Here is a 57671-nt window from a genome sequence, read left to right as displayed (position 1 = left end):
CACACGTCCATCTAAATGTCGCGAGTAATTTTCAATCCCTGAACAAAATCCAACTTCCATCATCATCTCAAGATCATAATTGGTTCGTTGTTCTAAGCGTTGTGCTTCAAGTAGCTTTCCAGCATGACGCAATTCTTCTAGACGTTCTACGGCTTCCGCGCGAATGCTTGTAACCGCCCTCTCAATAGTCTCTTTTGATGAGACAAAGTGAGAAGCAGGAAAAATGGCAATATGATCTCGACGTCCGATCAACTCACCTGTAAGTACGTCAATTTCAGTAATTCGATCAATATCATCCCCAAAAAACTCGACTCGTAAGGCATGATCTCCCTGCGAAGCCGGAACAATCTCTACCACATCGCCTCGTACGCGAAATGTTCCACGAGTAAAGTTCATATCGTTTCGTTCATATTGCATATCAACCAATCTATGCAAGATTTCATTGCGCGGTCGTTGCATGCCTACACGTAAAGACAATACGTTTTCCCGATAACGAAATGGACTCCCTAAACCAAAAATACTCGACACACTAGCTACGACAAGCACGTCATTTCGCTCAAAAAGTGAACTAGTCGCAGAGTGTCGCAGTTTGTCGATCTCATCGTTAATTTTTGCATCTTTTTCAATGAATGTATCCGATTGTGGAATGTAAGCTTCTGGTTGATAATAATCATAATAACTAACAAAGTACTCCACCGCGTTTTGCGGAAAAAATTCTTTAAACTCAGCTGTGAGCTGTGCGGCTAATGTTTTATTGTGTGCGATAACTAGTGTTGGTCGATTTATCTTTTCAACAACATTGGCAATGGTAAACGTCTTTCCGGATCCAGTCACACCAAGTAGCGTTTGAAAAGCATGATCTTCATTCAAGCCCGTGACCAATTCATCAATCGCAGTCGGTTGATCACCAGTCGGCGTATAGTCTGACACCAAGTGAAACGACCCAGGTAACGCATCGGCCATCATGTCAACCCTCCTTCTGCACTCCTTTCTCTATTATATACGATCATACGTTCGATATAAACTCCACATATAACGATAGCTTTTTATGCATCAAGAGCTCCGACCTTACCATCCGCCCCACTAGTCTGTACAGACCGCTCACGTGCCGATGGCGGTAAGAATACCTGCAATTTTTGACGCAATGTATTGGGGTTTTCGCCCGCTTGAATAGACAAAATGCCTTCTACAATTAACTCTCTACCAGTCACTTCTAACTTTGATCTCATTTTAAGTTTGCTGGCAATAGGAAGCCAAAGTAAGTTAGCCGTACCCACACCGTACAGCGTCGCAATAAAAGCTGTAGCAATTAGCGGACCAAGACGAGAGACATCCGATAAATCACTTAACACATGAATAAGACCCATAACGGTTCCGAGTATTCCCATGGTTGGTGAAAACCCGCCTGCTGACTCAAAGATGCCTGCACCTATCTCATGCCGACCCTCCATGGCTGTTAACTCTGTTTCGAGTATGGTTCGCACCAATTCAGGATCTACACCATCAACAACCAACTGTATACCGCTGCGGAGAAATTCATCCGACAACCCCGTCAACTTATCTTCTAAGGATAAAATTCCTTCACGACGAGCAGTCGTCGCAAGTTCCACCAAGCGATCAATCGTATCAAGTGGATCCGTCGATCGATTCGTAAAGGCAATTTTAAATAATTTAGGTATTGATTTTAATTGCGCTCCAGGATACGACACAATAAGAGCGCCAATCGTACCACCAAACACGATCAATCCAGCCGACAAGCCAAATAGTGCGAGCGGAGATCCACCCTCCATAACAAACGCCACAAGAAGAGAGATCAAACTCAACAGCAACCCAACTAATGTTGTAATATCCACTTTCCCATAACCCCTTATCTACGACACCTATCGTTTTGATTCCTATATTTTATCTATGAATCGATCACAGTTGATTTTTTGTCGACCACATGTTGTTGACTTTGCCGACTCTGCCGTTTGCGCCGCCTTTGTCCGTGCGTTCCACCTATCGTTTTTCTGCGCCGCCACCACTCAAACAGCCAGCGTGCAGCGGAAAACGGATAAATCTCTGCATACTCACGCGCATGCTCATCAGGCACCATAATCACGCCGAGTTGATGTGGATCATCTTCAAAAATTGGCGTTCCCAAAAACCTTGTTTCACCGCGCAGATCCACTGCCTCGATTTTTGCATAAGCAGGATTTTGATCGATAGCAAAGTGAATATCATACGCACTATTGACATTCATCGAACCTACTTTCACCATCGTATCTCCAGGTTGAAGGCCCACCGCACGAGCTGGACTGCGCAAAATCGTGGCCAGTACGCGTACACCACGAGCTGGCCTTACAAACAAGGGCGCCGCGTTCATCTCTTTGTGTTGCACCCATTTATACAATAATTCATGTAATACTAACGTAAAAACGGCAACGAGAATCGTCCATACCATATGGCCTCTGGCCAACAAACCAGCAACCGTCACAAGTACTCCATACAAAACAAGCGGACTAGCGGCCAATCGCGCCGCATGCTTTGGAATAAATCCAACAGTTAGCGTACTAAACCCAATCACTACAGGAAAAGGAACCACACCGACAGCCGTACCTAATACCATGGGCATCGCCCAGAACTTTTGCAGTGAAAAGGCCCCAATCACTTGACCGCGTCGACTCTCTACAAACAATGGAGATGCGCCGCGCCATCCTCCCATAAAAATGAGAATTCCCTCCATGACATGTAAAACGCCAACCATCATGATCAGCGAAGCAAAGTGTGTAGGCGCATCAGCTACTTTGCGCAACCACAGAACTTGTAGAACACCAGAGGTAGAAGCAAGCCATTGTAAAATGACTGCAGCTACAATGAATAAGGGTCCAGCGTAAGCAATACAAGTCAGTCGTACGTCGATCAACATCAAAACGACGATGATCATCCATATCGACACAATCTCAACAAGACCTACTTGTACATGCAATAACCAAAAGACGATACTTGCAAGAATCCCACCGACCACTCCATACAAAACAGAAATCATCCACTCTAAGTCCGCAAAGTTGACCTTTACTCCAAAAGATGTCCGTTCCATAATCTCTCCACGACGATACTGCACCCACACAAAACCAACCATCAACAAATAAATCCACGGTTCTATCAATAGTCGCATATAGCCATCACTCAGTTGCTGCCACATCGCCACGACCATCGTCCCTTTCCTCATCAACAAAAACAAAGATAACCCATGGATATCCACAGGTTATCTATTCGACACATATTGCACAGCTTCCTGCTATTACTTCATGAGTTTCTGCTCTAAATATCCAATCGCTGCAGTCAGTTGGGGGTCGTCCCGCTGTTTTAACCTGAGTATCGCGACATTTACTGCATACGCTGTAGCATCGTTCAATTCCCCATTTACTGGGAGTTTTTGTTGGCGTTGAAAAACAGCTACAGCATTTTTGGTTTCCTGACTATAATACCCATCGGTTCGTCCCGGATTAAAGCCCAGTGCAAGCAACATCCGCTGTAACACTGCCACTTCAACGTTGTTCGCATTGAGTGTATAGGGTGTAGCCATCGTCATAGCAAGCGGCGGCAACCGAAAATACGATGGTGTAGGTACAGCTACAGTCGGCGCAATACCGTGTTTATGAATCCATTGCCCATCTGGAGTTAACCACTTGGCTACTGTTAGCTTTATACTTGAACCATCTTTAAATTCTCGCGTTTCTTGCACAGTTCCTTTACCGTATGTACGCTCTCCAATCAAGGGGACATTGCCCGATTCTTCTAATGCCGCAGCCAAAATCTCGGCCGCACTGGCGCTATCCCCGTTGATGAGACATACCATTGGCACATGCACGCTGCCACCTGTCGATCTGATCACTTCACGTTTCCCAGCCCGATCTTGAAGTTGAACAATGACCTTCGACTTTGGAAGCAGGTCGTCAGAAATCTGTGCCACACTTTGCAATAGTCCACCCGGATCATCGCGCACATCGATGATCAGTGCACGAGCTCCACTTTTCGTAAGAATGTCTAAATCTCGCGCAAATGCTGATGCTGTATCTTCACTAAATTGGGTAATGCGTAGATAGCCAATCTGATCAGGCAGCATCCGCGCATAAACAGTCGCTTGATCTAGTCGCGCACGCATGACCTTCATCGTTAGCTCCTGATCGCCACGTCTAATCTCTAAAGTGACATACGTTCCGCGCTGTCCGCGAATCTTCTCAACAGCTTGTTCCAGTGATAGTCCTGTAGTTGACGTACCACCAATCTTCAAAAGCATGTCTCCAGGCGCCAACCCAGCCTTTTGCGCTGGGGAACCAGGCATCACAGTCGAGATGACCATATTGCCAGATTGCAAGGACAATACAGCACCAATGCCTTGAAAGTGCGACGTCACTAACTCACGAAAACGCGCTGTCATCCCTGGATTCATATAGACAGAAAAAGGATCTCCTACCGACTGAACCATCCCGCCTATCGCGCCCTCTAAAAGCTGTGGCGTGGACACCTTTTGAACATAACTTTGAGAGAGTAATTCATAGGCTGACACAAACTTTTGGTACGATGCATCCCCTGATAATGGAGAGAAATCTGCACCAACCCACTTTAAACCAATGACTGTAACCGCAGCCGTCAAAGCCACAGTTCCAATCAGCCTACTCCACTTACCTACTCGCTTGCTAACCATATGTACCACCTGACTTTCGCCCGCAAATCGCATTGCTTGTACTTTCGTACAATCTCCTATACTCTATGCGGACGAGTCTGTCAGTAACACACCTGATTACACGCGCAAAAATTTGCGCATCGAAACAAGCGAACCCCATACCCCTATAAAGAGTCCACAACCAAGAAGTACAAGTACCACCCGATCCATCACATAGGGCGTTGGGAGTAGCGTAAAGGGAGGAAAAAGCTCGATGGCGTGGCGAATCCAACGATATCCTTCATACAATAAAACACTAGGAATAAGCGCTCCAAAGATCCCCATGAGTGTTCCCTCAACAAAAAATGGCCCGCGGATAAATCCATCTGTCGCACCGACAAGTTTCATAATTTCAATCTCGCGTTTCCTCGTAAAGATCGTAATCTTAACTGTATTAGAGATCAAAAACATACCCATAATGATCAATCCAACGATAAAAATAACTGCAGTATCGCGTACGATCGTCATAATGGAAAGGAGTTTTGGAACGACACTCGCACCATACTGGACCTTTTCAATCCCCTTGATATGGTCTACTTGGTTTGCTATTTCTGCAATTTGATGTGGGTTATTGACTTGAAGAACAAACTCGTTTGGCAATGGATTGCCAAGACCATTAATTAAGTCCGCATTTGACTGCAAAATTTGTTTCATTCTTTTTAACGCAGCTTCTTTAGATACGAATGTAACCGATCGCACACCTGCAATCGCGTGCAACTTGTGGTCAAGCACCGGCAGTTCCTTAACGCTAACACTATCTGAAACATACGCATTAAATTGTAACTGATTTTCGATATTGAGAGACATCGCTTGGATATTTACACTAAGGACAAGAGACGCCCCTAAAATAAGCAAGGTGACTGCCACAGCACTCACTGCTGCAAACGTCATCCATCCATTGCGAAATAAATTTTTGAAACCTTCTCTGCCATGTCGCCCAATTGTTCTAATCTTCATATCCATAATCCCCGCGCTCTTCGTCTCGATTGATGCGTCCATCCTCTATAGCGATCACTCGTTTTTTACTCGCATTCACCAATTCTCGGTTGTGCGTAGCCATGACAATCGTGGTACCACGATCATTGACACGTTCCAGTAACTTTAAAATAGCCCAGGAGTTTTCTGGATCCAGATTCCCTGTGGGTTCATCTGCAACGACAACCTTTGGTTTATTGACAAGCGCCCGCGCAATCGCCACCCGTTGTTGTTCTCCACCAGATAACTCAAGCGGAAGCATGTTCCTTTTATCTTCTAGACCTACGAGTTCTAATACCTCATTGACACGCTTATAGATCATCTTGCGTGAGACTTCAATGACTTCTAATGCAAAAGCGACGTTCTCAGCTACCGTTAATTGTTGCAGTAGCTTGTAATCTTGGAACACGACCCCGACATGTCTTCGCATCATAGGAATTTGCCGTTCACGTAGCCGTTCAATGTTAAAACCACCAACAAAAATATGTCCCTTAGTAGGCCGTTCCTGTCGGTACATCAACTTAATAAACGTAGATTTGCCTGCGCCACTTGGCCCTACGACATAGACAAACGTCCCTTGCGGAATACGCACAGAAACACCCGATAAAGCTGTAACACCATTACCATATTCCTTCCAAACATCTTGCATCTCAATCATACCGATCCCCCATGCGGAGTTGACCTCGTAATCACAACTTATAACCATGATTCATGGCTATGTGTCATTCTTCGACACTATATTCGACAACCAAATCGAAACTCCTGCATGTGGATGTAATTTCCATGCACACTAGCCACTTTGAGAACTGACGCCAATCTTCGTGATGCATCGTAGAAAACACACGTAGTGGCATCAACAGGAGCATATATCACAAAGGACCCATCAAAAGAGCAAGCTCTGTTGATGGGTCCTGATTCGTTGATTGACATATCCATGTGTTCGAGCCTTTACTCACGCGAAAGATAGTGTTCACGAAACAGCCGTAGCTGTTCACGCACAGCTGCGGGCGCCGTGCCACCTCGCACATGACGTGCAGCCACAAGTGCAGCTGGCGTAAGTGAAGCAATCGTTTGAACATCTAACAACTCAGTAAACTGCTTTAACTCAGATGCGCTTATCTCTGTGAGAGGTTTTTTGTGTTCAATACAATAGCGCACCATGCTCCCAACAACCTCATGCGCTTCGCGAAATGGCATACCAGCTCGCACTAAAGCATCTGCCACATCAGTCGCTGCGCTATAATCTTCACGTAAAGCAAGTGAGACAGCCTCTTCGCGTACAGTGAGAGTTGCAATCATGCCTGTAAAAATGCGCACCGCATTTTTCACAGTATCGATCGCATCAAATAATCCTTCTTTATCTTCTTGCATATCTTTATTGTACGTCAGTGGCAGACCCTTGCATGTCGTAAGAAGTCCTAGCAAATGACCGTACACACGCCCTGTTTTTCCTCGCACTAACTCAGCCATATCAGGATTTTTCTTTTGTGGCATCATCGACGAGCCCGTCGTATACGCGTCGTCCAATTCAATAAAGCCAAATTCTGTACTACTCCACAAAATCAGTTCTTCTGCCAATCGCGAAAGATGCATCATCAGAAGCGATAGGGCGGACAACGCCTCAATCACATAGTCTCGATCACTCACAGCATCCATGCTATTTTCATATAGTGCAGTAAACCCTAGTTCCTTTGCTACCCATTCGCGATCTAACGGAAATGATGTCCCAGCAAGCGCCCCTGCGCCAAGTGGCATCAGGTCAGCACGTTGATGCACTCCATCTAACCGCTCGCGATCCCGCGCAAACATCCATGCATACGCAAGGAGATGATGAGCAAATAAGACCGGTTGCGCTCGTTGCATATGCGTATAACCCGGAATCAGCACTTCAAAGTAGTGCTCTGCGCAGTCGCATAGCGCCGTTTGCAACTCCATCACAAGCGTGTCTACGGTCGCTACTTCATCGAGAGTAAACAGATGCAAGTCAAGTGCCACTTGATCATTGCGACTCCTCCCCGTATGAAGTTTGCCTCCTACAGGTCCAATACGTTCAATCAGCTTTTGTTCGATATTCATGTGCACATCTTCTAGCGCTTGCTCCCACACAAAGTCGCCCGCTTCGATTTCACTGCGAATCGCTTCTAGACCCTCAACGATCGTGGCTGACTCTTGCAAAGTGACGACCCCTTGCTTCGCAAGCATGGTGATATGCGCGATACTTCCTGCAATATCATACGGTGCAAGCCGCTGATCAAATGCGACAGAAGCTCCAAACGCCTCCACAAGCTCATCTGGTTGCTTAGTGAATCGTCCACCCCACATGGCATTAGACTGTTTTTTCATTGACTAACTACCCCTTTACTTATCCGTATCCGTTTGTACGGTTGCCTGTAATCGCGTAGGTAGTCCCCACAGTGAAATAAATCCAATCGCCGCCTTATGATCGAACGTATCGCCACCCGCGTAAGTCGCTAATTCTTTGTTATAGAGTGAATAGGGCGAACTAGAAGCAGCAGCATAAGTGTTTCCCTTAAATAACTTCATCCGCACTGTGCCAGTCACATGAGCTTGCGTTTGAATAATAAATGCATCAAGTGCTGACTTTAATGGTGAAAACCATAATCCATTATATACAAGTTCCGCATACTTTTGTTCAATCTGTGGTTTAAATTGTGCAACCTCACGGGTCAACGTCAAATATTCTAAAGCCTGGTGTGCCTTAATCAGCGTAATGGCAGCTGGTGCCTCGTACACTTCACGCGATTTAATCCCAACTAATCGATTCTCCACATGATCAATACGACCTACTCCATGCGCCCCTGCTATCTGATTGAGTCGCTCAATCAACGTCACAAGCGGCATGGACTCTCCATCTAACTTGACGGGTCGCCCGGCAACAAATTCGATCTCAACATACTCCGGCTGATTGGGTGCATCCAGTGGATTAACTGTCCAGTCAAACGCTTCTTCAGGCGCTTCTGCAAAAGGATCTTCCAACACGCCTGCCTCGCAACTTCTACCCCATAAGTTAGCATCAATACTAAACGGGCTATCGAGAGTGATTGGGATCGGAATCCCGTGTTCTTTTGCATAAGCGATCTCTTCATCGCGCGACCATGCCCACTCGCGCACAGGTGCCTCAACCGTAAGCATTGGATCGAGTGCCGCTACAGACACGTCAAAGCGCACCTGATCGTTACCTTTGCCCGTACAACCATGTGCAACAGCCCCTGCTCCTACCTTGGTTGCCACCTCTGTGAGTAACTTAGAAATCAGCGGTCGTGAAAGCGCCGCCGACAACGGATATACTCCTTCATACAAGGCATTCGCATATAAACTTGGCAAAATAAATTCTTCCGCAAATTGCTCCCGTGCATCTATCATATAAGACTCGACCGCACCAATGGAGAGTGCCTTATCTTTGACAAAAGCCAGATCTTTTCCTTCACCCACATCAGCCGATAACGCAATCACGTCATATCCTGATTTTTCACTCAACCATTTAATCGCGACTGACGTATCGAGTCCACCTGAATAAGCTAATACTAATTTTTGTTTCCCCATGTTCTCCACCCCTTATTGATGATCACCCATCAGCGCTACAAGCAACGCTTTTTGTGCATGCAACCGATTTTCCGCTTGGTCAAATACCACGGACTGCGCACCTTCTAATACTTCTTCCGAAACCTCTTCACCGCGATGTGCAGGTAAACAGTGCATAAAGATAGCATCAGACTGTGCGCGTTTGAGCATTTTTGCATTGACCTCAAACCCTTTAAAATCAACGATCCGTTTATCCGACTCTTCTTCTTGCCCCATACTCGCCCAGACATCTGTATATACAATATCAGCACCTTCAACAGCTGTACTAGGATCTTCTGTCAAGATGACTTGTGAATGTAAAGCCATCGCTCTGCGCCGCGCTTGATCTACAATATCTACCCGTGGCTCATACCCTTTAGGAACTGCAATACGAATATCCATACCTACGATCGAAGCTGCCTGCAACAGTGAGTGAGCCATATTGTTGCCATCCCCAACATAACCCAATGTCAGTCCGCGCAATCGCCCTTTATGCTCAAGAATCGTCATAAAGTCTGCCAATACTTGCACAGGATGATGATCATCTGTCAGTCCATTGATCACAGGCACCGTGGCATAACGCGCCAATTGCTCCACGCGTGCGTGCGCATGTGTACGCACCATAAGCCCATGCACATAGCGCGACAATACACGAGCTGTATCAGCAAGTGACTCGCCACGGCCTACTTGTGTTGCTTGATCAGAGAGAAAGAGCGCATGACCACCTAATTCGTACATTCCTACTTCAAACGACACACGCGTGCGCGTTGACGCCTTATCAAATAACATGCCAAGCGTCTTCCCCTGCAAATAGGGAGTCGCCTCATGTCTCGCACGTTGTTGCTTCAGCTCATTGGCAAGCGCCAGCACTGTGTGCATTTCATGTGCAGTCCACCCACCAAAATCAAGAAAATGAGTGCCCTTCAAACCACTTTCACGAGCAGCTACCATCCCCATGTTCAAGTCCCCCTTATCCTAATGCTTTGTTGACTATCGCAACCGCACTCTCTATTTCTTTCCCAGTTACAATCAGGGGTGGCAACAACCGCACGGTATCGGCACCAGCTGTCAACAACAGCAAGCCAAGATCCCGCGCACGATCCACCACTTCACTTGCTCGCGCCGTTTTTAATTGGATGCCCCACATCAGTCCAAGCCCGCGTACATCGACGATATCACTGCGCAGAGCAGCTAATTTCACAAGTTCACCGTATAACTGTTGCTCTCGACGGCGCACTTGATCAAAAAAACCTGGTGCCGTCACGATGTCAATGAGAGCAAGCGCAGCTCGTGCAGCTACAGGATTGCCACCAAATGTAGAGCCATGAGTGCCTGGCGTAAACGCCTTTGCAACATCCTCCGTGGCAAGCGTCGCCCCCATCGGCAAGCCACCTGCAAGCGACTTTGCCATAGTCACAATATCCGGTTTCACAGACATCCGCTGCCATGCAAGCCACGCACCTGTACGCCCGGCACCCGTTTGCACTTCATCAAAGATCAGCAAAAATCCCATCTCTGTGCAATACTCTCGTAACTCGTGTAAAAACTCGCTGGAAAACGGTCGAACGCCGCCTTCTCCTTGAATGGGTTCGATCATGATTGCCGCTGTTTTCTCTGTCACTGCAGCCTTTACTGACTTCATCGTCGCTTCTTCTATATAGCGAAACCCACCAGGTAGTGGTCCAATTCCCTCTTGATATTTTGGTTGTGCAGTCGCAGTGACCGTTGCGATCGTGCGCCCGTGAAATGAATGTGCAAACGTTAAAATATCACCTTTATGCGCTCCAAACTTATGTTTCGCATAACGTCTGGCAAGTTTAATCGCGGCCTCATTGGCCTCAGCACCAGAATTCGAAAAAAACACCCGATCCATACCGCTGATACTCGTCAACCGCTCCGCCAATTCCGCCTGTGGAGCAGTTAAATAGATATTGGAGATGTGCCACAATTGGTTCAATTGGTCAGTTGCGGCTGCAACGAGTGCTGGATGACAATGTCCAAGTCCACACACAGCAATCCCACTTGTAAAATCCAGATATGCTCGCTCTTCTCCGTCAAAAACATAGACCCCTTCACCGCGCACAATTTCAAGCGGCTGTCGAGCATACGTGCTCATCACATGCTCACGATCCATCTCTCGTATCTGTGTATAATTGGATGGTGGCGTATAAGAAGCCATCTTTTGTAATTCAGGCATGATCCGTTCCTCCTCTCACCATTTCACTTGGCATAATGCGCGTGCCAACAGCACGATCTTCTAAAACACGTTGTAGCGTGTCAGCTTTTTGACCATCTAACACGTACGCCGCCTTTGCACCTTGCGCAATCGCACCGACTGCTGCTTGCAACTTCGGAATCATACCGCCTACTGCACGCCCATCATGCACCATAGCGAGTGCTTCATCCGCCGTAAGGCGATCCAGCGTATGCGCAGATTGTGCGTGTTCGCGCACACCGGATACATCTGTGGCTAATATAAAAGCATTTGCACGCAGCGCCCCTGCAAGACTTGCCGCCACAAAATCAGCGTTAATGTTATACAACTGACCTGCCGCATCTAGCCCAAGTGGAGCGAGAACTGGAACAATCTTTGCAGCGAGTAGCACTTCTAATAGCGATGTGTTCACCGTTTCTACTTGCCCAACATACCCAAGCAATCCCTCTTCATACAACGTAGCTGCGATGATTGGCCCGTCTTCTCCGCTTATGCTAATAGCCTCTATGCCAAACTGTTGTAGTTGTCTCACTATGCGTTTGCCTACACGACCTGCGAGCACCATCTCTACTACTTGAAGTGAAAATTCATCAGTCACGCGCTGTCCTTGCACAAATTCCGTTTCGTGACCCAGACGTGCTAACCAGTGTGTCACTTCGGGGCCGCCACCATGAACGATCACAAAGCGCACACCACGCTGTGCGTAATACGCTACTTCTTCTAAAAGCAACGTCGAATCTTCCTTCATGCTACCCCCATACTTCAACACAATGGTTTGCACAAGTTCACCCCTCAACACCATGCAGTCTGCTCTAGGCCAGTCGTTTCTTTAATGCCAAGCATCAGATTCGCATTTTGTAACGCCTGACCTGCAGCGCCTTTCACGAGATTATCAATTGTAGCTACAATCATGACGGTTTGTGTTCGATCATCTACATGAATGCCAATGTGACATTCATTCGTGCCTACTACATGCCTGATCTCTGGCATGTAGCCAGGTTGCAAAACCTTTATAAAAGGTTCCGTTTCATATCTCTTTTTGTACATATGCGTTACTTCTTCTGTTGTCATCGTGCCTGTCAATTGTGCGTATGCCGTCAGGTATATTCCTCGTTTAATGGGCAACAACTGCGTCGTGAGTAGCACTCTCACAGAACTGTGATCATGTGTTGCCAAGGCGTTTTCTAGATTAGTCGAGCCCCGCACCATCGCATCTTGTAAAATTCGTTCAATCTCAGGCGTATGTTGATGTTGCCCTACTTTATAAGCACGAAAACTACCATCAACTTCCACGAAATGAGAATCGAGCTTGGGGCTTCTTCCTGCTCCAGATACTCCTGACTTCGCATCGATGATCATTCGCGAAGGATCGATCACTTGCTGCTCCATAAGCGGAATGCATGCGAGCTCAGCTGCAGTTGCATAGCACCCGGGGTTTGCGATCAATTCGGCGTTACGGATGTGATCGCGATACAATTCAGGTAATCCGTATACTCCAGGTACATAGTGTGCTCTTTCAGGTGCTTGATACCACAACTCATAAGTGTCATAAGGAAGTCTATAATCGCCGCTAAAATCAATTACGCGAATCCCACGATCGAGCAATCGATCTACATATTTTGGAGCTTCACCATGCGGCATGGCTAACAAGGCCACATCCACCATAGGAAAGTCATCAAGTGTTGCCATCTTCGTAAACTGTACTTGGCCAATCGAAGATCCCCTAAATTGCGGTAAAACCTGCTCGATCGCTTGTGCTGCGTATCGATCCGACCCAACAATTAGTTGTTCTACGTCAGTACGGCCTTGTAAAATTCGCAACGTTTCAATGCCCCCGTAACCGGTAGCGCCCAGTAGCGCCATTCGCATACTGTCACCCCTCTCCTGAATCATTATACATCTATGTGCATAAAGTTTCAATAAAACTTATAAAAATAAACCGGAAGAAATTCCTCCAGTTTAATTCCAACTGTCCTATCATGTTTGTGGATATCTACCTCATAGCCAATGTATCGACTACTCGTTGATCAACCAAACTTAATCGCAAAATATACGCCTACCATGAGCAACACAGTAGTCAATAAATATCCAATCAACTGCGTCTGTGGTTTGCGTTTCTCCGATACAAGCACATGGGCGAGCCCTACCACAATAATCATCATGATGGGATGTAACAAAAACCACCCCCAAATGGGATGTTCGATAAACACGATTAACCCAATGACTATCTGTAGATCAAGCAATCCAATTAAAATGCGTCCAAAACCGGGACGTTTCCATCCATTGCCAAACCGAAGAGCATTCCACAGTAACAAAAGTGCAGAAATAATAATAATCGCTAATCCCAATATCACATGTATGCTAAACAAAAAGCTAACACCTTCCTATCCTTTACATATATCTTTACAATACATATCAGCTTGTCTTTAGTCAACTCGTTACAGAATGTAGCTAGTATCCATTAGACAACAAAGGACCGTATCTACCTGATGACATCAGAGCTAGATACGGTCCTTTGTAAGAATTTCCTACTGTCCAGATCGACTTTGCATCGTCTCTTCCTCTTGCATTTCTTTTATACTTTCTCCGCGCGACTGACTCTTTGAAGCTAAGGGCGAAAGTCGCGTTGCACTTTTTTCATCTGCTTTGGAACTCGTTTTATTGTCCACGCCACATCCTCCTCGCGTCATTGCTTTCGATCAGCTACGATCGCGAATAGTATGCTCTTTCTAGCATTCCGTTAACCTGGTATGTGACGTTCTACTCAGACCATTTCATCCCATATCTCTGTTGCCGTTGTCCCACAACAATACCAATAATAATCAGTAAGACACCTAACCATGCGATCACATCGACCTGTTCATGTAAGATCAGCGCAGAGAGTATGACCGCTACAGGCAACTCTGAACTAGATAAGATCGCTGCAGCAGATCCTCCCACGCGTGGTATACCAATCGCAAATAGCGAGGTCGGAATCGCCTGACTCAGTAAACCGATGAGCATTCCATAGACCCACATCCCCTGCCGTGCAGCTACAAACACCTCTACACTTGGCACATAGATACATGAAACGGCAATGGAAGATACTGTCGTAATCATTGCAGCACGCAAAAATGGCGATATTTGCGCCTTCAAGCTCCCATTAATATATAAAAACAGCGCATACGAAACGCCTGACAATACACCCTCGACCATGCCTACTATGGAGAGATGCTGTGTAGCCTGCGTATGAATATTGGCAAGCACAGTCCCTAAAACAATAAGCACGATTCCATACCACTGCCAATGTGTTGGGATTTTACGACGCACGAGATAATCAATCACAAAGGTGATCCAAGAGAATTGAAATAATAGAATGATAGCGAGCCAAGCAGGCAAAACGGTCAGTGCACGGTAATAAAAGATTGCAGTTCCAGTTCCAAGTAACCCAAGTGCAATCATGCGCCATATGTCCATGGGAGAAATCCCGCGAAAACTCAGCTTACCTTTAGCAGCAATTAAACTGATCACCCACAAAATAATCATCGCATAATAAAATTGTCCTGCAGTCACGTCACTAGCAGAAAAACCATGATGATACGCGATCTTCACAACAGGTGAAACGCATCCATAGCTAGCGCCACCTATCAACACAGCCAAAGCAAACAGACGGTTAGAAGTATGTCCTTGGTTCATCATCCACAAAAACTCCACATATCATGTCAGGCCTTGATGCACTCACTACTCTCGCAACCCTATATCATCGCGATAATGTTTGCCCATAAAAGAGATAGTTGCAATACGTTCATAAGCGCGATGACGCGCCAACGCAAGCGATTCTCCTCTTGCAACAACGCATAGTACGCGACCACCATGCGTGACAAGATCTGAAGAACGCTCACTGAAACGAGTGCCTGCGTGTAAAGTATACACAAATTCACTATCTTGGCTAGCGTCAATTCCTGTAATAACATCCCCTTTGCGTGGCGATTCCGGATAACCAGCAGACGTTAATACTACACAAATCGCAGAATCTGCAGCAAAATGGATAGGTGTTTGATTCATTCGATCATCACTAACTGCCTCAAAAATAGAAAGTAACTCCGTCTCTAACAACTCTAATGCGACTTGCGTCTCTGGATCGCCAAAGCGCACATTAAATTCAATGAGATTCGGTTCTCCGTCAACCATCATCAGTCCTGCGAACAGCACTCCACGAAATATGATGCCTTCTTTGCGGCACTGCATCAATACGCGATCAAATACCTGTGCACGAATTTTCTGTAGGGCATCTTCCCCCACAAAGTCGACAGGACCATACGTTCCCATACCACCCGTATTTGGACCCCTATCTTCCGCATACAGTTGTTTATGATCTTCAATCAACGGCATCAAAGCATATCCAGAATCATCGACAAATGCCATCACAGATACCTCGCGTCCCACGAGAAATTGCTCAATAACCACAGTATCTCCCGCACCTTCAAACGCGTGTTCTTCCATCAGCGTCAAAATGACCTTCTGTGCCTCGTCGCTTGTGTTTGCAATAACAACACCTTTTCCTGCTGCAAGTCCATCCGCTTTTACAACAATCGGACCAGTAAGGCTCTCCACATAGTTGCACGCTGCGCCTGGATCAGAAAAAGTCTTAAAATGAGGAGAAGGTATACCTGCCCGCTCTGCGAGTTCACGCGCAAACGCTTTGCTTGATTCTAACTTAGCCGCTTCTTTCGTTGGGCCAAATACGCGCAGACCAGCCGCCAAAAATCGATCCACGATCCCGAGCGCAAGTGGTGCCTCGGGTCCCACAACCGTTAAGTCGATCTTCTGTTCGATAGCAAATGCAAGTAAACGTTCGATATCTGTCACTTCAATTTGCACACACGTAGCATACATCCCTATCCCTGGATTCCCTGGTGCCGCATACACAAACACCTCGCGCGCACTCGAATCTTTTCTTGCATCTAAGACAAGTTTGCGAACGATCGCATGCTCGCGTGCACCACTGCCAATCACGAGAACCTTCACATGCTCACTCCTCTTGACTTGCGCCTTTCTAATGACGAAAATGCCGTACCCCGGTGAATACCATCGCAATTCCGTATTCATTAGCCACATCGATAGACAACTGATCTTTGATTGAACCGCCAGGTTGAATCACAGCGCGAATGCCTGCCTTTGCTGCCGCTTCAAGCGTATCTGGCATCGGGAAAAACGCATCGGAAGCAAGTGCACAACCTGCGGCTTGATCCCCCGCCTGTGCGATCGCAATGTTCGCTGCACCCACGCGATTCATCTGCCCTGCTCCGACTCCAACCGTTTGGTGATCTTTCGTGAGAACAATGGCATTACTCTTGACGTGTTTTACAATTTTCCAAGCAAATAACAACTCGCTTAGCTCTTCTTCTGTCGGCGCACGATGTGTGACCACCGTTATATCTGCAGGTGTTAATGCACGTACATCAGACTCCTGAACTAGTAATCCGCCACGCACATCGCGCAACGTATGTTCAGCAGAAGATGTCCGATCTTCCACAAACTCACCAAGCTCAAGTACTCGGACATTTTTCTTTTTAGCGAGAATCGCAAGAGCATCTTCAGTAAAACCAGGTGCCATAACAATCTCTAAAAAGAGTTCCGTCAGTGGCTTAGCCACATCTGCATCGATGATGCGATTACAAGCTACAATGCCACCAAAAATAGAAATAGGGTCTGCTTCATACGCACGTACAAATGCTTCATGTGCATCGCGACCTGTCCCCACGCCACATGGATTCATATGTTTCACTGCAACCACTGTTGGTTCATTAAATTCAAGCAATAGCGATAGCGCAGCATTAGCATCTTGAATATTGTTATACGATAATTCCTTACCTTGCTTTTGCACAGCCGTTTGTAGCGAAGGATATACCTTTTGCGTCGAAGTATAAAACGCCGCTTGCTGGTGTGGATTCTCACCGTACCGGAGAGTCTGTGCCTTTGTATACGTCAGTGAGATGGATTCTGGAAACACCTCTCCTGCTTGTCTCGTCAGGTACTCTGCAATCAGTGCATCATAAGCTGCCGTGTGGCGAAATACCTTTGCGGCAAGCGCAAAGTGTTCATCTTGCGTAAAACCTTCCCCCGCGGCCAGGCGCTCTCCAACCCACCCGTAATCACTTGGATCGACCAAGACGATGACATATGCGTGATTTTTCGCAGCAGCACGTAACATGCTGGGTCCACCAATATCAATATTTTCAATAGCTTCTTCTAGCGTTGCATCTGCTCTTGCAATCGTTGCTGAAAACGGATATAAATTGACAATCACGTAATCAATCATCTCAATATGATGTTCTTTCGCAGCTTGCATATGCTCTTCATTGTCGCGCAATGCAAGTAGCCCTCCGTGAATAAGTGGATGTAGCGTCTTGACGCGTCCATCCATCATTTCAGGAAAGCCAGTGATTTGAGAAACTTCTTGTACAGCAATACCTGCTTGCGATAGTGTTCGAAAGGTACCGCCTGTCGATACGATCTCCACACCTGCCGCCTCTAAAGTTTGCGCTAATTGTACAATGCCCGTTTTATCTGAGACGCTAATTAATGCTCTTGCCATCATCTAGTCTCCTTTTCACACCACTGTTTGACCACCCGCGGTAGTAACTCATGCTCGACACGTTGAATACGTCTAGCTACTTGTTCATACGTATCAGATGGTTCCAATGGAACTCTCTGCTGTGCAATGATAGGACCTGCATCAAGGTCTGCATCTACATAATGAATGGTTACACCTGTTTCTTTGACTTGCGCCGCAAGTGCCTGCCCAATAGCATCCAGTCCCTTAAATGCAGGCAATAGAGACGGGTGTAGATTGATCATGCGCTTTGTGTACGCTTCAATAACCTTTGTCCCAATGATACGCATATAGCCAGCTAACACGATGAGATCAATGGTGCGTTTTTGCATTTCCTCCAATATAGCCAGTTCCCACTGTTCTTTTCCAAGAAGTTCCTTGTGCGTATGTGCAAACGTGGCAATCCCCATCTCTCTTGCATAGGAAACGGCACCTGAATGCGGCTTATCACTCACCAAAAGTGCGATATGCCCACAGCCAAGCTCATCTGCACGCTCACTCTCCACTAGACGCCGAAAGTTTGTCCCCTCGCCAGAAGCGAAAACGGCAATTTGGACTGTCTTCATCGCAAATTCTTGTCTGACGTTAGGATGACACCAGATACTCCAGACTCAATCTGCCCAATGATGAACGCTGCTTCTCCAAGGTGTGAAAGTGCCTCCACAACCCGCACTGCATCTGTGCGCGAAACGACTAATACAAACCCTATGCCCATATTCCATGTGCGAAAAAGCGTTTGTTCATCCATCTCCTGCAAACTTTGTAGCCATTGAAAGATCGGCGGCACAGGCCATGCAGACTGATCGAGAACACAGCCAAGTCCTTCGGGTAGCACGCGAGGAATATTTTCTAACAACCCACCACCCGTAATATGGGCCATGGCATGTATGGATACAGTGGACAATAAGGATAAGATTGACTTTACATATATTTTTGTTGGAGTGAGTAACTCCTGACCAAGGGTTTTTGTGCCATCGCCAAAAGGTTCATCATAGAAATGACCATGATCCTCAACTAATTTACGAATAAGAGAATATCCGTTGGAGTGTGGTCCTGATGAAGCCAAGCCGATCACTTGATCACCTGCTTGAACGAGATGTCCATCGATCATCATCTCGCGTTCCACGACACCTACAGCAAACCCAGCAATATCGTACTCGCCCGCTCCATACATTCCAGGCATTTCGGCAGTCTCACCACCAATGAGTGCGGCACCTGATGCCACGCAACCATCAGCGATCCCTTTTACGACTTGCTCTGCAACTTCTGGATGTAACTTGCCCGTTGCAAAGTAATCAAGAAAAAAGAGTGGTTCCGCTCCAGAAGTTAAGATATCATTGACGCACATCGCAACGGCATCTATGCCTATTGTATCGTGCTGATGTAGCGCAAAAGCGAGTTTCAACTTTGTCCCTACGCCATCTGTTCCAGACACAAGTACAGGTTCCTGATAGCGATCACTTGGAAACAAGAACCCACCACCAAACGAACCGATGCCCCCAAGCACTTCTTTGCGTAACGTGCGCAACACATGTGGCTTAATGCGCTCTACCGTCTCATTGCCAGCGTCAATATCGACACCGGCCGCTCGATACATATCTGCCATATGCTCCTACCTTTCTACTGGTTGTTTTCCACGCTCTTCTAGCATCGTTTTAGAACTCGGGTATATTTCTGTAGGATACATGCCCGTAAAACAAGCATTACAGAAACCGTGTTTCTCATTTGCCTTCACACCAAATGCCGAGAGCATCGTCGCTTCCTCCATATAGGCCAAACTATCTGCTCCAATAAACGCTTGAATTTCTGCTATCGTCTGTTTAGAAGCGATCAACTCTTCGCGCGCTGATGTGTCGATTCCATAAAAGCAAGAGTGTCGCACAGGTGGTGAAGAGATCCGAACATGCACTTCTGTTGCCCCTGCTTCACGCAAGAGACTGACAAGACGCGCACTTGTGGTACCGCGAACTAACGAATCGTCAACCATGACCACACGCTTACCTGCAACGATTTTTTTCACGGCACTTAGCTTTAAACGAACACCTAAACTCCGCAATTCCTGAGATGGCTGAATAAAAGTTCGCCCACTGTATTTATTTTTAATCAAGCCAATTTCATAGGGCAAATGTGCTTCTTCTGCATAGCCTATGGCCGCAGAAATGCTAGAATCAGGAACGCCAATAACTACATCAGCCTCTACTGGCGACTCATGTGCGAGAAGTTTACCGAGTTGTTTGCGCACCATATGCACATTGAACCCGTCGATGTCGCTATCAGGTCGAGCAAAATAAATGTATTCAAATGTACATAACGCCTTTCGCGATGATTCAGAAAAACGTTGCTCATGCAAGCCTTGATCATCGATAATCAGCATTTCACCTGGCTCAATGTCCCGAATAAACGTCGCGCCAATGGTATCAAATGCACAGGTTTCGGAAGCTACTACGTAAGCTCCATCCAATTGGCCAAGTGCCATAGGCCGCAATCCTTGTGGATCGCGCATAGCGATGAGCTCATGATCGGTTAGAATGACGAATGCATATGCACCCTTTAACATTGACATGCTCTCGCGAACATTCTCTGAAATCGTCTTATACATTCCTCGCGCGATCAAGTGCGCTACAACTTCTGTATCACTTGTCGATTGAAAGATACTTCCCTGATGTTCTAAAATATCGCGAATTTGCCGTGCGTTGACGAGATTGCCATTGTGTGCAAGCGCGATATTGCCTTGCCGAAAATCAAAGACAAGCGGCTGCGCATTGCGAATCGAACTCTCACCAGTAGTCGAGTACCGCACATGTCCCACTGCAGCATATCCAGGCAATGTTTGTAAGCGATCACCAGAAAATACTTCTGTCACTAACCCCATTCCACGATGACTGTGCATCGTGTGTCCATCAATCACAGCAATTCCTGCGCTCTCTTGACCCCTGTGTTGCAAAGCATATAGCCCATAATAAGAAAGCTGTGCGGCCTGCTCGTGACCGAAAATCCCAAAAACGCCACATTCCTCATGCATTTTGTCAAACATGTCTAACGCTTCATCCATGATGTAATCGCTCCTCGCCATGCTGCTTGAAGTCGCTCTATTGGTGCTTGCATGTAGACTTTATCGCCAATGGATACATGAATATGTGAAGAATCCTCTATACTGCCCACATGCAACAGTGGTACACTATGTGTTGCAGCAATACGCGCGATCAACTCTTTGCTTCCTGCTTTTGCTGTTAGCACGATCAGACTCGCGCCCTCTCCAAAGAAAAGCGACAATACTTCTTCATTTGACAGAACATGGTCAGCATTCGTACGGCTTACATTCAGTTGGATCTTTGCTCCAAGATTTCCTGCCATCGCAGACTCAGCGATGGCCACTAGAAGACCACCATCTGACACATCGTGTGCCGATTGGACGAGATTCTCTTTTGCCAATGCAAGCATGCATTTTTGTAGAGCCAGCTCTGCTTCTAAATGAATTTCTGGCAATCGATACTGTAACGCTTGATCAACGCCTTCTAGAAAAAGGTATTCAGATCCACCCAGTCCGGCTGTTTGCATCCGTTCTAAATCACCTAGAACAAAGATCTCATCCCCTGCTGTGCGAAATGCACTTGTGATGAGTTGTGATCTGTCCTCTAACAATCCCACCATACCAATGACCGGAGTCGGGTAAATATCTACGCCATGTGATTCGTTATAGAGCGATACATTGCCGCTAATGACAGGCGTCCCAAATGCCTCACAAGCTTTAGATAAACCATCTGCAGAACGCTCGAGTTGATAGAAAATCTCCGGCTTTTCTGGATTCCCATAATTCAAGCAATCCGTTACAGCTAATGGTTGTGCCCCAGTGCATACGATATTACGCGCTGCCTCAGCAACTGCCCTAAGCCCACCTGTATAGGGATCAAGATATACGTGTCGGCCATTGCCATCTGTCACAAGTGCAATCGCCTTTTGCGTACCTGGAATCCCCACCACAGCGGCATCGGACCCCGGCCGAACAAACGTTTCTGTGCGCACCATCGAATCGTACTGATCATACACCCACTCTTTACTTGCAATCGTAGGTCGCGCTAACAGTGCACACAACTTCTCCACTACATCCCCTAACTCAGTGATCTGTGGCGCGCCTTGTAGTGCATCTAGATAATCAGGGCGCAGTGCAGGTCGATCTAATACAGGAGCTTCATCTACCAGTGCAAAAACAGGAATCTCTGCCGCCACGTCCCCATGCTCCAATACGCGCAACATCTGGTCATCAGTTACTTGGCCAATCACCGTCGCGTGTAAATTCCATTTTTCAAAAATGGTTGTAGCCACTTCTTCTTGTCCTTGCTGCATGACCACAAGCATGCGCTCTTGCGACTCCGATAGCATAATCTCATAGGGGTTCATGCCACTTTCGCGACAAGGTACTTGCGCTACATCGATAGTCAATCCACTACCTGCACGGCTCGCCATCTCTGCTGCAGAAGACGTGAGACCTGCCGCCCCCATATCTTGAATCCCAACCACCTTACCTGTAGCAATGAGTTCCAAACACGCCTCAAGTAGCAATTTTCCCATAAATGGATCGCCCACTTGCACAGCTGACCGCTCTTTTGCATGCGGATCAATAGCGGATGCAAAGGTTGCCCCGTGAATGCCATCGCGCCCTGTGCGCGCACCTACGATCAATACCGGATTGCCAACCCCACTAGCGCTCCCTCTAGCGATCTGCTCATGCGTCATCAACCCCACGCACATTGCATTCACCAATGGATTATGCTGATAGCGATTGTCAAATACCACTTCTCCGCCCACCGTTGGGATACCGATACAATTGCCGTATCCCCCGATACCTGCTACAGACTCTGCAAATAAGTACCTCGTATGCGCATCATCTAATTCGCCAAATCGCAGACTATTTAACAAAGCGATCGGCCTTGCTCCCATCGTAAATACATCGCGTATAATCCCGCCAACACCCGTTGCGGCACCTTGATACGGTTCAATCGCTGTAGGGTGATTGTGACTCTCGATTTTAAAGGCAACTGCAAGACCATCGCCGATATCGACAATCCCTGCATTTTCACCAGGTCCTTGCAAGACAGACGGACCATCGGTAGGAAAGCGACGCAGCACTTTTTTGGAACTCTTATAACTACAATGTTCAGACCACATCACGCTAAAAATGCCTGTTTCCACATAATTAGGCTCACGCACTAACAACTCTACGATGTGTTCATATTCTGCATCTGTTAGACCAAATGTACGGTAAATCTTCTGTTCTTTCACTTCAAGTGCCGTAGGGAGGCCTGTCCCCTCTACCTGTGACTCACTAGGACCGGATGGACGCATGTGTTTCCCCCCAAACGTGTAATATCGAAGAAAATAATCGAACGCCATCTTCACTGCCAAGTAAAGAGTGAACAGCTCGCTCTGGATGTGGCATCATACCAAGCACATTGCCGCGTTCATTGACGATCCCTGCAATGTCGTCCACAGAACCATTGGGATTATGCTCTTTTGCATAACGAAACACGATTTGGCCATTCTCCTGTAATTGGTGTAGAGTGCGCTCATCTGCGTAATAATTGCCTTCACCATGTGCAATCGGGATCGCAATCTGTTCACCAACAGCATAGTGATCAGTAAACGCTGTGCGGTTATTTTCCACTACCAATTGGGCCATTTCACAGCGAAATTGCAACGATTCATTTCGTCGCAATGCACCTGGCAACAATTTTGCTTCCGTTAAAATTTGAAATCCATTGCAAATTCCAAGAACATATCTTCCTTCTTGTGCAGCCTTCTCGACCTCTCTCATCACAGGTGCAAACCTTGCAATCGCACCTGCTCGCAGATAATCCCCGTATGAAAAGCCACCCGGTACAACAATCAAATCATAGGCAGCAAGATTGGTTGCCGTATGCCAGATAAGCTCGACTGGTTGCGATACCGTTTGCGAAATTGCCTTCACCGCATCAAGATCACAATTACTCCCTGGAAATTGAATCACTGCGCACTTCATGATTGCGCCTCTGTCAATTCAAACGTATAGGTCTCTATAACAGGATTCGTAAGAAGTTGATCGCACATGTCGCGCACAAGCGTAGCTGCTTCCTCTTTAGACTGTGCAGACAATGTGACCTCCATATACTTCCCAACGCGAACATCACTCACGGATAGGAAATTCTGCGCATGTAATGCATGTGTAACTGTCGTTCCTTGTGGATCTAGCACACTTGCTTTAAGCGTTACATAAATTTTGGCCAAGAAGTTCACTGCTTCTCCTCCTCAAAAGTAATAAGTATCCACCATACTCTTGTGCGTAGCTATTTGTTTTGGATTCGATGTAATATCTCCTGATAGGCTTCTTCTACGCGACCCAAATCTCTTCGAAAGCGGTCCTTGTCCAATTTCTCATTCGTTTGCTCATCCCAAAAGCGGCAAGTATCAGGAGAGATCTCATCTGCAAGAACAATCTCACCTTCTGCTGTTACACCAAATTCCAATTTAAAGTCGACTAAAAGCACTCCTTTTGTATGAAGCCGTTCATACAAAATGTCATTAATCATCAGTGCTGTCCGTTCTAAGTGGTCAAGTTCCTCGCGAGTAGCCAATTCGAGCGCCACTGCATGTGAATGATTGATCAGCGGATCTCCGAGTTCATCATTTTTTAAATAAAATTCTACTACCGTCTGCTTCAGTTTTTCGCCCTCAATTAACCCAAGGCGCGAAGCAAGGGTACCTGCTGCAACATTGCGCGTAACGACTTCAACGGGAATAATGCGTACCCGCTTCACCAGCATCTCGCGTTCTGAGAGCGTGTCGATATAATGTGTGACAATCCCTTCTTGCTTCAACCAATCAAAAAAAACAGTGCTAATTGCGTTATTATAAACACCTTTTTTTGTGATCGAGCCTTTCTTTTGTCCGTTAAAGGCTGTAGCATCGTCTTTGAATTCCACAATGTACGCGTCATCCCGTTCACATTCATATACGCGTTTTGCTTTCCCTTCGTATACCATTTGACCCTTTTGCATGACAATCCCCTCCATGACATCATCCTGGAACTATGCTTCAATCCCTAATCGTTTAAAAATCATCTCAACATGTTGTAAATGAAAGGCGTAATCAAAACAGCCATCTAGATCGTTATTGGTTAGATGCTGCTGCACAAGTGGAGATTCCTCAATTAGCTCGCGAAATGGACGTTGTTCTTCCCACGCTTGCATCGCCTTAGCTTGCACCGCGTCATACGCTTCTTCCCGTGCCACCCCATGTTCTACAAGTGCAAGCAATACACGTTGAGAATAAATCAAGCCAAAGGTGCGATTCATATTGCGTTTCATGTTTTCAGGGAATACAGTCAAATTGGCGACGATATTCGTCATTTTATGCAAGAGATAGTGCAACAAAATGGTGCTATCAGGTAAAATAACTCGTTCTACTGATGAATGTGAGATATCCCTTTCATGCCATAACACTACATCTTCATATGCAGCAACCATATTGCCACGCAGAACTCGAGATAATCCTGAGATCTGTTCACATGTCACAGGGTTGCGCTTATGTGGCATAGCTGAAGAACCTTTTTGTCCAGCATAGAAAGGTTCTTCTACTTCACGAATTTCTGTTTTTTGTAGCGCGCGGATCTCTGTGGCAATCTTATCGAGTGAGGTGCCAATCAGTGCCAGTGTCGCCATGTACTCCGCATGTCGATCACGCTGCAGTGTTTGGGTGGAAATAGGTGCTGCCTTCAATCCTAAACGGTCACAAACCATCTCTTCTACTCGTGGATCAATGTTGGCATACGTTCCTACTGCGCCAGAAAGCTTTCCATACTGTACGTTGTCACTAGCATGGGCAAAGCGATCTAGATTGCGCACCATCTCCGCATAATACAACGCCAATTTCAAACCAAAAGTTGTGGGTTCTGCGTGAACGCCATGTGTTCGTCCCATCATCACTGTATCGCGATAGCGCAGTGCTTGCGAACGCAACGTATTCGTAAACTCTTTAAGTTTTTGTACAATCAATGCGTTGGCCTGTTTCAATTGCACACCTAGCGCGGTATCAACGACATCTGTGCTAGTGAGTCCGAAGTGCACCCATTTGCGCTCTGCTCCAAGTGTCTCTGATACAGCACGTGTAAATGCAACGACATCATGACGTGTTTCTTTTTCAATCTCTAATGCACGCTCTACATCTACCTTAGCGTGAGCGCGGATTTTTGCTGCATCTTCAACTGGAATGACGCCCAGTTCTGCCCACGCCTCACATGCGGCAATTTCAACTTCAAGCCATGCCTGATAACGATTCTCCAAAGTCCAAATCGCAGCCATTTCAGGCAGCGAATAACGTTCTATCATGTGTAAATCCCTCGTTCCTGCCCACAGACGAGCGGGCTAAGTTCGTGTTATGCTTTAGATCAAGTGGTTGCACCCTCAGTCTACCAACTTCGTCGACGAGGGTCAATGAAAATACGAACGTTACACATAAAATCTATTTTATTGTTCGCATTTTAAGGTTGTTTTGACCAGTCACAGGCAATTTCCAAACCAATATAGGAGGAATTGAACGTGTACGATCGCTCCCCATCATCTAAGGACCTAGACGAATTGGGTCGTGATATTCACTTTTGCGCGACATGTCAACATATCCAACCAGTTAAAACGCATACAGGCGTTCAATTCATATGCTCACGACTCGGCTATGAAACGCACCCCAATTGGAAATTTAACTGCTGGACACCGCGCTCAACTTATGTAATTACAAAGACCATCAATTCATCGTCAACCAATAGCACACACAAATCACAGAAAGATTGACAGTACTCATTTTTATATGCTTTACTTAAAAAATGGGCATTTCTATAGCACAAAGTGGAAGGGGTTCTCAATACTCTTGGAACCATGGATTATTTGCATCGGATCTACTGACTGGCAAGGCATTAATCATCGTCCACACCATATGCTGCGCGGACTAGCACAACTCGGATGGAATATTTTATATGTCAATGCGCCGATCACTTGGCTTTCTCCGCTTAAAGATAAGACATTGCTACATAAATGGAAGACACAGTGGCAGAGCCATACTGTAGAGCCACATATTCATGTGTTAGAGCCACCCATTATTGCACCTTTTGGCTCAATGACCCCACTTTCAAATATTTGGAATCAACATAGAATTGCGCGTGCAATCAATGCTGAGTTATTACGTTTACACATTGATACCTATATACTTTATTCATTATTACCAACTGCCACCGATCTCCTCCCATTGTTAACTGGGAAAAAGCGGGTACTCTATGATTGTGTCGACGATCATGCCTCGTTTACAGGCTTAATCTCTAAGTCTTACGTACGAAACATGGAACAAAGACTTGTACAACAATCAGATGTAGTTTTTGCAACATCACATAAATTAGCAGAACAACTAGAGCGCTTTGGTGCGACACCTATCCTTGTGCCAAACGGCGTACACATCGATCACTTTGCTAAAACAAAGGATAGCATCGAAAAAGCATCCAAATGGAAGCAATCCATTGGCGCCCAAGTGATTATCGGGTTTGTAGGTGGTATTGCTGATTGGATTGACATCCAGTTACTCACAGAGCTTGCTTCCCTTCGAAAAAACTATACACTTGTCTTAATCGGTCCTGTGTTAACTGATATCAGTGCACTTTCTCGCCTCCCAAACGTCAAAGTCCTAGGGCCAAAACCGTATGTGGAGTTACCTCAATATGTCCAAGCATTTGACGTAGGACTTGCACCTTTTAAACTCAATGACTTAACTGAGAGTGTTAATCCAGTGAAAGTATATGAATATTTAGCTGCTGGAATTGAAGTCATCGCCACTCCAATGCGAGAATTACTTGGGATGCAAGAAGCAGTTCACATTGGTAAAAATGCAGAGGAATTTGCACAACATATCGATAACATTGTAGCTGGTTCGGGGCGCATTGATCATACGATCCGGGAAAAGTTTGCCAAAGACAATGCTTGGTCTCATCGTATTGCAAAAACCAATGATTTATTGAAGGAGATCACGAAATGACAACCCATGCAACAGCCATCATTCTTGCAGCTGGTCTTTCTAGTCGCTTGCGCCCACTAACAGATGAGACACCTAAATGTCTACTTCCCATGGGTGACCGCACCATTTTAGATTGGCAGCTCTATGCACTTACTTCTATTGGAATTGAAGACATTGTTATTGTCGTAGGCTATAAACAAGAACTCGTGCGGGCACAATTGCAAGAAAAGTGGCCACAACTGCGTGTGACCTATGTGGTCAATGAAGATTATGCGACAACTAACACGCTCTTTTCCTTAGCGATGGCATTTGCACAAGTTCCTGAGCGTGACTTCTACTATTTAAATGCAGACGTTGTTTTCCATAAAGAGATCGTCACACGCTTAGATCCATATGAAAATGGCGCTTTCCTTGCCATTGATTGCAAACAATGCCGCGAAGAAGAAGTGAAAGTTCGAGTATCACAAAACAGCATTATCGAGATTGGCAAAGAGATGGATCCGAACATTTGCTTAGGTGAATTTATCGGTGTGGCGAAATTCTCTGGATCATTTGTTCATTCCTTCCGAGAGACGGTCGCTCGTTTGGCCATCCCAGGTAATGAACGCAAGTTTTTCGAATATGCACTAGACGAACTGACGCGCACAGATACCTTAACTCCCGTTGACATCACAGGTATTCCCTGTGTGGAAGTCGATTTTAAAGAAGACTATGATTACGCAGTATCCTATGTGATTAAGCATTTCGGCGAATAGAAGGAGTTACGATTCATGTCTGATTTTAAAGCCATAAATGCCTGTGCTAAACGACCAGCTGATATATGGACCAACTACTTTTATTATTTTTTTTCACTGCGTTTTGTATATATGATAAGAAAGACACCTATTACACCCAACCAAGTCACTTTGGCATCTTTTTTTCTGTTATTATTTTCAGCTTGGCTATTTAGTTTGGGAACGCGTGAGATGATTCTTCTTGGTGTTCTCGTTCACCAAATATCCTTCATCTTCGATTGTGCAGATGGCCAATTGGCACGCTTTAAACAGCAATTTTCTTCTTACGGCGCATGGCTTGATCAAACAGCAGATCGTATCAAGGAATATGTTCTTGCTTTATCTCTCGCCTATGGCTATGCTCGCTTTCACACAGGTACCTCTGTGTGGGAATATGCGTTAGCTGAGTTATTTGTGTTATTTATGCTTGAATATTATGACCAACAACGAGGAAAAATTGGTGACATGAAGGCCAACAACAACGTAGTGGCGCAATCACAAGATCGTCCTGTCACAACCGCTACACAAGGCCGTACGTATCAGTCTTTACGCACGTTTCGTTCATATATTCCATTTCGTGGATTTACTATTGGCGAACAATACTTTTTAACTGGACTATTACTTGTTCTCACAAATGAAAAAACAACGCTTATAGTTGTTACTTACGTGGCTTTGGTCATGATCATTTATCGACCCATTGCCACTATTGCTAAACAGCGATTAGAAAGTTAGGGGATGTACGATGGATAAACGAGGCGTTGTGCGCAACCTCCGCGCGATCTCCACTCTTTATTCACTGATGCGCGATGGGGAAGAACAAGTAGCGCATTATCGATCTGCCGCAGATGCGATTCGCAAGTTACCAACACATACAAAGCTCGACATAGAACAATTGCGCACGCAGTTTTCTTTTTCAGAATCTGTGCTTACAAGTATACACTTATTGCTTACACAAGGCCGCAAAGCAACTATGACTGCACTACCTATTTCTGTGCCATGGTCATTACTCGAACTGATGGAGCTTCCTGGATTTACCCCCAAATTAACCGGTAGACTCTATCGGATTTTGGGCATCCGTTCGCTAGAAGAGCTTGAAAAGGCATTGACTAAGGGCAGTCTCGCTTTTGCTCATGTTCTACCCGATACGCAGTTGCCTCATCTCCAACAGGCTATTGAAAAGCTGAGATTACGTAAGTCTGCTCTATCTCTGCCAGTGAGTCTAAGAATTGCACAGCGTAGTATCGATCAGATCATCAAATCCATCCCACAGCTTTCAAAGATAGAATTGACAGGATCCGTACGACGCATGTGCCCTATCTCTACAAAAGTCGAACTATTGGCTAGCTTTGATGGAAGCTCTTCGATCATCGTCCAATTGAGTCAACTTGGATATGCTCCCGCACACAAGTCAACCAACAAGAATGAATGGCCAGACTTTCCCATGATACAAATGACACTAGAAAAAATGGTCGAATTTGATGATCATGAGGTTCCCATCATTCTTTATCTTGTCACTCCACAAACGTTTGCTCTAGCATGGACCCTCACTACAGGAGATAAAGCACATGCACAACGACTGAACAAACAAGCAAAAGATCGATCGCTTTCGCCTATTGCATATACATCGATCCAGACGGAAGAAGAAGTCTACCGAACATTACAACATCCTTATCTCCTGCCAGAACTTCGAGAAGAAGGATGTCTAGATGCGGTATTCGCTGAACTCGTGCAAGCAGAGCAAATTAAAGCTGACCTGCATATGCATTCCACATACAGTGATGGCGCAGATACTATGGAAGCAATGATAGAGCGTTGTATTGAAAAAGGATATATCTGTATGGCGATTACTGACCACTCCCAATCTTTAGATATCGCACACGGACTCTCTATCGATCGACTCATGCGCCAACAAGAAGAAATTTATGCACTGCGCGAGAAATATCCTACTATTACAATTTTTCACGGCACAGAAGTAGACATACTAGCAGACGCAACACTTGACTTCCCAGATGTCATTCTTGAACAACTAGATTTTGTTGTCGCATCCATTCACACTGCGATGACTCAATCCAAAGCGGAGCTTACTGCACGTCTACTTTACGCGATTGAGTCCCCACACGTCGATGTCATCGCACACCCAACTGGACGCATGATCGGCTTACGTGACAGCTATACCATTGACTTTGATCGCGTATTTAGTGCGGCAGAACACAGTCATATAGCACTTGAATTAAACTGTAATCCTAGTCGTCTGGATCTAGACCCACAGTGGCTACGTGTAGCCATGAGCAGCCACTGCACATTTGCAATCGATAGCGACGCTCATAGTGTACATGATTTAGAGCGACTAACCATTTATGGTGCTACTATGGGACGAAAAGGCTTACTTACCCCAGATCGTATTATCAATACTTTTAATGTCAGTCAACTTTCGCAGTGGCTAGGAACAGGAAGATAGTATTCGTCCTTGCAAGACATGTCTTTAGACAAACTGCGATGCGATCAACTCGATGTTTGGTAGAGTGGTGGTTCAATCCATAGTGGATCCGCTACTTTACCACTGACATTTGTATTGCGAATCATCGCAATCTCATCACATACAGGGAACTTTTTGCAATTAATGCAGTCCTTCCAGATCTTTTGATGCAAACTACTCTTCTCAACTACAGTAAATCCACAGCGTGCAAAAAATATTTCTTGATACGTCAGAGATAGTACCCGCGGAATTTGCAAAGCCTGCGCTTTAGCAAACAAGGCATCCACAAGAAGCCGTCCATACCCTCTTCCTTGTGCACTCTCTGCAATAGCAAGGGATCGAATTTCTGCAAGATCGTCCCCCAATATATGAAGAGCACCTACACCTACTACAACCCCATCCTCTTCGATCACATAAAAGGATAAGATATTTTCGCAAATCGATTGCCGTGAACGCACCAACAACAATCCCTGTTGTGCATAGTCACGCAGCAATGTAGTGATATCATCCACATCGAGAATAGTCGCCTTCCGAATCATCATTCGCACAATCCTTTCTTTATATAAGATGCATCAAGTCGTATACTCACTATTGATCTGCACATAGTCATGAGTTAAATCACATGTAAAATAGGTTCCCGCACAATCCCCGACCCCAAGGTTTATAGCAACCATAATCTCCGCTTGACTCATTACTTCCTTCGCGATTTGTTCATCCACAGGTGTACATGCTCCATCAGCAAATACCATGTGTTCACTGATTTTTACCTGTAACTGTTCGATATCCATGTGTGCACCTGCACGACCAATCGCTGAAATGATGCGTCCAGGATTGAAATCCTCTCCGTAAAAAGCAGTTTTTACGAGTGTCGAAGTGGAAACCGCATGTGCAATTCGCTCTACATCGTCATCAGATGCTCCACCAGTTACTGCTATCTCAATAAATTTGGTTGCCCCTTCACCATCCTTCACGATCATTTTCGCTAAGTCTTGACATACATTGGTAAGCTCTTCTATAAATACCTCATACTCGGGTGATTCCTCTGTCAGCACATCCTCATCATGTCCCGTAGCAAGCAAGATGACACTATCATTTGGACTCGTATCCCCGTCCACCGAAATGGCATTAAAACTCGTTTTGGCTGCTTGATGTAACGCCTTTTGCAAAGCGACAGGGTGGATCGAAACATTGGTGATGATTACCGATAACATCGTAGCAAGACGGGGATGAATCATCCCTGCACCCTTGGCTACACCCCCAATGACAAAAGAACCTTTAGCAGTCTGCATAGTATGCACACTAGTTTTTGGGAAAGTATCTGTTGTCATCATCGCAGTAGCAGCTTCCATACCTGCTACACGCGAACTCCCTGCACTTTGAATAAGAGCAGAAAGACGTGGAGTGAGACGTTCTGCATGTAAAGGCACGCCTATGACTCCTGTGTGTAATACAATAACCTCATCTGCCTGACATCCAATTTCTTTGGCCACACCTGCTGCCAATAATTCCGTATCAGCTCGCCCCGCAAGACCAGTACCTGCATTGGCGTTACCACTTGTAACCAATACTGCTCGCACTCTTTTTCCACCGTGTAACCGCATCAGTGAACTCTCTACACAAGCACTTCGAAATTGATTCGTCGTAAAAACCCCAGCAAAGACTGCTTCATGATCACAAATAAACAAAGCTGCGTCCGGTCGCTCATCGCGTTTAATTCCAATCCATCCACTCGCACAAGATACTCCGGGTACATCTGTTATACTGATCGAAGACGATGCATCCACCTGATCAGCCTCCTTCATCCATCACTTATAATCTAATTACTATACATGTCTATTAATAATTATGCAATATGATTTTGTCGATCTGCAATTTTTATGTGAACAGACTATAATACAGATAGGCTGACAACTGCTTGTTCAGAATGCTGAGAGGAGACACGTATGAATCGGAGATATCACATTATCGCAGGAGTTTTTCTCGCCATCATCCTCATTGGAGGTCCACAAATTATACAATGGCATGAAGAACATACAAACCCACCATTCCAAAATCTTCTTACTTCAGAGCTCACAACACCTCTATCCACGTATAACCCACAAACCATTGCAGATCCTACAGTATTTACTCACCTCACTGTCTACACAGCTTCAGGAAAGCCCGTAGTACTAAATGCATCCCATACTCCCCTGTTATTTGAGGCCTATTGGTGTCCACACTGTCAGCGCACGCTTGTGTTGCTCAATGCTAATAAGTCGCATCTACGTCATTTCCCAATCATGATCAGCACAGGCTTTGCACCAAATACCTCTTTGCAAACTGCTAAGCACTTCACAGCAGAAGAAGAGTCCGCATTTTCACTGCATGGCATCACTGTATATTATCTACTTGCGCATTGGCGTCCGCTGATCAAAGAGTTTCCTATGTTGATCTTCCCGTCAAAATCAGGAAAAATAGACCAGCTTATGGGCGAGCATACCTTTCCCATATGGAAAAAAGCTCTTGACAACCACGGTGCATAAGTAACTATGCCTACTCGCATAGCTTATACACCATAACCATCAAGAGCTACCTCTTAGTACCTTAGCTCAAATGTCCTCCTAGTTACTCCCACTCAATGGTAGCTGGAGGCTTCGATGTCACGTCGTAAACAACGCGATTGACACCTGCTACCTCGTTGCATATGCGATTGGACATCACCGATAGAATATCATAAGGTATATGTGCAAATTCTGCCGTCATACCATCGCGCGATGTCACCGCGCGAATCGCAACTGTCGCAAAGTACGTTCGCTCATCCCCCATAACCCCTACACTATGCGTGTCAGTAAGTACCGCGAAATACTGCCAAATTTCCTTATCAAGTCCGTTCTTAAGCACTTCTTCACGCACAATAGCGTCTGCTTTTTGTAGAATAGCTACGCGCTCAGGCGTTACTTCGCCCATCACACGAATGGCGAGTCCAGGTCCTGGAAACGGCTGTCTCCATACAAACGCATGTGGTAATCCTAATTCTTCACCAAGTGCTCTCGCTTCATCTTTAAACAATGAACGCAGGGGTTCAATTAATTCAAACCGCATATCTTTAGGTAGACCACCGACATTATGATGAGATTTGATCGTTGCGGCTGTCTTTGTCCCACTTTCAATAATATCTGTATACAGTGTGCCTTGACCTAAAAACTCGTAATCACCTAACTCTTTTGCCATTTCATCAAATACTTTTACAAATTCACTGCCTATTCGCTTACGTTTTATTTCTGGATCTACTACATCGCGCAGCAGTGCAAAGAACCGATCACTCTTGTCTAATTTTCGTATATCCATGTGAAAAACGCCATCAAACATCTCCATGACCTGTTCGCCCTCACCCAACCGCAGTAGCCCATGGTCTACAAATACACAAGTGAGGCGATCTCCGATTGCACGATGAATAAGAGCCGCAGTAACCGATGAATCGACTCCGCCAGAAAGAGCCATTAGAACGCGTTTATCTCCAACTTTAGCGCGGATTTCTTCAACTGCGCGGTCGACATACGAGTCCATACTCCAATCTGCCTTACATCCACATATCGTATATAAAAAATTGCGTAACATATCATTCCCATGCTCTGTATGTTGAACTTCTGGATGAAATTGCACACCATATAACTTTCGTTCTGGTGAACTCATTGCAGCGACAGGTGCACTCGCTGTCACCGCATCAATTTGAAAATGTAGCGGAACGGCTGTTACGATATCGCTGTGACTCATCCACACGTTTTGATGCGCTGGCGTGTTTTCAAACAACGCTGTCTGAACTTGTGTCTCGATCGTTGCTTTCCCGTACTCGCGCGCATGTGCACGATCGACATGGGCATGAAAGTCACGCGCCATCAGTTGCATCCCATAACAAATGCCAAGAATTGGAATACCCAGCTCATAGATATTCGGATCGACCATAGGAGCCCCTTCATCATATACACTGCGCGGGCCACCTGAAAATACAATGCCAACTACGTTCATCTCACGCAATTGTTCTGCTTTCGTGTCGTGTGGCAAAAGTTCCGAATATACATGTAAATCGCGAATTCTACGTGCAATTAATTGATTATATTGCCCACCAAAATCAAGGACAACTACTCTCTCTATGTGCTCATTCACAATCGTTGCAACTCCTTTTTCACCTATGTTCTCGTTTAATCGTGATGTTCTTTCCCATAACAGATTCTCTCATATTGTTGTACGATCTGCATCCAATAGGTCACATGGTCACTATCGACATGTTCTCTCACATACTCGCGAAGCGTTTGGGAACACGGTCGTGGACCATACGTCTGATACAGCGTGGCAAATAGATCTGCACAAGAATCTTGACCTATGCGCTCTTGCATAGACACAACACGCTTTTTATAAAGTTTCCCACCTATTTTACGCACAAATAAAAAGAGGATCAGTCCGAATACTACAGTACTCCCTACCACTAAGACAAGCGTCAATCGCCACTGACTAGCAGTAAATCCATAAAAGATGTGCTGTGTTACTACCCGTTCCCCATCAGGCGATGCTAATCTACCTGTTACATCCTGCGTGTCTACGCTTTTAGTGAGCGCAATCTGATTGACGGGGAGTGAAGTAGGTGGCGTTGCATCAAAGGATACAAAACCATAGCCTGCAAACCAAATCTGAGTCCATGCATGTGCATCTGTACCGCGCAACACATATTCATGAAGACCATGATCACTTTTTGTCGATGGCACTTCCACAAAACCAACTGCATAACGAGCAGGTATACCAATAGAACGCGCAAGAATCGTTAATGCACTAGCAAACTGGTCACAATATCCGCGATGCGTCTCAAATAAAAACTGATCGACAAAATCCTGTCCAGGTTTTGTTTCTGGTATATGTTGCGTTGCATAATGTTCATGCGTGCGTAGGTATTGAATAATAGCCATCACTTTTTGATAGGTTCCATGCACCCCTTGCGTGAGATACTGTGCTAGCAGTATATCCCGATTGGGTAACCCCAGGGGTAATTGAAGATCATCCGGAAGGGCATAGGCTAGATTCCCATCATGCACATTTTTAAGCAACTGAATGTTGGGTGTAGGGACGTCAGATGTCACAGTGTAGGTGGTTCCAGGTCCTATGTCTCCTAATGAGAAGGCATCACCCGATGGAAGATAGTGATACTCAAATCCATTAGTAGAAGATGTAATGGTTGCGATCTGATACGCTCCAAATACCATTGAATAATGTCCAGCAACAACTTCTACTGTCTGCCTTAAGCGATGTGTAGTCATCCCTCCCATAAAAGCAGGAGAGGAACTGAGCTTTGTTGTATACACTTGTCCATATTGATAAGCTATTTCACTTGATGCAGGGTTTGTCCAGCCATCTCCATTGAATTGATTGAACACTTCCCCAAGATAATAGGAAGGTTCATGGGCAAATACGCGCAATACTATGTGATGCGTACCTGTAAATGGACCTCCCAGATGGGTCACACGGAGACCATCCGTTGGTAATACGTTCTGTTCATGTGTACTCTTTTGCTCTTGATCCAGCCAATTGTTTGGAACTACCGTTGTCATTATCGGCGGTATCAATAATCCAGTTAAAGTAAATAAAGTCATAATGATTGTTAAGCGAATCATATGTGTCAATACTGGAGTTGCATACAGCATTCTAGAAGATAAGCGTTGTACTTGCTCGTGAGCCATAGCTAGCATGACAAAACTCAGTACAATCATGAGAATAACATAAGAAGTCGCTGGCCCGCTCCTAACTGAATCGATAAAAAGAAGTCCGCTTTCTACTACGAGTGAATATCCCCATAACCAGATCGGGCGCCATAAGCACTCTTCCAGGAGTTTTGTACTAAATGAAATAAATCCTAGCACTGCGACACTACGCGCACATGATCTCACAACATGTACCATGCCGCTGTGGTGGTTATCTCTCACAAAAAACAAAATAGTATTTGCTATGCTTTGAGTGGGTGTTAAACCAATAACAGGCATCAACAAAACCAATATGAAAAAAATAAACCAGTACACCCAACGCACCTTTGGAAAAACCAATAAAAAAAGGAGATAAGCTCCTGCCCACAACATGTACCCATGAAACTGCCCCAGTGGAGATAATAATAACAGCATAACAATAAAGCCCCACAAGGCTAGTCTAGCAGACACATTCACTCCGTTGTTTGAGGCACCACGCACTGCTCCACCTCCACACCCATTACAAACACTCACGAATAAAATCATCGTGTGAATGAATGATAGCAACATGAACTTCTCGTGCCCTAAAAGTAGCAATCGTTTCTAAGTCCAGCTCCGACAACTGATACTCTTGTGAACATACATAAAAAATAATAACAGACCTTGGCCGTATCATGCGCTTACTTTGCACATGATGGAAAAGAATCTGTAGTGAAGTCGTCACGACGACAAGAATAATACCCTCCAGATGACAAAATAGATCAAAATCATACTGTACACTACCATCACTAGGAACAGCCCTCGCCAGTTCTTTCAGTAAGGGTGCGATGGCACGAATATTATTCCCTGTTACAATGACATCAGTCGATTGTGAGGCGTCATAATAATCAATTGTAACGTGACTCTGTAATGCATATTGTGCAACGGAAGCTACCACTGACAATGACAACTCAAATAACGGTGCAAATGAATCATCACCAGGCGTTTCACGCAAAGTGGGAGTATGCAATAAAATGGCCATCGCCTTTTCGGCTGTGCGTTCTACTTCCAGTACGCGTAGCTCATCTGTACGTGCAGAAGATACCCAGTGGATCTGCGACAAGCGATCACCCGGACGATAAAGCCTCGTCCCACTACCGTTCTCTAGCGATAGTGCTGTGTACCATGCATGTTCATGAATACACTGCACTATATCATCCAACATCCGCCATCTCGCTATGCGCATAACGCGTGGATAAACGAGCACTTGTGTTTCACAAGGAATATCTACCTTTCTTTGTATCAAACCAAATAGATCTCGACCACTGACCATTATTTTTGAGAAATCATACACTCCGCGTACTAACTGATGTACATCATATTGAACTCGATACACATGTTGAGATGTATCTATCACTACTTTGTCACAATCCAAAAATATAGGAAGATCATCTTCTATATGGATAAGTGCAAGTTGCATACGTGATCTTTTTCGTGCACTGGCCTCAACTGACACGCGTACACTAGCCCCAGCTTGAACAACCGTCTCAGTTACGACGCGAAGTCCTTGCCAAGCTTGATCAAATGATATCCATACAGCTGTTTCATAAGCGATAAAGCCAACATACACACCAAATAACATCCACAGTGCTTCATCGCGGCGGATCACTGCCAATATGAAAAGAGCACCAAGAACAAGATACAACAGCAACAACATGAACCGCTCTCGCATAACTATCCTCACACCGCTGGGACGGGGACTACAGTCTCCGAAGCAATTTGCAAAATGACTGACTGTGCATCTCGACCCTCCATCAGTGCTTTGGAGTGCAATAAAATCCGATGGCTAAAAACAGGCACTACCAATCGCTTAATATCATCAGGAATAACAAACGCTCTCCCTTCCATCCATGCTAGTGCTCGTGCTGCTTTTATCATAGCCACACCACCGCGGGGAGAAACACCAAGCAAAAGGGCAGGATGGGTACGCGTCGATTGCAATAGATTCACAAGATATCCGTATATATGCTCACTGACTATGATCTTTTCTACTTCTTTCTGCCAACTGATCACTTCATTAGAACTGACGACGGGTTGCAGTATATCTACCCCTGTTCCATCAATACCTCGCATGAGGACCGCTCGTTCCTCACTTGCATCAGGGTATCCCAATGATAGTTTCATCAAAAATCGATCTAACTGAGATTCAGGGAGTGAATACGTTCCAATGTACTCCATCGGATTTTGTGTCGCCAACACAAAAAATGGCGTCGGTAATTGATGTGTTACTCCGTCACAAGATACCGTTCTCTCTTCAAGTGCCTCAAGTAATGCAGACTGTGTTCGTGGCGACGTTCGATTAATCTCATCTGCTAACACAATTTGTGCAAAGATAGGTCCTGGTCGAAACTCAAATTGCTCCCTCTCTCTGTTATAGATATCTGTCCCAGTCACATCAGCAGGTAATAGATCTGGAGTAAATGATATGCGCTTATAATCACAACCCAGACTTCTCGCTAACGCCCGCACGAGCAGAGTCTTCCCGACCCCAGGAACATCTTCCAATAAAACGTGACCTTTAGAAATGAGCGCTACTAGACACAACCAAATTACCTCATCTTTACCGACCAAAACGGTATTCACATTGTCGAGGACTCGCTGAATACTTACCAATGGATCGCATACTCCATTCTCTCCATGTTGCAAAGTGCGACACCTCCCATACAGTTGTGCTCTCCCAATCTTTACATGTGCCATAAAAAAACGCAATGCCACAAAAGTAAAGTGACATTACGTATCAAGACTAGTACAACGTTTCCATATGACGAGGTTACAGCGAGTTACTAGCCATGTTTACTACTCTTCTTGTCATCAAATAATACACAATCGATGCAACCAAAAATCCAACATAAAAACTCAATTCTGCCCCACCCATAGCTTTTGAAATAGCACCTTCATAAAATGGACCATCCATAAAAGGCAATGAGCATACGATTCCTATAAGGAAACTTAAAATTCCTGGCCAAAATACACGGGTAGTTGCTCGGATATCTTTTGAAGCGATGCGATCTCTTCGCAAAATAAAGAAATCCGTAATGAGAATACCTACCCAAGGTGTCATCCAGTAACCTAACATCAGCAGAAAGTTCTCATAGTTTTGTTCAAAGTGTCCGGAACCGAGTAAACTAAGTATAAGTCCGATTAAACTTGCACCAATAGCAAGAACGACACGCGGTAAACGAATGCCAAGTGCACCTGCTGACAAAGCATTCGAGTATAAATTGAGCGCGTCTGCTGCAGTTCCACCAAGCACCACAGCAATAACAGCAATGGCACCAAACCCTCCTGTTACCGAGTGCAGTGCAGCAATCGGATCACTTGCTCCTGCCCCTGCAAGTACAGCGACAAGTGCTCCAACAAGCTCTAGCCACGCTGATGCAATAAAGGATCCTAAAAAAACGTGTAACATGATCTTCTTACGATCGGTTGTGACCGGTAAGTAACGGCTATAATCAGATGCGTAAGGTCCCCAACTACCAACATATGAGAATGCAGCAGCAACCATAATGGCAAAGAGCGGCCATAAGCCTTGTGTTGTCGGATGATAGGCTAGTAACTTCCCAGTTTGCGTAGCTGCGATGATGGTGACCACTGCAAATAAGATCGCAAGCAACACAGACATGACACGTTCATACGCATGAATTAAGTTATGCCCATATACAGCAAGTAACCCCTGGATGACGACTAAGATCAGTGCACCTTGCCAAAATAAAAGACCTGGAAACAACACGCGAAGACCAAATGTCCCAAGAATATTATTGACCGCAAACCAGCCTATGGTACTCACGTAATTTAATAATGCAGGTAATAAACCTCCAATTTTTCCAAAAGAATATCGTCCAATGATCAATTGTGGCACCCCATACGTCGGGCCCATCGCAGAACATGCACCAACAAGCAAACTGCCAGCTACGTTGCCAAGAAGGATCGACACAATAATCCATGGCCACGGCAAGCCAAGACTTACAGGCAAAAATCCGAGTGCAAAATCTGCAATCGTTAAATTACTACCAAGCCAAAGTGTAAACTGACTTCGAACTGTACCATGTCGTTCCTCTTGACCGACACTTTCAATCCCATACGGTTCGACCTGAAACGTGCGATTCCCGTATCGCGCTTTGTTTCGATGATCCATGGAAACCGCCATGTCATATCCCCCACATCATACTCAATTCTCACAAACAATCTACGAATATACTCTTGTATATACATTAAGGATGAAAAAAAAGCAAGCTGCCTCCAACTGGCTACAGCTCTTTTACTTTTACCTCACGATCACTCATGGCCAACTCTGGCTTACCACGTGAACGTTGATTCGCTATAAATGCGCCAATAAGTATCACTGCGCCACCAATCATCTCCGATGTACTGAGACGCTCTTGCAATAACGTAACACCTAAAATCACAGTCCATATAGGGAGTAAATTCATAAATGGTGCAGATCGACTTGCTCCAACTACATGTACCCCTGAAGTCCAGACAAAATACGCCAAGACAGATGCCGCAGTACTTACATATAAAAGTGAAATCCACGCCACTACTGACATGTGAACCGTGTGCGGCGAATACGATAATGCACCTGCAATGGCACTTGGGATCGCCCCATAGATGGCTGCGCCTGCTGTCATAGTTAATGGATCGATTTGATGACTTAACTTTTTACCGATTACTGTATAAAGGCCCCACGCAACTGCTGCAATCATAAGTTCAAGATCACCTAGTGATAAGGTAAATGTGGAGCCATTGCCTGCCCCGAATAAAATAACGACACCTACAACTGATAAGATAATACCAAGCCAAGCAATCAATGGCGGTCGCTCACGTAACATCAGCACACTCAAGAGTAAAATTACTACCGGAATCATGCCAGAGATCATGCCCGCTTGAGCAGCAGGTATTGATTTTAAACCTAAGTACGTAAGCGTAGAAAAAATAAACATACCTACAATCCCAAGACTAAGAAGTCCCTTCCATTGCTGTTTAAGCGGAATCGTTTTCCCCTTGGCTCGTAAAATCGCCCACAAAATTATGGCTGAAATGACCCACCGTACTCCATTGAGAAAAAAAGCAGGCATAGCTGGAGCTAAGACACGCCCTGCTATATAATTGCCACTCCACAATAATGTGGCGAGAATTAATAAAAAAATACCTCGCTTCACAAGATCGTTCCCCCTATCATGCTCTATTTATGCTGCAAGAAGAAACACAAACAACAATAACTCAAGGCACTGTTGCATCCTGCGCGCAACAATGCCTACTGTATATTTCATCATTCTATCATGGTGCGTTTACTCTGGTCTACAATGACTGTGTTCAACTCTGTATATCATAATCGAAATCCACCGTTTGAAACCCTTTCCTTCCCCAGCATAGCAGGACATCTATATTTATAGTAAAGTAGTGTTATCATGGCATCGTTTAGGGAGGTATATGTTGATGGACTTTGACCAATTGTATGATCGACGCCACACAGCTTCACTAAAGTGGGATGCTCTTTTGCAACTTTATGGGGCTGAAGATTTATTGCCTCTTTGGGTCGCAGACATGGACTTTCGCGTTCCAAATGAAGTGCTGTCAGCTTTACACGAGCGCGTTGAACATGGCATTTTCGGTTATCAATCTCCGCGTGAAGATCAAACCCAAGCGATCGTTGATTGGTGGCAAAAGCGGCATCAGTTTCACATTGAACCAGAGTGGATCGTATATGCTCCTGGTGTCGTTCCTTCGCTAAGCCTAGCCGTACAAGAATTGACTGACCCACAAGATAAAGTGATCATCCAACCGCCTGTTTACCCTCCTTTTACAAAAGTAGTGAAAGAAAATGATCGACAAGTTGTACATAATCCACTACACCATGAGCACGGTCGTTATACGATTGATTTTGAAAACTTGGAGCAGCGATTACAAGAAGGAGCAAAGATGCTCATCTTATGCAATCCACACAACCCAGTGGGACGCGTATTTGACCATTCTGAATTAACGCGTCTTGGAGATTTATGTGAGCGTTATGGAACATTGGTCGTGTCTGATGAGATTCACGGCGATCTTGTCTATACTCCGCATAAGCATATTCCCTTTGCATCTGTCGATGAGCGATTCATGCAATTTTCGCTGACATGTGCTGCACCGAGCAAAACGTTTAACATAGCCGGTTTCCATGCATCCTATATGGTGATCCCAAATGAAACATTGCGCAAAACATTTAGTAAGGCACTTGACCGACTTGCGCTGCGTTCACAAAATGTCCTATCATCTACTGCCATGCTCGCCGCCTATCGCCACGGTGAACCATGGTTAGACGAATTACTACCTTACCTAAAAGAAAATTTAACCTTTTTACAAGAAGAGCTGCAAAAACGAATACCAGAGATCAGCATGGAGATGCCGGAAGGAACTTATCTTGCATGGCTCGATTGCCGGAAACTAGGTTTAGATGGAGAAGAACTTAAAAAATTTATGATTGAAAAAGCAAAGCTCGCTTTAAATGATGGCGCAGCATTTGGCTTAGGCGGAGAAGGGTTTATGCGTGTAAATGTAGCCTGCCCCCGAACCACCTTAGTGCAAGCGATTCATCAATTAGAACATGCCGTAACAGAACTACATGCGTCGCGATCCTAAAGTTCCACTGAGCAAATTTTTCAACACAAAGGGGACTCATTCATAGGTGAGTCCCCTTTGTGTTCATTATACTACAACATGGTTTACCGTATGGCCATTTATGCTTGATCATTTGTCCCTCCTTTTATACCAGCGATCAATGCGCGATTGCCATAGGCATGCAAACAAGCTACATCAAATGAAGTCTCACGCAACCATGCCATATGCTCATCAAGCAAAGCTGGAAAATCTCCCCGCTGTTGTACGATGTTCTGATGTTCCATGAAGGTGTTCCCTTCATGGATAAGCACTGTAGAATGCTCTCTCGTATCCTGATCGCGCCAGATCGACTGCAGAACATCAAATGTTCGCTCATTCTCCACTCGCATACGATCGAGCAATAAGAATACACCACCCGGTTGCAATACTTTGTAAATCCATGAATACGCTCTCTTCAGCTCCACAGCGACAAGATGATGTAATGACTGAACTGCAATCACACAAGAAAACGAATCGTTTTGAAAGTTCAGAGTATGTAAGTCGCGTACATCGTGTTGCATTCCTACAAACTGTTCCCCATATGGTTCTAAGCGCTTTTTTGCAATGTCCATCATCGCTTGCGATTGATCGATACCAACAATCTGAACATGTGAAAAATGATTAAAAATAAGTTCTTCAACACGACCAGAGCCAAAGCCAAGATCTAAAATAGGTTTTGCCTCAATCTTTGCTGTAGCAAGTGCGCACAAGAGTAGTTCTAACTGAAAAGCACGAGCAGGATTGGTACGATCCCCTTTCTCGTCCCACCGCTTAGCTTCCTGCGGGTCACTCCAGTCCTGAAATGGCATGTATGCCCTCCTCATTTAGTAAATGCAAAAGCAAAACTCTATTTTATCATAAATATATGATAGAATAGAGTCAAGTTTCACAATATAATAAATTTATTTTATCAAATGCAGTCTTTTAACGATTGGAACCTGCATTAATAACAACTTGCGCATGAGAATGACCTGGTGGAGTTGCCTCTCTCTTAATAGCCGTTCCAATGGCGGTGACTTCCATGATATCCCCATGGTGCGTAATTTCTAGCTTTACCCCTACAATTCCATCTGCTCCAATGCGTGCCGCCTCTTTGCGCATACGAGTGAGTGCGAGTTCACGTGCATCATACATTAATTGTGTATACTCCTTAAGTTCTCCTCTCACTAATCCTCGAAATGCAGTGGCAAGACCACCTGTAACCCCCATCGAAAAGACACTATTACCAAGGACTAATCCTACCGGCACATACCCCTTATCAACGACAAGCCAAAATTCCTGCCCAGATAAGTCGGATGTAAATGGCCCTTGGCCCTCAAAACTCTGTATTTCCTGTTCTACGTCTTTCATATCTGTAATTCTTACATTATTAGAAAAAGCCACATTTCCACCCCCAAGTTGTTTCTACTCACCTATTCAGTATACATCAGTACAAGTATACTTTCGTGTGATTCGCAACATACATGTTTGGTGACGTGCCAATACTACTCTTCCACTAATGACTTGTCAGCGGTTGTCCAACAAAAGAACTAGAGACTTGTGACATGACCGATAAATCAACATTACCCCCACTGACAATAACCCCGATTTTCCCACCAAATACCGGAATGCGTTTTGACAATAATGCAGCAAGAGCTGTAGCTCCTGCCCCCTCGACAAGCATTTTAGCGCGCTCCAAGATCAGACACATCGTCCGTTCAATCTCTTCTTCACTAACTGTGACAAACGCATCCACTACATGTCTAACTATGTCAAAAGGCAATTGTCCCATCATCTTTACATTTAAGCCATCCGCACGAGAATTCGGATTCTGGATCACCTGCTTTTCCCCAGAAGACCATGACAAAAAGCCAGAGTTTGATTGTTCCGGTTGAACACCAACAATGTGTATTTTTGGATTCTTCTTTTTTGCGGCAATCGCAATCCCGCTAATTAATCCGCCACCACCTACTGGCACAACAAGTGTATCTAAATCCGGATTTTGATCAAGCATTTCTAATGCAATGGTACCTTGTCCTGCAATCACATGTTCATCGTCAAATGCGTGTAAAAAAGGCACCTTACGTTCATTCGCATATGCGATTGCAGCTGCATACGCTTCATCATAATTTTTGCCCGTTTTCACTACTCTTGCACCATAACCTGATGTTGCTTGTACTTTTGCATCAGGAGCCTGTTCAGGCATAAATACAGTGGAAGAAATGCCAAATGCACTTGCCGCTGCAGCGACACCTTGTGCATGATTGCCAGCCGACGCAGTCACAACTTGATCAATATCACCACATGTAACCATATGGGCAACTTTATTGTAAGCACCTCGTATTTTAAATGCGCCTGTCCGTTGCAAGTTTTCCAGTTTTAAAAAAACGGAAGAATCGATCATCTCGCTAAACGTTCGAGAATGTACCAACGGAGTCTCATGAACTACACCAAACAATGTTCTTCTAGCCTCAAAAACTAACTTTTCCAAATCACCATAATCCCCATGTCAACCACCCCATTCAAGAATTACACACTTCGTTTGAATTTACTAAATTAACATAACAAAATTGATCGTAATATTCAAGCGAATGATCCTGTGCGTTCATCCTTTAAAAACCAGTCGGCCAACTGGCGAGCAACCGCTGACTCTTTCCACCATTCTTATGACAAGTCCATTCTAATGCTTGACAAAGAAATTTGCGCGTATCACTTGGATCAATCACATCATCAATAAGATGTTTTGCAGCTGCTTGATACGGTGAACTGTCAACCTCCCACTGTGCAAGTAATCTTTCGCGCTGTGCAACCGGGTCTTTTGCCTGTGCCAACTGACGCCCATACACCACGTTGACTCCTACTTCTGCTCCAGTAAATGAAATTTCAGCGGTAGGCCAAGCGACGACGACATCCGATCCCATCTTTGGTCCTCCCATATTGCTATAAGCTGCTCCAATACTTTTGCGTATCACGACCGATATTTTAGGAACACTCGACCAAGCTAACGCTTGATTCCATACCATGATTTTTGTAGCCATTTTCTCAGCCTCGGCACTCTTTCCAACACGAAATCCTGGTACATCGTGCAAAAAGATGATCGGTATATGATAGGAGTCGCAAAAACAGATAAACTCTGTCGCCTTATCACATTCCTGCGGGCCATATGAACCTGCACGCACCATAGGTTGACTCGCGATGATACCAACTACTCGTCCACCCATTCTCGCCAATCCAGTCAATAATGCACCGCCAAAATTCTTTTTTAATTCAAAAAAGCTATCCTGATCAACGATTCCATGAATAACTCGTCGCATATCATATGCGCGTGTTCTGCGCGTAGGAACAATCGTCTTTAATTCTTCTACACTACGATCAACCGGATCATCGTTTGCAATCAACGGTGGAGTTTCATCTGCATGTGATGGCAGATATGAAAATAGCGTACGCATACATTCAATTGCATCTAGCTCATCACGCGCGACGCGGTGCACTTGACCAGTCACCTTATCGTGCACTTGTACACCACCTAATTCTTCTGGTGTTACGTGCTCTCCAGTAGCAATCTCAAGCATTCTTGGGCCGGCAACTGCCATGCAACTGCCCTCTACTTGCACCACGAAATCTGACTGTATTGCAAACCATGTGGGGCCACCATAGCTGTCTCCCATGATACTCGCAATCATCGGGACTTGCCTGCCATGGCGAAGCAATGAAAGTGGCATCATACGTTCACTAATGCCATCTGACCCCATACCATCTGGCATACGCAAACCTCCACCCTCGCCTAAATGAAAGATGGGCAATCCGCGTTTAACTGCAAATTGGTGCAACGATTCACTCTTTCGAATGTACACAGTTCCTTCCGTCCCCGCTAACACAGCCTTATCTGGCGCCATGACCACAACAGGTCTACCGTTTATTTTAGCAATTCCTGCCACTAAACCGTCTGCAGGAGTCTTCCCCTCCATACCAGGTACATCTGAATAGTTTAATGCACCAAATTCAACAAAGGAATCAGAATCAACCAACCATTCAATGCGCTCTCTAGCCTTACGAACAGACCCCTTAGCATCCACTTGTTTCGCCTGTTGCTTTCTTCGTTCTAAATCTGCAATGAACTCTTCCATGGTAAGCACTTCCTCATTCAAATATCGCCTATATGCCACAACGAATCGCTATGAATAACTTACATAACCATCTTTATGATGCGCCATCGATCAGTAGCCGTCTCAGTATCTTCCCTGCAGAAGACATCGGCAATTGTTCGCGAAACTCCACATAACGCGGAACTTTATAAGAAGCCATGTTCTCTTTGGCCCATTCGATGATATCGCTTTCAACTACTTTTTGATCTTCTTTAGACGATTTGCAAACCACAAATGCTTTGACCACTTCACCCCGTTTTTCATCCGGGATACCAATAACTGCAACTTGAGCAATCGCTGGATGATGCATCAATAATGCCTCTACCTCTTCTGGGAACACACTAAATCCCGAAACTTTCATCATTTCTTTGATTCGTCCTATCAATGTAAGATATCCATCAGAATCAATTCGACCAAGGTCACCTGTGTATACCCATCCATCGCGAAGAGTTTTCTTTGTCGCATCGATATTGCGCCAATAGCCCTTAAATACGCCTGGACTACGCACCACAATTTCTCCATCTTGTAATACTGGCAAATTTTCACCAGTTTGCAGATCAACAATGCGAATCTCCGTCTCATAGATCGGGATTCCCTGCGTTCCCCACTTGATCGCATGACGTGGCATATACGTGTCTGCAGTATGTGTTTCACTTAGTCCATAGGCCGCTTCATACACAGGAGTACCCGAAGTATAAGCGCGCCATCGGTTCGCAATATCCTCCGTCAACTGAATTCCAAAACTTGTACAGACATTAGTTGTTAGCGATGACCAGTTATACCTTCCCGATGGTATCGCTTGCATAATTGCCACATTCATCGGAGCTGTACTATACCACCATGTACATTTTTCCTCAGCAATTGCTTCCGCAACTGCGACTGGATCAAAGCGATAGAGTAGCACCACCTTACATCCTGTGTATATCGGTATTGTCATACCCATCAACATACCTGCAATATGGCAAAGTGGCATGACTGCAAGTATCCGATCTCCATCTAACACTTCATTGGCCATGGCAGAAGCTGCTGTTTTAAACAACGCATTGCCATAACTGAGCATGGCACCTTTAGGTCGACCCGTTGAACCAGATGTGTACACAAGCAGCGAAACATCTTCTAGTGCAACAGAAGGAAATACAGTATATTCAACTTGCTCATCGGTCACTTGTTCAATGGCCGTAAAAAAATCGTGCGCGAACGGTGTCGCCCTCCTCTCTTGCAGTAATTCATCTGGGCAATGAAAGGATGGATCACCAGGTAACAGATCTCCATAATGTGTAACAATTATGTGTTGTAATGGACTGTCTTCTTGAATGTCTGTGACGATGGGATATAAGGTATCAGAAGTGATCACGATCTTCGCCACCATATCTGATATTTGATAGGAGAGTTCCATTGCTTTAAAGGAAGGACTACAAGGGCTTACGATTGCTCCAATTTTTTGTACGGCAAAGTGAGCAATCATATATTGTGGACAATTGTGCAAAAAAAGGGCTATACGATCTCCCTCTTTCACACCCAATTGGAGTAAGTACACAGCAAAACGATTCACCAAATGATCAAGCTCACCATAATTCATTTCACGACCATAAAAATTTAAAGCAACCTTCTGGGGCGTAGTAAGCGCATGTTGTGACAATACTTCATGGATTGGTTTCTTGCCATGTGAATAAAAATCAGGATATTCACTCATTAAAGATCGTTCGTCATCAATACCCATATCTCCTTTTGCCACGATCATCCCTCCCTATGAATTCATCACGCGAGTACACAGGACTACAAAAAGGGATGAACCTATAGCATCATCCCCAAACTTAACCGATCTATTGCTGTGCATATCATTTCTACTCTAAATACTCGTCGATTTTCACATGACCTTTTAACAAATTGCGCGCAATAATCATGCGCTGAATCTCATCTGTTCCATCAAAGATTCGAAACAACCGCATCTCCCGATACCATCGCTCAATCGGCAATTCCTTCGTATAACCCATTCCACCATGAATTTGTAAAACGCGATCAACCACCTGATTGGCCATGTTTGCTCCATACAGCTTAGATAGCGAAGCTTGATGTCGATTGTCTAGTCCCTCATCAGCCATCCATGCCGCCTTTAACGTAATCCACTTAGTAGCGTCAATTTCCACAGCAGAATCTGCAATCATCCATTGAATCGCTTGTCGTTCTGCAATTGGTTTACCAAATGTAACTCGCTGATTGGCATATTCGATACCCATGCCAAGTAACCTTTCTGCAGCGCCGATCGCCCGTGCAGGAATGACCCAACGCGCCGTCCCAATCCAACGCATGGCCAAATCAAAGCCGCGTCCTTCTTCTCCTAAGATATTTTCATGTGGTACGTGAACATCTTCAAAGACAAGGGCAGCAGGATCCCACTCTCCCATCGTATGAACGCGTTCTGAACGCCATCCCATTTCGCGATCAACTAGGAAACAAGTAATTCCACCATGAGACCCTTTTTCTTTATCTGTCACTGCAAAAACCATTGCAAAATCTGCCTCATTGCCATTTGTAATAAAAATCTTCTCCCCATTGATTACCCATTCATCGCCAGTGCGTTTTGCAGTCGCGCGAATACTTCCTGCGTCAGAGCCCGCACCAGGTTCTGTAAGCGCAAAACAAGATCGGCGAGTTCCCTCAATCGTCGGCAATAGATAGCGCTTTTTTTGCTCCTCATTGCATGAATACAAAATATTATCGGCATATCCGCCAAATGAAAAAGGAACAAATGTCCGTCCAAGCTCCATCATGGTAATCGCTGTAGCTAGTGATCCGAGATCTGCACCACCATACTCCTCTGGTGTATTGATTCCCCAGAAGCCTAAACGTTTGGCCTTTTGTGCAAGTGACTTCTCTTGCTCCAGTGATAATCCTGGCAACCCAAGACGTTCGTTGCGCAACACATCTTGTTCAAGTGGAATTAACTCATTTTTTACAAATTCGCGCACCGTTCGCTGAATCATTTTTTCTTCTTTCCCTAAACGAAAATCCATATCATATCCCCCAGTTCACGATATCCGCAATCCATTATCAAGCAAAGCATATGCTACTGCCCTGTATAATGAGGTTTTCGTTTCTCAATAAACGCTGCCACACCCTCTTGATGATCGTGAGTCGTCACCATGACTCCTTGGACTGTCCGTTCATCTTGCAAAATCCCATCAAGTGTCGAATGAAACGAGCGATCAATTAAACGCTTCATCATCCCATAAGCACGCCCTGGTCCATTGGCTAATCGCTCTGCAAGATTCGCGGCTTCCTCGCGCAGTTGCTCCTGAGGCACCACCCGATTGACAATCCCAAGCTCATAGGCTCGTTGTGCGGAGAGTGGATCAGCCAAGAAAAATAGTTCTTTTGCCACGTGTGGCCCCACCAAACGCGGTAAAAAATAAGATCCTCCACCATCTGAAATTAGACCAACTTGAGCAAAACTTAGCACAAAACGACTCTCAGTAGATGCAACGATTAAATCACTTGCAAGGGCTAAATTAAACCCTGCCCCCGCCGCAAATCCGTGTACAACAGCAATAATCGGCTTCTCCAATTCGCGCATAGCCACAATGCATTCATTTAGTTTGCCGATATGTTCATACACTTGGACAGGCGATGCTTCCCCCATCGTTTTGACATCACCACCTGCACTAAAAGACCTGCCCGCACCAGATAATACGACAACCCGAATGGACGCATCTCGCTGAGCTTCTTTACATGCCTCCATAAGGCCCACCACCATCTCTTCACTAAAGGCGTTCAGTCGATCTGGACGATTGAGCGTAAGCTCTAAAATGGCACCATTTTTGTGTACAAGTAAATCTTCATTTACCATGTCATATCCCTCCAACTGTTGAATCTTCCGTTATTTGCAATGCATATTGCATCAAGCTAATGACCATTTGATCCAGATGTGCAAAGCGATTGTCTGCTGTCTGGCCATTTTTAAAGCGAAAGTAGATTTGTTGCACAATAACAGCTAACTTAAAATAAGCAAATGTCATATAAAATTGCATGTGTTTTACATCGCGGCCACTTTGTACTGCATATGCCTCGATAAATTCACGGCGGGTCATAAATCCTTCGTGTACAGTAACCGGTGGCTTCCCTAGCCCTGACTTTAGTAACTCCGGATCATCGCGAAGCACCCAATATCCCATGGCTGCACCTAGGTCTGCCAATGGATCACCTACAGTTGTCATCTCCCAATCAAATAAACCTACCATTTGCTTCATATCAGGAGAAAACATCGCGTTATTTAATTTATAATCATAGTGAATAATGGTAGCCTCAGACGTCGCAGGGACATGATTGATCATCCATTGAAACAGTCGCTCCGTACCAGTCACATCTGAAGTCTTAGCTCGCTCATAACGCCCGATCCACCCGTGCACCTGTCGCTCCATAAAGCCATCTGGCTTACTCATAGTCGCTAACTTCGTATGCCCATAATCAAGACCATGCAGTTGTACAAGAACGTCGACCATCGTCTCAGATAGTTGCCGACAAAGGGTTGGTGTCACAATCATTTCATCAGGAAATTCTGTATCAAGTACAATTCCACGCCTGCGTTCCATCACAAAAAATGGACTCCCTACAAGAGATTCATCAGATGAAAAAAGATAGGGTTTAGGAGCAATCGGGAAAATCGGATGAATGGTTTGCAAAATAGTAAATTCTCGTTGCATATCATGCGCTTTAGGTGGAACAGGTCCAAAAGGTGGGCGCCTCAACACCGCCTCCCACTCACCCACTCGCAAGAAATAAGTGAGATTAGATTTACCATTTGGAAACTGTTCAATATGCAGATCACCAGCCGGCATGGTTGCAATATGCTGTTGCAAATAATCCCTTAGTCGCTCTTCATGCAATTCTTCCCCACCACGAACGGGAATCGTGTCTTTCATGACGTTATCCACCACCTAGATCTCAATGCCTTGCAAAATCATATTGACAAAAACTTTTGCCACTTCACGCGCCGGCACCTCTCCAGTTGGATTAAACCATTGATAACTCCAATTGATAATACCAAGGATGCCAAACGTCGCGATGGTAACGTTCAAAGTTGTTTGAAACTCCCCTTTTTCAATGCCTTCACGAAGAACACGTTCAACATTGAGCCGAACTTGGTTGCGCTTTGGAATGATTTCTGTCAATCGTTCATCACTCAAATGACGCATCTCTCTAAAAAACACGCGGGCGCTGGCACCGTTTTGTTCAATACTTTGCAAAAGCATATAGACCATTTCATAAAGTTTTGCTTTACTGTCTTTTGAAACATCCGTTAAAATCACATCCTGATGCATAAGCATATCGTTGATATAGCTCAGATGGATGTCCATAAGCAGTTCTTCTTTACTCGTAAAATAGTAATAGAATGCACCCTTGGTCACGCCTACAGCATCGCAAATATCTTGAATCGAAGTTTCGCTAAACCCTTTTCGTTCAAATAATTGGATACCAACCTCAGTCATTTTTTCTTTCAACGGTTTACTACGCACCTCTTCCAATGATTTGCTATGATTAGGATAGTATCATCCGTTTACTCACTCATCGCGCAAGACGCGACGCAAGATTTTCCCCACACTACTTTTTGGTAGTTCAGTGCGGAATTCAATTATTTTTGGTACCTTATATGGTGCCATATTGGCCTTGCAATAAGTTTCTATCTCTTGTTTGGTCGCCGCTCCCTCTTCTTTTAGTACAATCACTGCTTTCACTGTTTCCCCACGATAGGGATCCGTAGCACCAACCACCACCGCTTCCTTAATGGCTGGGTGCTCATACAGCACCTCTTCTACTTCACGTGGGTATACATTGTAACCACTTGCAATAATCAAATCTTTCTTGCGATCCACAATATAAACGTATCCATCTTCATCCATGCGAGCAAGATCTCCTGTAAACAACCAACCATCGCGAAGTGTCTCTTCCGTCTCCTTAGGGAGATTCCAGTAGCCTTTCATCACTTGTGGCCCTTTGACAGCAAGTTCACCCATCTCTCCAACTGGGACTTCTTGATCTCGCGCAACAATGTCCACAATTTTATATAACGTAGATGGTATCCCAACACCCACACTACCCGGTTTACGCTTTGCAAACGTGGGATTACAGTGCGTTGTCGGCGACGCTTCAGACAAGCCATATCCTTCCAGAATCTGTGCACCAGTTAATTTCTCGAATCTGCGCAATAATTCAACAGGCATAGGTGCACTTCCACTATTGCAAATGCGAATGGTATCTATTCCATAAGCTTCTACACCAGGAAAATTGACAATAGCTACATACATAGTTGGGACACCAGGAAATATCGTCGGCTTTTCTGTTTGGATGGTCTGTAGAACTTCTTGAATATCAAATCGCGGCAACAAAATCATTTTAGCAGCTGTATAAATGGACAAATTCATACAAGAAGTCATACCAAACACATGAAATAATGGGATAACCGTTAGACAACGGTCTTGTCCACGTACGGTATCATGTTTAAAAAATTCTTGAGATTGAATGACATTTGCCAAGAGATTGCGATGGGTAAGCATAGCCCCTTTAGAACGCCCTGTTGTACCGCCGGTATACTGAAGAATGGCTACATCCTCTGCAGGATTAATTTTTGCTGGCATGACTGAACAGTCTGCACCACTTTGAATAAACTGATCAAATGTCTCATCTAGTTCATCCATGATTAAAGACTCGGATTTTTGTAATGAGACGACAATCACCTTTTCAAATACAGATGTCTTTTGCACAGCTTTTACTCTAGGGTACAACGCATCTAGTGTCACGATCATGCGAATCCCTGCATCATCGACAATATGAGATAGTTCCCTCTCAACTAACATGGGATTGAGTTGAGTAACAATCCCCCCAATCGTGAGAATACCGTAGTATGCGACAACAAATTGAGGACAATTCGGCAACATAATAGCAATACGATCACCTTTATTCATGCCTACATGTTGTAACGCAGTTGCAAACATCTGTACTGCCTGTGACAACTCTTGGAATGTCTGCGTATGACCATAAAAGGAGAGTGCATCGTGCAAGGGATATTCTTTCGTTACTTCTTCTAACATCTGAGGTAACGACCAGTTCGGTATATCCACTTCAGTTGCAATAGATTCTGGATAAACTGCAAAACCATATGTTTGCTGTACCATCATCACGCCTCCAACCTTCTTATCAGACTAAAACGGTGTATACAATCACACCCATCTCTCATCCAGTCACAACGAAGTTACTGTGCGGACTGTCCTCCATCAACGATCAATACATCTCCCGTCACATAATCTGAAGCACGTGAGGCGAGGAAAACAGCTGCTCCCTTTAAATCGTCATCAGATCCGAAGCGACGCAATGGAGTCCCTGCAAGTAATAGATCTCCTCCACGCTCAATCAAGGCTTTCGACATCTTCGTTGGGAAAAAACCTGGAGCGATCGCGTTAACATTGATATGATGCGGCCCCCATTTCACAGCTAAATCTTTTGTGAAAGTAATGACAGCTCCCTTACTTGTGTTGTACCCGATGGCATCCATCGCACGCGGATCAACGCCGCCTAACCCAGCGACAGAAGCAATATTAATGATCTTTCCACCAGATTTCCTTTCGATCATGACACGCCCTACAGCCTGACTCATTAAAAAAGTACCTGTCACATTGGTATCCATTACTTTTTTCCATGCGTCAAGCGGCATATCTGTTACGGGTGCACCCCAAGTCGCACCACTATTGTTGACAAGGATATCAATTGTTCCAAAATGGGCCACTGTCTCAGTAACAACATGTTGCACATCATCTGGATTGGCAATATCACAAGAAAGCGCAAGTGTTTGCACGCCATACTCTTGTAAATGCGTCGCAACCTGTTGACAAGCTTCCACTTTTCGCGAACACAAAACCACGTTCGCACCAGCCTCCGCAAATCCAATGGCGATTTGTTCTCCAAGCCCACGACCACCGCCCGTAACAATCGCAGTTTTCCCCGTCAAATCAAATAATTCGTGAACGTGCATTTTCAAACCCTCTCTCATATACAATCATTCTTGCACTTCTAATACATGCCACCTAGTCCTGCTTGTTTACGCAATTCCAAACGTGCTACTTGTTCTTTATGAACCTCATCAGGACCATCCGCAAAACGCAATGTACGTGCATTTGCCCACTGCGCAGCCAATGGAACCCCATCACTGACGCCAGCTCCGCCAAAAGCTTGTATTGCCCGATCCAAGACTGCGAGCGCAACTCGAGGCGCAACTGCCTTAATCATCGCAATCTCCGCTTTCGCCTCTTTATTGCCTATCGTGTCCATCATGTATGCTGCCTTCAGTGTCAATAATCTCGCCTGCTCAATATCCATTCGAGACTCAGCAATCCAATCCCTAATCACACCTTGTTCAGATAACTTTTTACCAAAAGCAGTGCGCTCTTGTACCCGTGCACAAAGTAGTTCCAACCCTCTCTCAGCAGCACCAATCAAGCGCATACAGTGATGAATACGACCGGGTCCAAGGCGCCCCTGTGCGATGGCAAAGCCTTTACCTTCGCCCCAAATCATATGTGTAGCAGGTACGCGGACATGATCAAAATAAATTTGCCCGTGTCCATGTGGCGCATGATCATATCCAAACACAGGTAACATACGTTCAATAGTCACTCCGCTTGAATCAAGCGGAACTAAAATCATTGAATGTTGTAAGTGTTTGGGCCCATCCATCGCACTTTTACCCATGAAAATAGAAACTTTACAGCGTGGATCTCCCGCTCCTGAAGACCACCATTTCCGTCCATTAACGATATAGTCGTCTCCATCTCGAGTAACCGTAGCCTCCATATTGGTTGCGTCTGCTGATGCTACATCCGGCTCAGTCATCGAAAAACAAGAACGGATCTCACCTGCTAGTAAAGGCATAAGCCACTTTTCTTTTTGCATAGGTGAGCCATATCGTTCGAGAACCTCCATGTTACCAGTATCAGGTGCATTGCAATTGAATACTTCAGGAGCGATTAACGATCTACCCATTATCTCGCAAAGTGGAGCATATTCCACATTCGTTAACCCTGCCCCATATTCACTATCCGGTAAAAATAAATTCCATAATCCCGATGCTTTAGCTTTAGCTTTTAATTCCTCCATAATGGGTGGCACAGCTTCAAATCGATTGGTATGAGCATTCACCTGCTCATCGTACACCTGCTCATTTGGATATACGTAATCATTCATAAATTCATTCAGCTTTTCCTGTAAGCGTTTTACTTTATCGGAATAAGAAAAATCCAAAACTTTCACACTCCTCTTTGCAACATACCAACCGGTTAGTATTTAATAGAGCTAGTATACTGCTCTTATCTCGATCAGTAAACCCTTCGCTCCAAACGCTGCAAGCACGAAGTTGATGATATTTTCTCTGTTTGTAAAAAGATTGCCAACAAAACCATTTGCTATATACAAAAAAAGAACGAGAGAGTCTAGGGCTTCATAACCTTAGACTCTCTCGTTCTCGTATCGTGCACTTGCCTGGCAACGACCTACTCTCCCAGGACCCTGCGGTCCAAGTACCATCGGCGCTGGAGGGCTTAACCTTCGTGTTCGGGATGGGTACGGGTGTGTCCCCTCCGCCATCATCACCAGACGCTGCATGCTCCCCACAGAAGCCTACTCGCTGCTTCTCTGTTCGTCATGCGCTGAAGCTTCCCTTGCGGGTTCCTTCACAACTAGAGGTGAACTACGTGTCGTTCTCTTGTTGAGGATAAGCCCTCGACCGATTCGTATCCGTCTGCTCCACATGTCGCCATGCTTCCACACCGGA

Annotated in this window: 51 protein-coding genes and 1 rRNA gene (1 of these 52 running past the window's edge); 6 read left to right on the top strand and 46 right to left on the bottom strand. The window is 45.1% G+C overall.

The window, feature by feature from the left end:
* The 25 genes from uvrB to purB all read right to left on the bottom strand — a co-directional run.
* Positions 1 to 966, bottom strand: partial view of an excinuclease ABC subunit UvrB gene (uvrB, locus tag MM817_RS04940; protein ID WP_419723370.1) — the start only. 1020 nt of this gene lie to the left of the window's left edge; the window shows 966 of its 1986 coding nt (coding positions 1–966); its start codon is at positions 964 to 966; its stop codon lies beyond the left edge, outside the window.
* An 80-nt stretch (positions 967 to 1046) separates the two neighbouring features.
* On the bottom strand, positions 1047 to 1853 hold the full coding sequence (locus MM817_RS04935) for a flagellar motor protein (protein WP_241712339.1): 807 nt from the start codon (positions 1851 to 1853) through the stop codon (positions 1047 to 1049).
* Between the two features lie 53 nt (positions 1854 to 1906).
* A complete protein-coding gene (locus MM817_RS04930; RefSeq protein ID WP_241712338.1) occupies positions 1907 to 3196 on the bottom strand; it encodes a hypothetical protein in 1290 nt (429 codons plus the stop codon).
* A gap of 87 nt (positions 3197 to 3283) precedes the next feature.
* Positions 3284 to 4690, bottom strand: a complete 1407-nt coding sequence (locus MM817_RS04925) for a S41 family peptidase (protein ID WP_241712337.1) — start codon at positions 4688 to 4690, stop codon at positions 3284 to 3286.
* A 96-nt stretch (positions 4691 to 4786) separates the two neighbouring features.
* Entirely contained in the window at positions 4787 to 5665 is an 879-nt protein-coding gene (gene ftsX / locus MM817_RS04920) for a permease-like cell division protein FtsX (protein ID WP_241712336.1), read from the bottom strand.
* Positions 5655 to 6341 carry a cell division ATP-binding protein FtsE gene (gene ftsE, locus MM817_RS04915; protein ID WP_241712335.1) on the bottom strand — a complete coding sequence of 229 codons (687 nt, stop codon included), beginning with the start codon at positions 6339 to 6341 and terminating at the stop codon, positions 5655 to 5657. Before ftsE ends, ftsX begins: the two co-directional genes overlap by 11 nt.
* Positions 6342 to 6631: 290 nt before the next feature.
* Positions 6632 to 8026, bottom strand: coding sequence for an argininosuccinate lyase (gene argH / locus MM817_RS04910; RefSeq protein WP_241712334.1), 1395 nt, complete (start codon positions 8024 to 8026; stop codon positions 6632 to 6634).
* A gap of 15 nt (positions 8027 to 8041) precedes the next feature.
* Positions 8042 to 9247, bottom strand: a complete 1206-nt coding sequence (locus tag MM817_RS04905) for an argininosuccinate synthase (RefSeq protein ID WP_241712333.1) — start codon at positions 9245 to 9247, stop codon at positions 8042 to 8044.
* A 12-nt stretch (positions 9248 to 9259) separates the two neighbouring features.
* The gene (gene argF, locus MM817_RS04900) at positions 9260 to 10222 is read right to left on the bottom strand and encodes an ornithine carbamoyltransferase (protein WP_336605149.1); all 963 of its coding nucleotides are present in this window, start codon (positions 10220 to 10222) and stop codon (positions 9260 to 9262) included.
* Positions 10223 to 10235: 13 nt separating this feature from the next.
* Positions 10236 to 11462, bottom strand: coding sequence for an aspartate aminotransferase family protein (locus MM817_RS04895; protein WP_241712332.1), 1227 nt, complete (start codon positions 11460 to 11462; stop codon positions 10236 to 10238).
* Positions 11455 to 12261 carry an acetylglutamate kinase gene (gene argB / locus MM817_RS04890; protein WP_241712331.1) on the bottom strand — a complete coding sequence of 269 codons (807 nt, stop codon included), beginning with the start codon at positions 12259 to 12261 and terminating at the stop codon, positions 11455 to 11457. The genes MM817_RS04895 and argB overlap by 8 nt, the downstream gene beginning before the upstream one ends.
* 11 nt (positions 12262 to 12272) lie before the next feature.
* On the bottom strand, positions 12273 to 13349 hold the full coding sequence (argC, locus tag MM817_RS04885; protein WP_241712330.1) for an N-acetyl-gamma-glutamyl-phosphate reductase: 1077 nt from the start codon (positions 13347 to 13349) through the stop codon (positions 12273 to 12275).
* Between the two features lie 158 nt (positions 13350 to 13507).
* Positions 13508 to 13849: a hypothetical protein gene (locus tag MM817_RS04880; protein WP_241712329.1), complete on the bottom strand. Its 342-nt coding sequence runs from the start codon at positions 13847 to 13849 to the stop codon at positions 13508 to 13510.
* Positions 13850 to 14008: 159 nt separating this feature from the next.
* Positions 14009 to 14149, bottom strand: a complete 141-nt coding sequence (locus MM817_RS04875; RefSeq protein WP_241712328.1) for a hypothetical protein — start codon at positions 14147 to 14149, stop codon at positions 14009 to 14011.
* A gap of 91 nt (positions 14150 to 14240) precedes the next feature.
* Positions 14241 to 15158 (bottom strand): EamA family transporter, encoded by a 918-nt coding sequence (locus MM817_RS04870; protein WP_241712327.1) that lies wholly within the window; start codon positions 15156 to 15158, stop codon positions 14241 to 14243.
* 42 nt (positions 15159 to 15200) lie between these two features.
* The gene (gene purD, locus MM817_RS04865; RefSeq protein ID WP_241712326.1) at positions 15201 to 16487 is read right to left on the bottom strand and encodes a phosphoribosylamine--glycine ligase; all 1287 of its coding nucleotides are present in this window, start codon (positions 16485 to 16487) and stop codon (positions 15201 to 15203) included.
* Between the two features lie 28 nt (positions 16488 to 16515).
* Complete coding sequence (gene purH, locus MM817_RS04860; protein WP_241712325.1) at positions 16516 to 18057, bottom strand: bifunctional phosphoribosylaminoimidazolecarboxamide formyltransferase/IMP cyclohydrolase; 1542 nt, start codon at positions 18055 to 18057, stop codon at positions 16516 to 16518.
* Positions 18057 to 18641, bottom strand: a complete 585-nt coding sequence (gene purN / locus MM817_RS04855) for a phosphoribosylglycinamide formyltransferase (RefSeq protein ID WP_241712324.1) — start codon at positions 18639 to 18641, stop codon at positions 18057 to 18059. The genes purH and purN overlap by 1 nt, the downstream gene beginning before the upstream one ends.
* Entirely contained in the window at positions 18638 to 19681 is a 1044-nt protein-coding gene (purM, locus tag MM817_RS04850; protein ID WP_241712323.1) for a phosphoribosylformylglycinamidine cyclo-ligase, read from the bottom strand. The genes purN and purM overlap by 4 nt, the downstream gene beginning before the upstream one ends.
* Positions 19682 to 19687: 6 nt before the next feature.
* Positions 19688 to 21127, bottom strand: coding sequence for an amidophosphoribosyltransferase (gene purF / locus MM817_RS04845; RefSeq protein ID WP_241712322.1), 1440 nt, complete (start codon positions 21125 to 21127; stop codon positions 19688 to 19690).
* Positions 21112 to 23418, bottom strand: coding sequence for a phosphoribosylformylglycinamidine synthase subunit PurL (purL, locus tag MM817_RS04840; protein ID WP_241712321.1), 2307 nt, complete (start codon positions 23416 to 23418; stop codon positions 21112 to 21114). Before purL ends, purF begins: the two co-directional genes overlap by 16 nt.
* Entirely contained in the window at positions 23399 to 24091 is a 693-nt protein-coding gene (purQ, locus tag MM817_RS04835; protein WP_241712320.1) for a phosphoribosylformylglycinamidine synthase subunit PurQ, read from the bottom strand. The genes purL and purQ overlap by 20 nt, the downstream gene beginning before the upstream one ends.
* A complete protein-coding gene (gene purS, locus MM817_RS04830; RefSeq protein ID WP_419723369.1) occupies positions 24088 to 24345 on the bottom strand; it encodes a phosphoribosylformylglycinamidine synthase subunit PurS in 258 nt (85 codons plus the stop codon). The genes purQ and purS overlap by 4 nt, the downstream gene beginning before the upstream one ends.
* Before the next feature lie 50 nt (positions 24346 to 24395).
* On the bottom strand, positions 24396 to 25106 hold the full coding sequence (gene purC, locus MM817_RS04825) for a phosphoribosylaminoimidazolesuccinocarboxamide synthase (RefSeq protein WP_241712319.1): 711 nt from the start codon (positions 25104 to 25106) through the stop codon (positions 24396 to 24398).
* A gap of 30 nt (positions 25107 to 25136) precedes the next feature.
* Positions 25137 to 26435: an adenylosuccinate lyase gene (gene purB, locus MM817_RS04820; protein WP_241712318.1), complete on the bottom strand. Its 1299-nt coding sequence runs from the start codon at positions 26433 to 26435 to the stop codon at positions 25137 to 25139.
* A gap of 535 nt (positions 26436 to 26970) precedes the next feature.
* Here purB and MM817_RS04815 point away from each other — a divergent pair.
* Genes MM817_RS04815 through MM817_RS04800 form a run of 4 tightly spaced genes read left to right on the top strand, consistent with a single transcriptional unit; the run spans position 26971 to position 31332 of the window.
* Complete coding sequence (locus tag MM817_RS04815; RefSeq protein ID WP_241712317.1) at positions 26971 to 28122, top strand: glycosyltransferase; 1152 nt, start codon at positions 26971 to 26973, stop codon at positions 28120 to 28122.
* Entirely contained in the window at positions 28119 to 28856 is a 738-nt protein-coding gene (locus MM817_RS04810) for a phosphocholine cytidylyltransferase family protein (protein WP_241712316.1), read from the top strand. Before MM817_RS04815 ends, MM817_RS04810 begins: the two co-directional genes overlap by 4 nt.
* A gap of 15 nt (positions 28857 to 28871) precedes the next feature.
* On the top strand, positions 28872 to 29606 hold the full coding sequence (locus MM817_RS04805) for a CDP-alcohol phosphatidyltransferase family protein (protein ID WP_241712315.1): 735 nt from the start codon (positions 28872 to 28874) through the stop codon (positions 29604 to 29606).
* Between the two features lie 10 nt (positions 29607 to 29616).
* A complete protein-coding gene (locus MM817_RS04800; RefSeq protein WP_241712314.1) occupies positions 29617 to 31332 on the top strand; it encodes a PHP domain-containing protein in 1716 nt (571 codons plus the stop codon).
* A gap of 44 nt (positions 31333 to 31376) precedes the next feature.
* Here MM817_RS04800 and MM817_RS04795 read toward each other — a convergent pair whose 3' ends face one another.
* Both MM817_RS04795 and argJ read right to left on the bottom strand, forming a co-directional pair.
* Entirely contained in the window at positions 31377 to 31892 is a 516-nt protein-coding gene (locus tag MM817_RS04795) for an N-acetyltransferase (RefSeq protein ID WP_241712313.1), read from the bottom strand.
* A 30-nt stretch (positions 31893 to 31922) separates the two neighbouring features.
* A complete protein-coding gene (gene argJ, locus MM817_RS04790; RefSeq protein ID WP_241712312.1) occupies positions 31923 to 33134 on the bottom strand; it encodes a bifunctional glutamate N-acetyltransferase/amino-acid acetyltransferase ArgJ in 1212 nt (403 codons plus the stop codon).
* Between the two features lie 159 nt (positions 33135 to 33293).
* On the opposite strand from argJ, the gene MM817_RS04785 reads away from it, so the two are divergent.
* Positions 33294 to 33872, top strand: a complete 579-nt coding sequence (locus tag MM817_RS04785) for a TlpA family protein disulfide reductase (protein ID WP_241712311.1) — start codon at positions 33294 to 33296, stop codon at positions 33870 to 33872.
* Between the two features lie 82 nt (positions 33873 to 33954).
* On the opposite strand, the gene guaA is transcribed toward MM817_RS04785, so the two are convergent.
* The 6 genes from guaA to MM817_RS04755 all read right to left on the bottom strand — a co-directional run bounded on the left by guaA (position 33955) and on the right by MM817_RS04755 (position 42253).
* On the bottom strand, positions 33955 to 35493 hold the full coding sequence (guaA, locus tag MM817_RS04780; protein ID WP_241712310.1) for a glutamine-hydrolyzing GMP synthase: 1539 nt from the start codon (positions 35491 to 35493) through the stop codon (positions 33955 to 33957).
* A gap of 35 nt (positions 35494 to 35528) precedes the next feature.
* Positions 35529 to 37556, bottom strand: a complete 2028-nt coding sequence (locus MM817_RS17220; protein WP_241712309.1) for a transglutaminase TgpA family protein — start codon at positions 37554 to 37556, stop codon at positions 35529 to 35531.
* Positions 37557 to 37575: 19 nt separating this feature from the next.
* Positions 37576 to 38766 carry a DUF58 domain-containing protein gene (locus tag MM817_RS04770; protein WP_241712308.1) on the bottom strand — a complete coding sequence of 397 codons (1191 nt, stop codon included), beginning with the start codon at positions 38764 to 38766 and terminating at the stop codon, positions 37576 to 37578.
* Between the two features lie 8 nt (positions 38767 to 38774).
* Entirely contained in the window at positions 38775 to 39740 is a 966-nt protein-coding gene (locus MM817_RS04765; protein WP_241712307.1) for an AAA family ATPase, read from the bottom strand.
* Between the two features lie 124 nt (positions 39741 to 39864).
* Positions 39865 to 41241, bottom strand: a complete 1377-nt coding sequence (locus tag MM817_RS04760; RefSeq protein ID WP_241712306.1) for a purine-cytosine permease family protein — start codon at positions 41239 to 41241, stop codon at positions 39865 to 39867.
* Between the two features lie 100 nt (positions 41242 to 41341).
* Positions 41342 to 42253, bottom strand: coding sequence for a DMT family transporter (locus MM817_RS04755; RefSeq protein ID WP_241712305.1), 912 nt, complete (start codon positions 42251 to 42253; stop codon positions 41342 to 41344).
* A 277-nt stretch (positions 42254 to 42530) separates the two neighbouring features.
* Here MM817_RS04755 and MM817_RS04750 point away from each other — a divergent pair, with 277 nt between their 5' ends.
* On the top strand, positions 42531 to 43712 hold the full coding sequence (locus MM817_RS04750; RefSeq protein ID WP_241712304.1) for a MalY/PatB family protein: 1182 nt from the start codon (positions 42531 to 42533) through the stop codon (positions 43710 to 43712).
* A gap of 98 nt (positions 43713 to 43810) precedes the next feature.
* Here the strand turns inward: MM817_RS04750 and MM817_RS04745 are convergent, their stop codons facing one another.
* The 13 genes from MM817_RS04745 to rrf all read right to left on the bottom strand — a co-directional run bounded on the left by MM817_RS04745 (position 43811) and on the right by rrf (position 57494).
* Positions 43811 to 44539, bottom strand: a complete 729-nt coding sequence (locus MM817_RS04745) for a class I SAM-dependent methyltransferase (RefSeq protein ID WP_241712303.1) — start codon at positions 44537 to 44539, stop codon at positions 43811 to 43813.
* Between the two features lie 115 nt (positions 44540 to 44654).
* Complete coding sequence (locus MM817_RS04740) at positions 44655 to 45113, bottom strand: YbjQ family protein (RefSeq protein WP_241712302.1); 459 nt, start codon at positions 45111 to 45113, stop codon at positions 44655 to 44657.
* 112 nt (positions 45114 to 45225) lie between these two features.
* Positions 45226 to 46200, bottom strand: a complete 975-nt coding sequence (ilvA, locus tag MM817_RS04735) for a threonine ammonia-lyase (protein WP_241712301.1) — start codon at positions 46198 to 46200, stop codon at positions 45226 to 45228.
* A 121-nt stretch (positions 46201 to 46321) separates the two neighbouring features.
* Positions 46322 to 47836, bottom strand: coding sequence for an acyl-CoA carboxylase subunit beta (locus MM817_RS04730; protein WP_241712300.1), 1515 nt, complete (start codon positions 47834 to 47836; stop codon positions 46322 to 46324).
* A gap of 73 nt (positions 47837 to 47909) precedes the next feature.
* Positions 47910 to 49589: an AMP-binding protein gene (locus MM817_RS04725; RefSeq protein WP_241712299.1), complete on the bottom strand. Its 1680-nt coding sequence runs from the start codon at positions 49587 to 49589 to the stop codon at positions 47910 to 47912.
* A gap of 109 nt (positions 49590 to 49698) precedes the next feature.
* Positions 49699 to 50868: an acyl-CoA dehydrogenase family protein gene (locus MM817_RS04720; protein ID WP_241712298.1), complete on the bottom strand. Its 1170-nt coding sequence runs from the start codon at positions 50866 to 50868 to the stop codon at positions 49699 to 49701.
* A gap of 53 nt (positions 50869 to 50921) precedes the next feature.
* The gene (locus MM817_RS04715; RefSeq protein WP_241712297.1) at positions 50922 to 51701 is read right to left on the bottom strand and encodes an enoyl-CoA hydratase/isomerase family protein; all 780 of its coding nucleotides are present in this window, start codon (positions 51699 to 51701) and stop codon (positions 50922 to 50924) included.
* A 1-nt stretch (position 51702) separates the two neighbouring features.
* Positions 51703 to 52773, bottom strand: coding sequence for a phosphotransferase family protein (locus MM817_RS04710; RefSeq protein WP_241712296.1), 1071 nt, complete (start codon positions 52771 to 52773; stop codon positions 51703 to 51705).
* Between the two features lie 15 nt (positions 52774 to 52788).
* A complete protein-coding gene (locus MM817_RS04705; protein ID WP_241712295.1) occupies positions 52789 to 53352 on the bottom strand; it encodes a TetR/AcrR family transcriptional regulator in 564 nt (187 codons plus the stop codon).
* A 60-nt stretch (positions 53353 to 53412) separates the two neighbouring features.
* On the bottom strand, positions 53413 to 55023 hold the full coding sequence (locus MM817_RS04700) for a long-chain-fatty-acid--CoA ligase (protein ID WP_241712294.1): 1611 nt from the start codon (positions 55021 to 55023) through the stop codon (positions 53413 to 53415).
* A gap of 77 nt (positions 55024 to 55100) precedes the next feature.
* Positions 55101 to 55877: an SDR family oxidoreductase gene (locus MM817_RS04695; RefSeq protein ID WP_241712293.1), complete on the bottom strand. Its 777-nt coding sequence runs from the start codon at positions 55875 to 55877 to the stop codon at positions 55101 to 55103.
* Between the two features lie 38 nt (positions 55878 to 55915).
* On the bottom strand, positions 55916 to 57142 hold the full coding sequence (locus MM817_RS04690) for an acyl-CoA dehydrogenase family protein (RefSeq protein ID WP_241712292.1): 1227 nt from the start codon (positions 57140 to 57142) through the stop codon (positions 55916 to 55918).
* A gap of 235 nt (positions 57143 to 57377) precedes the next feature.
* A 5S ribosomal RNA gene (rrf, locus tag MM817_RS04685) occupies positions 57378 to 57494 on the bottom strand.
* Positions 57495 to 57671 lie beyond the last annotated feature (177 nt).

It is taken from the genome of Sulfoacidibacillus ferrooxidans (assembly GCF_022606465.1).
Taxonomy (GTDB): Bacteria; Bacillota; Bacilli; order Alicyclobacillales; family SLC66; genus Sulfoacidibacillus; species Sulfoacidibacillus ferrooxidans.
The sequence above is the reverse complement of the archived record's forward strand: the minus strand, read 5'-3'. Positions and strand labels throughout refer to the sequence as shown.

Excerpts from the sequence above, each read along its gene's own strand:
- MM817_RS04700 (WP_241712294.1), bottom strand. The coding sequence starts at position 55,023 with ATGGTACAGCAAACATATGGTTTTGCAGTTTATCCAGAATCTATTGCA.
- purQ (WP_241712320.1), bottom strand. The coding sequence starts at position 24,091 with ATGAAGTGCGCAGTGATTCAATTTCCAGGGAGTAATTGTGATCTTGAT.
- MM817_RS04750 (WP_241712304.1), top strand. The coding sequence starts at position 42,531 with ATGGACTTTGACCAATTGTATGATCGACGCCACACAGCTTCACTAAAG.
- purL (WP_241712321.1), bottom strand. The coding sequence starts at position 23,418 with ATGCGTCCATCCGGTCCTAGTGAGTCACAGGTAGAGGGGACAGGCCTC.
- MM817_RS04800 (WP_241712314.1), top strand. The coding sequence starts at position 29,617 with ATGGATAAACGAGGCGTTGTGCGCAACCTCCGCGCGATCTCCACTCTT.
- purF (WP_241712322.1), bottom strand. The coding sequence starts at position 21,127 with ATGGATGAAGCGTTAGACATGTTTGACAAAATGCATGAGGAATGTGGC.
- MM817_RS04895 (WP_241712332.1), bottom strand. The coding sequence starts at position 11,462 with ATGCCTGAATTACAAAAGATGGCTTCTTATACGCCACCATCCAATTAT.
- MM817_RS04720 (WP_241712298.1), bottom strand. The coding sequence starts at position 50,868 with ATGGATTTTCGTTTAGGGAAAGAAGAAAAAATGATTCAGCGAACGGTG.
- MM817_RS04795 (WP_241712313.1), bottom strand. The coding sequence starts at position 31,892 with ATGATGATTCGGAAGGCGACTATTCTCGATGTGGATGATATCACTACA.
- MM817_RS04870 (WP_241712327.1), bottom strand. The coding sequence starts at position 15,158 with ATGATGAACCAAGGACATACTTCTAACCGTCTGTTTGCTTTGGCTGTG.
- purN (WP_241712324.1), bottom strand. The coding sequence starts at position 18,641 with ATGAAGACAGTCCAAATTGCCGTTTTCGCTTCTGGCGAGGGGACAAAC.
- MM817_RS04805 (WP_241712315.1), top strand. The coding sequence starts at position 28,872 with ATGTCTGATTTTAAAGCCATAAATGCCTGTGCTAAACGACCAGCTGAT.
- MM817_RS04925 (WP_241712337.1), bottom strand. The coding sequence starts at position 4,690 with ATGGTTAGCAAGCGAGTAGGTAAGTGGAGTAGGCTGATTGGAACTGTG.
- ftsE (WP_241712335.1), bottom strand. The coding sequence starts at position 6,341 with ATGATTGAGATGCAAGATGTTTGGAAGGAATATGGTAATGGTGTTACA.
- MM817_RS04760 (WP_241712306.1), bottom strand. The coding sequence starts at position 41,241 with ATGGCGGTTTCCATGGATCATCGAAACAAAGCGCGATACGGGAATCGC.
- MM817_RS04745 (WP_241712303.1), bottom strand. The coding sequence starts at position 44,539 with ATGCCATTTCAGGACTGGAGTGACCCGCAGGAAGCTAAGCGGTGGGAC.
- MM817_RS04695 (WP_241712293.1), bottom strand. The coding sequence starts at position 55,877 with ATGCACGTTCACGAATTATTTGATTTGACGGGGAAAACTGCGATTGTT.
- purH (WP_241712325.1), bottom strand. The coding sequence starts at position 18,057 with ATGGCAAGAGCATTAATTAGCGTCTCAGATAAAACGGGCATTGTACAA.
- MM817_RS04905 (WP_241712333.1), bottom strand. The coding sequence starts at position 9,247 with ATGGGGAAACAAAAATTAGTATTAGCTTATTCAGGTGGACTCGATACG.
- purM (WP_241712323.1), bottom strand. The coding sequence starts at position 19,681 with ATGGCAGATATGTATCGAGCGGCCGGTGTCGATATTGACGCTGGCAAT.
- purC (WP_241712319.1), bottom strand. The coding sequence starts at position 25,106 with ATGCAAAAGGGTCAAATGGTATACGAAGGGAAAGCAAAACGCGTATAT.
- purB (WP_241712318.1), bottom strand. The coding sequence starts at position 26,435 with ATGATAGAACGTTATTCGCTGCCTGAAATGGCTGCGATTTGGACTTTG.
- argC (WP_241712330.1), bottom strand. The coding sequence starts at position 13,349 with ATGCGAATGGCGCTACTGGGCGCTACCGGTTACGGGGGCATTGAAACG.
- MM817_RS04785 (WP_241712311.1), top strand. The coding sequence starts at position 33,294 with ATGAATCGGAGATATCACATTATCGCAGGAGTTTTTCTCGCCATCATC.
- argH (WP_241712334.1), bottom strand. The coding sequence starts at position 8,026 with ATGAAAAAACAGTCTAATGCCATGTGGGGTGGACGATTCACTAAGCAA.
- MM817_RS04730 (WP_241712300.1), bottom strand. The coding sequence starts at position 47,836 with ATGGAAGAGTTCATTGCAGATTTAGAACGAAGAAAGCAACAGGCGAAA.
- MM817_RS04770 (WP_241712308.1), bottom strand. The coding sequence starts at position 38,766 with ATGCGAGAGCGGTTCATGTTGTTGCTGTTGTATCTTGTTCTTGGTGCT.
- MM817_RS04715 (WP_241712297.1), bottom strand. The coding sequence starts at position 51,701 with ATGGTAAATGAAGATTTACTTGTACACAAAAATGGTGCCATTTTAGAG.
- MM817_RS04810 (WP_241712316.1), top strand. The coding sequence starts at position 28,119 with ATGACAACCCATGCAACAGCCATCATTCTTGCAGCTGGTCTTTCTAGT.
- MM817_RS04930 (WP_241712338.1), bottom strand. The coding sequence starts at position 3,196 with ATGGTCGTGGCGATGTGGCAGCAACTGAGTGATGGCTATATGCGACTA.
- ftsX (WP_241712336.1), bottom strand. The coding sequence starts at position 5,665 with ATGAAGATTAGAACAATTGGGCGACATGGCAGAGAAGGTTTCAAAAAT.
- argF (WP_336605149.1), bottom strand. The coding sequence starts at position 10,222 with ATGGGGATGGTAGCTGCTCGTGAAAGTGGTTTGAAGGGCACTCATTTT.
- MM817_RS04710 (WP_241712296.1), bottom strand. The coding sequence starts at position 52,773 with ATGAAAGACACGATTCCCGTTCGTGGTGGGGAAGAATTGCATGAAGAG.